Genomic DNA, 56,563 nt, shown 5'->3' with positions numbered 1-56,563 from the left:
GCCCGGTCGTGGGAATCGGCTGGCTTTCCCCCCGGTTCGCGGGCACCATGCGGCGGTGGAGATTTCGGGGCCGCCCGACGGCGAGGTGGAGGTGCCCGCGCGGATCGGGGCGCTGGCGGGTGAGCGCACGCCGCTGCCCGTCTGGCGCAACCACGCGGGCGGAGTGACGTTCCGGCTGGGCGCGGGGGAGGACCGGCTGTTCGCCAAGTGGGCGCCGGCGGGCTCCGGGCTGGACCTGGGGGCCGAGGCGGAGCGCCTGCGGTGGGCGGGCCGCTTCACACCGGTGCCGCCCGTCCTGGACCACGGGACGGACGCTGAGGGGACCTGGCTGGTGACGCGCGGGCTGCCCGGGGAGAGCGCCGTCAGCCCGCGCTGGGCGGCGGATCCGGGCGCCGCCGTGCGTGCGCTGGGCGCCGGGCTGCGCGCGCTGCACGAGCGGCTGCCCGTGGAGGGCTGTCCGTACGACTGGTCCGTCGGCACCCGCCTGGAACGCGCACGGGCGGCGGGCAGAGACGTGCCGGGGGATCTGCCGCCCGCGCCGCCCGTCGAGCGGCTCGTGGTGTGCCACGGCGACCCCTGCGCGCCCAACACGCTGCTGGCCGAGGACGGCACCTGGTCGGGCCACGTCGACATGGGCACCCTCGGGGTCGCCGACCGCTGGGCCGATCTGGCCGTCGCCACCTGGAGCACCGAGTGGAACTACGGCTCCGGCTGGGAGGACGCGCTCCTCGACGCGTACGGCATCGCCCCCGACCCGGAACGGACCGCCTTCTACCGGCGTCTGTGGAGCGTCACCTGACGGCTGACCCAGGAGGGGCGGAGGTGGCACGATCGGGGCGGTGGCACGAGCGCGAGGGGGGCGGGGCGAGATGGCCATGAGAGCTGCGGCCACATGGGCCGCACCAACTACCACCACCGCCGCCGACGCCGGTGGGTGCCGAGGTGCCGCGCGGCCCGGGCCGGTGTGCCGCCGTCGTCGGGGGATCCTGGGGTCAGCGCAGGGGGTTGGGCAGGCCCGTCCACTGGTCGCCGGTCGCGGAGGTCTCCAGGCGCATCAAGGTGAGGGCCTTGACGGGGAGTTCGGGGGCGGAGAGCAGGGCGGCGCGGTCGGTGCGGGTGTCCGCCGTGGCGGGGAGGGCGTCGAAGGCGCGGGCGGTCTCCGTGCGCACCGAGGCCCACAGCCGGGCCTCGGTGGGGCGGTGGGCCTCGCCGAGGGCGGAGACGAGGCCGCCGAACGTGGTGGCGACCAGGGAGCCGTAGAGCTTGGCGTGCAGGACCGCCGGGTCGTCGCTGAGGCCGCGGCCGAGCGGGGGCACCGCGACGCCGTACCGGGCGAGGCGGGCCGGGCTGATCCGGACGTCGGCGAGGTCGCGGCAGACCAGCCGCAGGGGCCGGGCGTGCCGGTCGAGGACGACCAGGAGGTTCTGCCCGTGCGCCTCCAGGGCGACGCCCCAGGACAGCAGCCGCAGCATGGCCGGCAGCGCGAGCCGGGCGAAGGCGGCGAGCCAGGCGGCTCCGTCCCGGGGAGCGCCCGGTCCCGCGGCCGCGAGCAGCGAGTGGAGCAACGGCGGCCCGCCGTCGGCGGGGCGCCCGGTGAGGGAGGCGACGGGCAGCACGATCTCCCCGGCCGCCGGGTCGGCGAAGCCGGACGGGGACTCCCGCAGCAGCGCCGCGAGGTCCGGGCTGGCCTCACCGCCGACGACGGCGGCGGCCGCCGCGAGGTTGCGGGTGACGCGCAGCGTGCCGCCGCCGAGGCGCCGGGTCAGCTCGTCCAGCAGCGCGGACAGCGCGGCGCTGCCGGTCACCGAGCGGGCCGAGATGTCTCGGACGGCCGAAGTCATCCGCATGCTCAGCGCCGTCTTCAGATGCGGGCCGCCGTCGAGCGGGGCGAGGGTGCGCACCGACATCAGCGGCCGGGCGGGGAGGGCCGCCTCGGCGTACGGGCGCAGCCCCAGCGCGGGCAGGATGTGCCGGGTCTGCCAGGGGTGGACGGGCAGCAGCAGCCGGTCGCCGTCGCGGAACCGGTCCGGCCAGGCGCCCACGACCAGGGAGCCGGCGGCCGGGACGGAAACGAGGTCGAGGGCGACGACCGGCCGGTGCTCGGGCCCGTAGGCCAGTTGCTCGGCCACGGAGAAACCCGGACGGCTGCGGCAGCACGGGTGGTAGGGATGGCCGTCGACGACGCCCTGCTCGAAGGAGGCGAGCGTCGGCGGCCCCGCGCCGTGGCCCTCCGTGCCCGCGGCATCCGCCCGGGACAGGGCCAACGAGGCGACGCTGTGGTCGAGCTCGTCGCGCAGCAGGCCGGACCCGGGCATCCCGAGGGCCTCCATCAGGGCGGCCGGGTGGTCGTGGGGCCGGCCGTCCAGCAACAGGACGGAGTCGTCCTTCGGTGACCCCAGGTCGTGCGGCAGCCGCCGCGGCCCGGTGAGCACCCGGCCGTCGCGGAAGAGCACCCGGTCCGGGCCGCGGGAGGCGATGCCCGGCAGGGGTTCCAGGAGCAGGGCGCGCCACAGGCGGCCGAGGACGGCGGCGCGGGCACCGGGGAGCGCGGCGGTGTACGCGTCGCGCAGATCAGGACGGAGCGTCGCCAGCTCGGTGGCGAACGCCGTCTCCAGGGGGCGCCGCGTCGCAGCCGCCGAGTGCGGGTACATGATGGGTCCCTACCCTACGCAGAAGGTGGCAGATCGTGCATCGACCAGCGCATCGACCAGCGGGAACGAGCCGTCGTGGGTGACGCCTGGGACCGCGCCGAGGCGCTCTCCGTGACGGCCCTGCTGAACTGCCTGCTGCGCGAGGTCGCCGAGGACGCGGGCGAGGACGCGGGCCGTCCCGTCCACCGGCTGCCCGCGACCGGCCGGCTGCTGCGGGTGCGGGCCGGCCGCCATCCCGCCGCGCCCGAGCTGCGCACCGGGGAGGGCTGGCGGCCGCTGCCGCTGGAGGCGCTGGTCGACGTCACCGCGGCGGAACTCACCGCCCGCACCGGTGCCGCGGGCACCGAGCTGCCCGCCGAGATCCGCGACAGCCGCGATGTGCTCGCCGCCCTGCTGGAGGCCCGCGAGCACGCGCCGCCGCCCGCCGATCCGTATCTGCGCTCCGAGCAGGCCCTGGTGGCCGGCCACCGCCACCACCCCGCGCCCAAGACCCGCGGCGGGGGCCCGCCGGAGAGCCTGCTGCCCTACGCGCCGGAGGCGCACACGAGCTTCCCGCTCACCCTGCTCGCGGTCCGCGCGGACCTGCTGGAAGGCGAGGGCGACACCTCGGTGCTCGACCGGCTGTACCCGGACGTTCCCGAGGGCTACCGGGTCCTGCCCGCGCACCCCTGGCAACTGGCCCTGCTGGGCGACCTCCCCGCGCTCCACGACGGGCGCCTGCTGCGCCTGGGGCACACCGCCGTACCGGCCGTGCCGACGGCGTCGCTGCGGACGGTGTACCTGCCGGAGGCCGACCTCTTCCTGAAGTTCAGCCTCGACGTGCGGATCACCAACGACATCCGCCGGCTGTGGCGGCACGACCTGCGCTGGCTCGGCCCGGTCGACGAGGTGCTGCGCGCCGTCCCGGAGGCGGACGTCCTGTCCGACCGCGGCTACCGCACCGCCGGCCTGGGCGGCCGGGACGCCTACGAGGCACTGGCCGTGCTCGTCCGCGACGGCTTCGGCGCCCACCTGCGCCCCGGGCTGACCCCGCTGCTCGCGGCGGCCGTCGCCGAGGGGTACGAGGGCAGCCCGCTCGCCGCGCCGGGCCTGACCGCGGAGGGTGCCCTGGACTGGTGGGAGGCATACCTGCGGCAGGTCGTGCCGCCGGTGCTGCACGCGTACCTGCGCCACGGGGTGGTGCTGGAGTGCCACCTGCAGAACGTGCTCGTCGCCGTGGACGCCGACGGGCTGCCGGGCCAGGCCCTCTTCCGCGACCACGAGGGCGTCAAGCTGGTCGAGGAGCGGCACCGGGAGCTGCTCCGCCGCCATGGACGGCCGGACGCCCCAGGGCCCGGTGTGGACGCCGCACACGGCTGGGAACGCCTGGTCTACTGCCTCGTCACCAACAACCTGCTGGAGATCGCGGGCGCGGTCGCCGAACGCCGTCCGGCGCTCACCCCGGTGCTGTGGGAGCGAGCCCGGGCGTTTCTCGCGGAGTGGGCGGCGGGGAACGGGGACCCGGCGCCGCTGCGGGAACTGCTCGCCGCGGGGCACATCCCCGCGAAGACCAATCTGCTGCTGCGCTGGACCGGCGCGGACGGCGCCGCCGCCCGCTACCTGCCGCTGGTGAACCCGCTGCGGCCTCAGGGCGCCGTGGTGACCGACTCCAGCGAACGGCGCGTGGCGGGGCCGTAGAACCCGGCGGTGTCCCCCGTGACGCCGTGGCTCTGCTGGTAGCGCTGGACGGCGTCCTTGACGCTGCCGTCGTACTTGCCGTCGGCGGGGCCGTCGTAGACCCCGGCCTGGGCGAGCCGTTGCTGCAGCGCCACGACCTCGGGGCCGCGCGATCCGGGCTTGAGGACCGCGCCGGAACCGGCCGGCGCGGTGCCCGCGGTCCCGCTCGGCGCGCCGGCGGTCGCGGCGCCCGTGGCGGAGGCCCGTGCCCCCGCGCCGGACGCGGAACCGGAGGCGGACGGGGAGGAGTCGCCGCTCGTCCGTGCCGACGGGGCCCCGGCGCCGGGCGAGGGCTTCACCGTGCCGTCGGAGTCGAGCAGGCTGGGCAGCGCGAGCCGTGGCGGCGAGGCGCTCGGATCGGGCAGCGCGCGGTCGGCCTCGCCCGGACCGGTGACCAGGTGCCCGAGCAGGGCCAGTACGCCGACGACGGCCACCGCCGCGGCGACCGCGAGGACGGTGCGCGGGCGCCGCCGGGAGCGGGCCGCCGCCCGGCGCGCCCGGCGCGGACCATGTGCCGGGTGCGGCTCCTGCGGTGGGTCCTGCGCCTGCCTGTCGCCTGGCCTGTCGCCTGGCCTGTCGCACGGGCTGTCGCCCGTGCCGGGCGGGTCCTCGGGGAACAGTTCGGCGTAGCCGGGCGCGGGTCCCTCGGAGTCCACGCCTATCAGCGGTCTGACGGTCGTCCCGCCCGGTTCGTCCCCGCTCATCTCTCCTCGCCCGCCTGGTCGGGCACGAGGCGTTCGAGGACGTCCTGGAACTCCTCGCCGACGGTGATCAGCAGCCCGTCGCCGTCCTTCCGGCTGAGCTGGGTCAGCACGCCGTCCCGCCACCAGTAGACGTACGGGCTGATGGGGCCCACCGCGTCCTCGTGGCCCGCCGCCGCGAAACCCGCCATGCCGTTGAGCGCCGGGATGACGCCGCTGTCACGGATGGCGTGGAAGGCCAGCTGGTGCCGGAACGGCATGGCGACCAGCGCCCCGTCGGCGGTCAGCGGCTGCCCGGTGACCCGTTCCACCAGCTCGTCCAGGACCAGCACCCGGGCGGCGGTGAAGAAGGAGTCCCCGACGAGGACGTCGAAGCGCACGTCGGCGTGCCGGACCACCTCATGGCGTTCCACCGGCAGATCGCGCAGGTTGAGCAGGGCGCGGCCGCGCAGCTCGCGGGCGTCGCCGAGCGGCACCAGGGCGTGGTCGGCGAGCGTCATCACGCTCTCGGGGAGGTCCAGGGCGAGTACCTCCAGCAGCCCGGGCGCGGCGATCCGGGCGTAGCGGAAGGTCTCCGGGTCGATCGCGTCGGGCGGCACCAGGCGCGGGTAGAGCCGTTCGCGGATCTCCTCGGTGGGCAGGGTCTCCAGCGGGGAGGGCCCGTCGAGGGTGCGCAGCACCGCGCCGACGTGCTCGCGCGCCACCTGCGGCCACACGCGGGGGCCGCGGCGGTCGTTGTGGCAGAGCGCGGCGAGGTTGCCGAGCCCGAAGCGCCGACCGGAGTCGTCGGTCACCATGTCGGCGAAGACCGTGACCTCCAGCCCGAGTTCGGCGAACGACTCGCGCACGATCGCGCGGAAGCGCGCGCCCTCGTCCACCGAGAAGAAGGCGTACTCGGGATCGCGGGGTGCGTCCCGCTGGTCACGCTTCGGCCCGCGCCGGAAAATCCCCACCTCAGCTGTCCCCTCGACCTGGACTCGACGAGCAGTGCGCGATCCTATCGGCAGGCGCCCGGGGCCGCCGTCTCCGTCACCCTTCGTCGTCCGGCGCGTCCCGGTAGGTCTCCAGCAGCCGCAGCCACACCTCGCTCATCGTGGGGAAGGCCGGTACGGCGTGCCACAGCCGCTCCAGCGGCACCTCACCGGCGACGGCGATGGTGGCGGAGTGCAGCATTTCGCCGACCGACGGGCCGACGAAGGTGACGCCGACGAGGTGACCCCGGTCCAGGTCGACCACGGCGCGGGCCTTGCCCTTGTAGTCGTCGGCGTACAGGCCGGCGCCGGAGACGTTGCCGATCTCGTAGTCGACGACCTTGACGCGGCGGCCCTCCCGCCGGGCCTGCTCGGCGGTGATGCCGACGGCGGCGGCCTCGGGCTCGGTGAACACGACCTGGGGGACGGCGACGTTGTCGGCGGTGGCCGCGTGCCGGCCCCAGGGGGCGGTGTCCAGGGGCTCCCCCTTGGCGCGGGCGGCGATGGCGGCCCCGGCGATACGGCCCTGGTACTTGCCCTGGTGGGTGAGGAGGGCGCGGTGGTTGGTGTCGCCCGCGCAGTACAGCCAGCCGCCCTCGACGCCCTTGACCAGGCAGGTGTCGTCGACGTCCAGCCACGAGCCGGGGGTCAGGCCGATCGTCTCCAGGCCCAGGTCGTCGGTGTGCGGGACGCGTCCGGTGGCGAACAGGACCTCGTCGGTGACGAGTTCCGAACCGTCGGAGAGCAGCAGGGTGATCGGCCCGGACTCCGACGCGCGCCGCAGCTCCCTGACCGACACGCCGGTGCGGATGTCCGTCCCGGCGGCGCGCATCCCGTCCGCGAGGAGCTCGCCCACGAACGGCTCCCAGCGCGGCAGCAGCCCGGAGCCGCGGACCAGCACGGTCACCTCGGAGCCGAGCGAGCGCCAGGCGGTCGCCATCTCGACGCAGACGACACCTCCGCCGACCACCACGAGCCGCCCCGGCACCTCGGGGGAGCTGGTGGCGTCGCGGCTGGTCCACACATGGTCGTCGGCGATGCCGGGGAGGTCGGGCAGTTGCGCGCGGGTGCCGGTGCAGACCGCCACGGCGTGCCGGGCGACCAGGACACGCTCGCCGCCCTCCGGGGTCTCGACGACGACCCGGCGCGGGCCGTCGAGCCGGCCGCGTCCCCGGACGAGGTCGATGCCGGCCGAGTCCAGCCAGGTCACCGCCCCGTCGTCCTTCCAGTTGCCGGTCCACCAGTCGCGCCGGGCCAGCACCGCGGCGGCGTCGAGCCGCCCGCCGGCCGCCTCCCGTGACCCCGCGACCGCCCGCGCGGCCTCCAGGGCCGCCTGCGGGCGCAGCAGCGCCTTGCTGGGGATACACGCCCAGTACGAGCACTCACCGCCGACCAGCTCCGCCTCGACCACCACCGTGGTCAGTCCGGCCTGCCTGGTCCGGTCGGCGACGTTCTCCCCGGTGGGGCCCGCGCCGATGACGATGACGTCGTAGGTGTCCGTGCTCGCGTTCGTACCGCTGTCTGCAGCCGTGGTCATGGTTCAACCGTAGGCAACACCGCGTCCGCGCACAGCCGGAACCCCCGTGTCCCACCGCTCCACCCGTGCGGGCTCATCCGGCCGCGCCGGCTCTGGCGGGGACGGCGTCGCCGGTGGGGAGCGGGTCCGTCGGCAGGTCCCGGGCGGTGCGGAGCGGGGACAGCGGCAGCACCAGCCCGGCGAGCGGCACGCTGGTGATCCACAGCGCTGCCCGCTGCCCGCAGCCCGAGCACGGAGCCGAGCGTGCCGACGGGCAGCGTGCCGTAGTTCAGGGCGGCGTTGCTGGAAGCCCGCCTTGAGGACGTTGCCCGCGACCACGCCCGCGGAGACGCAGAAGCCTCCGGCCGCGTACCGGAGCACCCCGGCTGCGCGCGTGGTGAGCGGGATGAGCAGGGCGGGCAAGGCCGGCCCGACCTCGAACAGGAGCGTGGCGCGGGCGGTGCCGGTCCCGACGTGACGCACCAGCAACGGAACCTGGATCGACTGGTAGGCCATCAGGGCGAGGTCGGACGCGGCGCCGAACAGCGTCAGCGCCCGCAGCCACCGGTCGCGGGCGACCACGCGCAGCCCGGCGGCGATGTCGCCGGTCGTCTTCGCGCGGGGCGCTCCGGGTCCGGGGCGCGGCTCGCGGTGCATGTTGTTCCGCTGATGTGCGCGCCTCAGGCGGGCAGTTGCTGCTCCGTCCAGATGACCTTGCCCCGTTCGGTGTAGCGGGTGCCCCAGCGGCGGCAGAGCTGGGCGACGAGGAAGATCCCGCGGCCGCCCTCGTCGGTGGTGGCGGCGCGGCGCAGGCGCGGGGAGGTGCCGCTGGCGTCCGCGACCTCGAAGACCAGGGCCCGGTCGCGCAGCAGCCTGGCCTGTACGGGGCCGGCGCCGTGGCGGATGGCGTTGGTGATCAGCTCGCTGGCGATCAGCTCGGTGGTGAAGGAGAGTTCGTCCAGGCCCCAGGCCCGCAGCCGCCGGGTGATCGCGGAGCGGAGCGCGGAGACGGCAGCCGGGTCGTCGGGCACGTCCCAGCAGGCGACCTGACGCTCGTCCAGGGACCGCGTGCGGGCGACCAGCAGGACGACGTCGTCGGCCGAGGGCGCGGGGCGCAGCGAGTCCTCGAGCGCGGCGCAGACCTCCTCCGGCGGGCAGCCCTGCGGGACGACGGCCAGGGCGCGGCCGAGCCGGCGCATCCCGGTGTCCGGGTCGAGGTGGCGGCCCTCGATGAGGCCGTCGGTGTAGAGGACGAGGCCGCTGCCCTCGGGGACCGCGAAGTCGGCGGCCTCGAAGGGGACTCCGCCCAGGCCCAGGGGTGGTCCGGCGGGCAGGTCGGGGAAGCGTACCCGGCCGTCCGGGGCGAGCAGCGCGGGCGGCGGATGGCCGGCCCGGGCCAGCTGGCAGCGCCGGGCGACCGGGTCGTAGACCGCGTAGAGGCAGGTCGCGCCCGCGAGGCCGGGACCGGTGCCGCTCTCGTCGTCGAGGCGGACGACGAGGTCGTCCAGCCGGCCCAGCAGCTCGTCGGGGGGCAGGTCGAGGGTGGAGAAGTTGTGCACGGCGGTACGCAGCCGGCCCATGGCGGCGGCGGCGTGGATCCCGTGCCCGACGACGTCGCCGACGACCAGCGCCACGCGCGCCCCGGAGAGCGGGATGACGTCGAACCAGTCGCCGCCGACCCGGCCGCGCGCCGCGGGGAGGTAGCGGTGGGCGACGTCCACGGCGTGCTGCTCCGGCACGCCGTGCGGCAGCAGGCTGCGCTGGAGTTCGAGGGCGAGGTGGTGCTCGCGGGTGAAGAGCCGCGCGTTGTCGATGCAGACCGCGGCTCGGGCGGCGAGGTCGCGGGCGAGGGTGAGGTCGTCGTCGGCGAACGGCTCGCTTCGTGCGGCGCGTTGGAAGGTGGCGACGCCCAGCAGGGTGTCCCGGGCGCGCAGGGGGACGGCGATGACGGCACGCGGCTCGCCGTCGGGGCCGGGGGAGGTGTCGCGGACCGCGGTGCTGCCGCACAGGGCTCTGGCCTGGGGGCTGTCCGGGTGGAGGGGAATCGGTTCCCCCCTGGCGTACGGGCCGCACGCGCCGCTGGGGGCGGCGCCGCTCGCCGCCACCCGGCACAGCTCCGCTCCGGGGCCCCCGGGGGCCGTGCCGTGCAGGACGGGGCAGTACAGGTCGACGGTCGCGTGGTCGGCGAAGCGGGGCACGGCGGCCTCGACGATCTCGCGGGCGGTGCGCACGACGTCGAGGGTGGTGCCGATCCGCAGGGCGGCGTCGCTGAGCAGCTCCAGGCGGCGGCGCGCGGCGACGGCCAGGCGGCCGACCCCGGGCTCGCCGACCAGCAGCGGTCGGCGCGCGGCCCCACCGGGGGCGCCGCGGGAACCGGCGTCCTCGGGCACGCTGACCTCCACGACGGCGCCGCCCGCCAGGGGCCGGCACAGCAGGTGGGCCGTCCGGCCGTGGGAGAGGGGGAGTTCGAGCGCTTCCTGCCGTCCGGCGGCGATCAGCCCGGCCGCGGTCTCCGTGAGCGCCGACTCGTCCCCGTCGGTGAGCCCGGCCGGGGGGCCGACGCTCTGGACGCGTCCCGCGCCGTCCAGCCGCAGGGAGCCCGCCGCGACGCCGCGGTGCTCGGTGGTCAGGTAGCGCTGCAGCAGGGCGCGTTCGCGTTCGGCGCACTCCTCGAGGAGTCGCTGCTCGATGGCGAGGGCGCAGCCGCGGGCGAGTTCGGCCATGAGGGGGTGCGCCTCGCCGTACAGGCTGGTGAGGTCGAGCACGCCCTCGACCCGGCCGCTGGCGGGGTGGCGGACAGGCACGCCGAAGCAGGTGAAGCCGCGCAGGGCGGCGGAGAAGTGCTCCTCGCCGGAGACGCGGACGGGCTGCCGGGCGGCCAGGGCGGTGCCGATGCCGTTGGTCCCGGCGTCCAGTTCGTGGTAGCTGAAACCCGGTGCGAGCCGGACCCGGTCCAGGGCGGGCAGCAGCGGGGGTTCGGCGGCCCTGCGGTCGATCACCAGCCCCCGGTCGTCGGTGAGCAGGACGGCGGTGCGGGTGCCGGAGAGCGTGGCGGCGAGCCGGTCGAGGACCGGACGCGCGGCCCGGACCAGTGCCCCGGCGGGGTCGACGTCGTCGGTGTACGGGACCTCGAACCGCTCGGGGTCGAGACCGGCGGTCTGACAGCGCTCCCACGAAGCGAGGATCGGTACCCGTACGGATTCGACCACCAGGCTCACTCCTTGACGTCCGCGTCCCAGGTCCCGAACGTAGGACGGCGGCGCGGCGGCGGGGGGCGGGTCGGTGAAATCCCTGCGTACAGCCACTCTTGTGGGTGACGGCTTGTTTGACGGGCGGCAACACGGCAACACGACCATCACCGAGCAGGAGATCGCCTCGCGAAGCGGCGCCCGGTGGTGAAGACTTGGACCCGCCGCAGCCGTACGCCGTACTTGGGAGGATCCACCATGTCCACCACGCCGCACTCCACCACGCGGGTCGCGCACACCGTCTGGGACGGCAGTCTGACGGAGGGCAGCGGGGTCGTGACCCTCGACTCCTCCGGCATCGGGGAGTACCCAGTGACCTGGGTCGCCCGCTCGCAGGAGCCGGGCGGGAAGACCAGCCCCGAGGAGCTCATCGCCGCCGCCCACTCCAGCTGCTTCTCCATGGCCCTGTCGGCCGGCCTGGGCAAGGCGGGCACCCCGCCGACCCGGCTGCGCACCCAGGCCGACGTCACCTTCAAGCCGGGTACCGGCATCACCGGCATCCACCTGACCGTCGAGGGCGAGGTGCCCGGGATGGACGAGGCGGAGTTCGTCAAGGCGGCCGAGGACGCCAAAGCGAACTGCCCGGTGAGCAAGGCGCTGGCCGGCACGGAGATCACGCTCACGGCCTCGCTGGCCTGACGCCGCACGGCCCGCCCGGAGCCGGCCCGGCCCCGTACCGCGTGCAACCGCCCATCGAAACGTTTCGGTTTCGGTGGGCGGTGCCATATTGTCGTTGGGATACGAAACCGTTTCGCGGGGGACGGGAGACGGAGCACGGAACATGACGACCGACGCGAGCGCACCGGCGCGCCGCACCCGGCTGACCCCCGAGCGGGAGCAGGAACTGTACGGCGCGGTGATCGAGCTGCTGCGCGAGGTCGGGTACGACGCGCTGACGATGGACGCGGTCGCCACCCGTACCCGGTCCAGCAAGGCCACCCTCTACCGGCAGTGGAAGAGCAAGCCGGAGCTGGTGGTGACCGCGCTCAAGTGCATCAAGCCGGTGCACGTGGAGAACGTCGACACCGGTACGCTCCCCGGCGACCTGCACGAGCTGGCCGACCGCATTGGCGACGGCTCGGACGTGGACACCGCGCTCATCCGGGGCCTGGCCCACGCCTCCGCCACCAACCCCGACCTCGCCGAGGCGATGCGCCAGCACCTGATCGAGCCCGAGCTCACCGGGGTGCGGCTACTGCTGGGGTGGGCCGCCGACCGCGGCGAGATCGACGCCGCCGTCCCCGCGGCCGAGTTCATGCCGCACATGATGCTCGGCGCCGTGATAACCCGCCGCCTGCTGGAGGACGTGGAGGTCGACGCCGCCTTCATGCACCGCTACATCGACGCGGTGGTGCTGCCCGCGCTCGGCATCGGGCCGGGTGGCCGGCGCTAGTCGCTGACCGTGCTGCGCGGCCGGTACTCCAGGTCCTCGTACTCGGGGTGGTGCGCGATCCAGCCCGCGATGAACGGGCAGGCCGCCAGCACGCTCTGGCCGCGCTCCCGCGCCTCGTCCAGCGCGTGGCGGGCGAGCGCGGAGCCCACGCCCCGGCCCTCGAACTCCGGGTCCACCTCGGTGTGCAGGAAGGCGACCATCTCAGGGGTGCGGATGTACGTGGCGAAGCCCGCCAGCCTGCCCTCGACGTGCGCCTCGTAGCGGCGCGCGCCGGATGCGTCCGTCACCTTCGTGTCGCTCTTCACGACTGGTAACCCTCCACGGTCCGCGAGGAGCGCACCTTCGCCTCGCCCGGGTCCCCGCCCGCCTCGGCCTTGGCGCGGCGCTGGCGGAGCAGGTCCCAGCACTGGTCGAGTTCGCGCTCCAGCGCGTCGAGCCGCGCCCGCTCGGTGTCGCTGTCCACCCGCCCCTCGCTCAGGAGCTCGCGCAGGGTCCTCTCGTCGGAGACCATCGCGCTGATCCGTTCCAGTATCGCCTTCTCGCGGCGATCTTCCGCGTGCTGCTCGGCCACGGCCGCACCTCCTGTGTCGTCGGCAACCACTCTAGGCAGCCGGTTGCGCCCATGCGATCGAAACATTTGCGTTTCGATAAGTCGGCTTCTAGTCTCCGTATGTACGAAACGGTCTCGTATCGAGCCGGGCTCCCCGGCGCCCCGTCCCTCCCCGCCCTTCCCGCGACCGACCGGAGCGCGTCCCGCATGTCCCAGAGCACCGCGGAGGGAGGCGCGACGGCCTCCTGGTGGGCCGCGGCCTTCTTCGCCGCCGGCCTGGTGATCGGCCTCCTGATGTACCGGCGCGGAATTCCTGCTCGGGACGGGAATGCTGACGCCGCTCCGGTCGTCGACATGTAGGGGGAGTGAGCTGCGGGGCCACCCCTGAGCGGTGGGAAGGTCCCGCACGCGCCGACCCGTGGGGACGGGGTGCGGTGCGACGGAGGGCCCGGTGCCGGCGTCCGTGGTTGCACACGGAGGCCGTGCCGGGCCTTTCCCATGCGATACGGCGGCGAGCCGGGGAGTCCGGGATGGATGTGACGGAATCTGCGTGCGCTGCGCCATAAAAGGGAACCTATGGTCAGTTAATGTGCGTTTTCACTGGTCCATAGGGTTTCGTCGAAAGGCCCCTCGGTTGAACCTGCTCGACCTCCTGCTGCTGGTGCTGACCGTCGCCAACGCCGTCGCCGGTTTCCGGCGCGGACTGGTCGCGGGCTGCATCTCGCTCGCGGGTTTCCTCGGCGGTGCGGTGGTCGGCGTGTGGCTGCTGCCGTACGTGCTGCAGTACGTCGAGCCGGGCACGCCGCGGGCGACGCTGGTGGCGCTGCTCACCGTGCTGGTTCCCGCGGCCGGCGGGCACGCCCTCGCCTCCGGGGTCGCCTGGAAGGTCCGGACCGGACTGGACTGGGGCCCGCTGCGCTGGCTCGACGGGGTGGGCGGCGCGGCGGCGAACGCCGTGGCCGTGCTGCTGGTCTCCTGGGTGGCCGCGAGCGTGCTGGTGACCTCCTCCTCCAGCGTGCTGGCGCAGTCGATCCGCGGGTCGGAGGTGCTCGGCGCCGTCCAGGACACCATGCCCCGGCAGGCGCCGGCCTGGTTCAGCCGGGCGACCAGCGCGCTGGCCGAGGCCGGGTTCCCGCAGGTGTTCAACCCGTTCGAGTCCGAGCCCGTCAACGGGGTGCCCGCACCCTCCGGGGACAACGTCACCGCGGCCGCGGCCGCCGCCGCGGCGCGCAGCACCGTCAAGATCGAGGGCGTCGCCTTCGTCGACGGCCGGCGCCAGGGCCAGGAGGGCACCGGCTTCGTATACGCCGACGAGCACGTCATGACCAACGCCCACGTGGTGGCCGGGGTGGACCAGCCCGCGGTGCAGCTCGGCGGCGTCGGACGGGCCTACCGGGCCACCGTCGTGCTCTTCGACCCCGGCAAGGACATCGCCGTCCTGGACGTCCCGGGGCTGAACGCGCCCGCGCTGAGCTTCACCGACGAGGCCGTGCGCGGTGACGGCGCGGTCGTGGCGGGGTACCCGCAGGACGGCGGACTCGACCTGCGCGCCGCGACCGTGGCCGGGCGCATCCGCGCCACCGGCCAGGACATCTACGGCGACGGCACGGTCACCCGCGACATCTACCAGGTCCGGTCCGTGGTGCGCCCCGGCAACTCCGGCGGACCGCTGCTGGATACCTCCGGACGCGTCTACGGGGTGGTCTTCGCCCGCTCCACCACCGACTCCACGACGGGTTACGTGCTGACCGCCGACGAGGTGCGCTCCGACGCGCTGCGTGGGGCGCGCGCCACGCAGCCGGTGGACACCGGCGACCGCGCCGCACTGTGAGTGCCACACCCGTCAGCGGGGCGCCCGTGGCGCACCCGTGATCACCGGAGCGCGGCGGGCCTCCGCATACGTTCGACGTTAGACTTTCCCTTCACGCAGAAAACCGGACGAATCAAGCAAGACAGTCAAGCGTCGTCCGGCGGCGAGCCGGACGAGGACGACCGCGGCCGAGCACGCGGGAGTGGTGCCGTCGTCATGATCTCCATCCTCTTCGCCGTCTTCGCGGCCTGCAGCAACGCCCTCGGGACGGTCCTTCAGCGACGCGCGGTGCTCACCGTCCCCGCCTCGAAGTCCCTGCGCCTGGGTCTGATGAAGGACCTGCTGCGCACTCCGGTCTGGCTCGCCGGCATCCTCGGCGTGATCTTCGCCGCGATCTTCCAGGCGCTCGCGCTGGGCACCGGTTCGCTCGCCGCGGTCCAGCCGGTGTTCATTCTGGAACTCCCGCTGGCCCTGGTGATCGGCGGCATGGTCTTCCACGTCGAGCTGTCCCGCACGGCGTGGGCCTGCGTGGCGTGCATCGCCGGGGGCCTGGCGCTGTTCCTCTTCTCGATGGCGCCCAGCGGGGGGCGGGAGCAGGTACCGGGCATCTGGTGGGTGCCGACGCTGCTGATCGTCGGCGGCCTCGGCGCGGTGCTGGTGATCGCCGGGCTGCGGCGGCCCAGCGGCCTGACGCGCGCCGCCTGCCTCGGCGCGGCGGCGGCGGTCGGCAACGCCCTCACGGCCGCGCTGATCAAGTCGTCCATGGACATCCTGGAGCACCAGGGGGTCGCGGCCTGGCTGCTGTCCTGGCAGACCTACGCGTTCGCCGCGGCCGGCGGGTTCTCGTTGTTCCTGCTCGGGACCGCGATGCAGGGGGGACCGCTGATCGCCTCCCAGCCCGCCCTGACGCTCGGCGACGCCGTCGTCGGCTTCTGCCTCGGGGTCGCGCTCTACGGCGAGCAGCCGCGCACCGGATTCTGGCTGCTGCCCGCGCTGACCGGGTTCGCGGTGCTCAGCTACGGGGTCTTCGCGATGTCCCGCACCCAGTGCCTCTACAAGTGCGTCCACCCCGAGGAGCACCTGGCCGGCCGGGCCGAGGAGCCCGCCGCCTCGACCACCTGAACCGTACGCGGACGCCCCCGGAACCGTCCGGTGCCGGGAGCGTCCGCGGATGCGGGGCGCCGGTCGTCAGTGGCGCGGGGCGGGGTATGCCTTGGGCAGGCGCATACCGCGGTCGGCCATGATCTGCCGGACGTGGTTGGGGTAGTCGGTGATGATCCCGTCGATGCCCATGTCCATCAGTGCCTCGATGGTCGGGTTGTCGTCGCAGGTCCACGGGATGACCTTCAGGCCGCGCGCGTGGGCGTCGTCCACCATCTTGGGCGTGACGTAGAACCTGAAGTCCGGGTCCGCGATGGTGCCGTTCTGCGGCATGCCGTAGACCGGGGAGAGCGCCGTGACGCCGGGGACGGCGGCGGCGGCCCTGACGAAGTCGCCGTCGTAGTCGTCGGCGTCGATGCCGCCGAGCCACGGGGAGGCGCCGGGCTTGCCGACCTGGAGGAAGTCGTAGTTGGTGAGCGCCACCAGCGGGTACTTCGGCGCGAGCTCGTGCATCTCCTTCAGGGCGCCCCAGTCGAAGGACTGGATGGTGACCTGCTTCTCGATGCCGGAGCGGTGGATCTCCTCGAAGACACGGCGCACGAACAGCTCGCGCGGCGCGGTCTGCTCGGGGGCGCCGGCCTCCACCTTGGTCTCGATGTTGAGCTTGACCTTCTTGGCCTTGTAGCTCTTGACCAGGCCCAGGACGTCCTTGAGCTCCACCATGCGGTGGCCCTTGATCTGCTCCTGCTCGGGGAAGCCGGGCAGCTGCTGGTAGCCGCAGTCCATCGTCTTGATCTGGGCCAGCGTCAGGTCCTTGATGTACTTGCCGACGTACGGGTACATCGGGTCGCCCGGCGTCACAGGACCGGTGTCCTTGCACTTCTGGGCGCTGATCTGGCGGTCGTGGTTGACGACGACCTTCTGGTCCTTGGTGACGTGGGTGTCCAGCTCCAGGGTGCTCACCCCGAGGCGCAGGGCCTTGCCGAAGCCCTCCAGGGACTCCTCGGTGGTCATGCCGATGCCACCGCGGTGGGCCTGCAGGTCGAAGGCGGCCCGGGGGGAGGGGCCGTGGTCGTGGTGGGCGGTGGCCGCCTGGGCGGCGGTGGGAACCACGAGCGCGGGCACGACGGCCAGGGCTGCGATTGCGTGCCGGAGGGACATTTACACCTCGTCTACATCGGGCGAACGGGACCTCGTGACGCTAAGCCGCAGGTCGAGCCGGTATGAAGCCCGCGCATGAGGGCATGGTGAACGCCCGGAGAACGATCGTTCCCCAGGCGTCGCCCGGTCGCGGACGGCGGTGTCAGTCGAGCAGGCCGTCGTAGTCCGGGAGCTTGAAGGTGCGCTCGGCGTGGCCGCCCACCAGGTCGGTGGTGTTGTTGCCGATGTTCGCGATGATCGTGTAGCCGCGCTTCTCGATGGCGGCGCGCTGCGCCGTCTTGTACGCGCTGACCTCGTCGAAGAGGTCCGGGATCGAACGGCCGTAGAGCCCGGCGACCGGGTAGCCCTCGCGGTCGAGGTTGTAGTACGTGGCCGCGTGGATGAAGTCCGGCCGCGCGGTGACGAAGAAGACGTCCACGCCACGGGAGTCCGCGTACCGGGCGAGGTCACGCGTCGGTGCCACGGCCGGCGGGAACCACCAGTCGAAGTACGTCTCCAGGGAGGTGTTGTCGATGTCCAGGACGATCGCCGGTTTCTCGCCGGGAAGTGCGGCGGACGTGCGGTCCTCGACGTAGGTGTGCGCCTGGTCGATCACGAGGCGCACGTCCCGCAGCCAGGTCTCGTGGTCGACCGGGGCGGCGGTGGCGGAGGCCGCCGTGGCCGCCGCCACCGTGGTGCCGGTGCGCTCGGCGGCGTGTGCGTCGGCGGGGAGCGCGAGGCCGGAGACCCCGGCGGCGATGATCGCCGCCGCGACGATGCCGCGCCTCCAGGTGGAGGTTGTGGGGGTTGTCATGCACCGTACGTTCGCCGGTGCGGGTGAGGGGAAACCGACGTTCGTATTACTGGTTGGTAACTATCGCTGGGGGTCGGACAATTGGCCGGCGAAGGCCACGAACGCGGTCCACGCGTCCGGCTCGAAGGCCAGAACGGGGCCGGAGCTGTCCTTGGAGTCCCGTACGTGGACGGAGGCCGGGCCGATCGCCACCTCGACGCAATCACCACCGTCGCTGCCGCTGTGACTGGACTTGAACCACACGAGAGCGCTCACAGTTCACCCGCAATCTGCTCGATCAACTTCGCGGAGTCCTCGGGTGTGAGGGCCTGCGCCCGGATCATGCCATAGCGCTGGTGGAGCAGACTGACCCTTTTCCGGTCATCGGTGAGCAGCCCCCCGACCTGGCCCTCGGCGTAGGCGAGCAACTGGCGTTCGGGGTTCTCCAGCAGGGTGAACGGACCGTCGAGGCCGGCGTGGGTCCCGTAGCGCGCCGGCATCACCTGGATCTGGACGTTGCGCCGCCGGCCCACCTCGACGAGGTGCTGCAGCTGCTCCCTCATCACGGCCGGTCCACCCGTCGGACGGCGCAGGACCCACTCCTCCAGGACGAAGGAGAGCATGCACACGGGCCTGCGGGTGAACAGCGCCTGGCGGGCCAGCCGGTCCTCGGTCCAGCGCTCGGTCTCGTCCTCCTCCAGCGCCGGACAGCGGGCCGCGAAGACCGCGCGCATGTAGGCCTCGGTCTGCAGCAGTCCCTTGATGACGTGGGAGTCGTACGCGCCCAGGCTCAGCGCCCGCGCTTCCTCGTCCGCGTACTCCCCGTACCCCACGGGCAGCTTCTCCCGGGACAGATGCGGTGCGACGGCCGTCAGCACGCCGGGGGAGCCGAGCAGTTGCTCGGCCCGCTCGATGAACGCCTTGCTCGCGATGCGTTCCCCGCACTCGATCTTGACGGTCTGCGACTTCGAGTAACCCGTGTGCGCCGCCACCGCGTCCAGGGTGAGCCCCCGGCCCTCGCGCAGCGCCTTGAGCAGGTCCCCGAAGATCCTCATGCTCACCGAGCGCTTGTCCTCGACCGTCACGCGGCCACCCCCGTCCGGCTCCCCTGGCGTCGTCCCGGAGCGCCACGCTAGGCCCGCGGCGACCGGCGGCACGCCGGGAACCGGCGGAATTCACCCGACCCGGGGACCGGCCGGCGGCCCCCGCTAGTCGTCGTCCGGGTTCGCGGGCCGGTCCCGTCCGACCTCCGCCATCGCCCCCTCCTGCGCGCGGATGTGGAGCACGTCGCCGATGAACAGGTCGTAGACCAGCACCCCGATCACGCCCCCGACGAGTGGTCCCACGATCGGTATCCAGAAGTAGCCGCTGTAGCCGCCCGGCGAGGAGCCGGGTATCGCCAGCTCACCCCACCCGGCGGCCCAGGTGAACAGGCGCGGGCCGAGGTCGCGCGCCGGGTTGATCGCGTAGCCGGCGTTGGCGCCGTAGGACATCCCGATGGCGGCGACGGCGAAGCCGATGACCAGCGGGCCGAGGTTGGCCTTGACCGCGGTGTTGCGCAGGTCGATGACGGCGACGACGAACATGCCGAGGAACGCCGTCCCGACGATCTGGTCGATGAGCGGACCCCAGACACTGCCGTGGAAGTACGCCGCGGGGAAGGTGGCGAAGATCGAGAAGGTGCCCACGGAGTGCCCGTTGACCTTGGGCCCCTTCAGCGCGGCGTCGTAGGTGTTGATGGCGTCGTGGTAGACGAGGTAGACCAGCGCGGCGCCGGTGAACGCCCCCGCCAGTTGCGCCGCCCAGTAGGGCAGCACCTTGGCCCAGGCGAACTTGCGGCGCACGGCGAAGGCGAGCGTCACGGCGGGGTTGATGTGCGCGCCGCTGACCCCGCCGGCCACGTAGATGCCGAAGGCGACGGCGAAGGCCCAGCCCCAGGCGATCAGGAGCCAGTCGCCGACCCCGGTGAAGATGGTGGTGGGCCCCTCGGTGCGGCCCGAACCGGGCAACGCGGCGACGGCCATCGCGACGACACCGCAGCCGAAAGCGATCAGGACGAACGTCCCCAGGAACTCGGCGAGGCATTCCCCCCACAGTCCGCCGCGGCTCTTGAGCCGAGAACCCTTGATGACCGGGGAAATTTCCGTGGCCATGGTGGTGGCCCCCTTAGGTTTCCTCCTCCTTCCGTGATAACCCGGCTCATGGGCCTCCGCAACCACACGGCATGACGCAGGTCACAGCGTGTGCTCGCGATGGGTTCGCGGCGCCCACGCGGTCCACCGGGCATGGCAGAAGACGTGGAGGCCCGGCGAGTCACCCCGGCAGTCGCGTCCCCTCCGGGAGCCGTACGCCGAAGTCGTCCGCCAGGACCCGCAGCACCTCGTCCGCGTCCGCCAGCTCCCTCTCCTGGTGGGTGCCGTCGGCCTCCGTCCGCGTCAGGCGGCGGCCCCCCGCTCCGGCGTCGGGCGGCTGCCGCACGGGTGCGGGACGGCGGCCGGCCGCGCTCTCCTCCAGGAGTTCGCGGCCGAGCCGGCCGTCGCCCGGCCACGCACCCGTACGGGCTGTGCGCGGGCGCCCGTTACCGCTTGAGTTCCTCGCGCAGCCTGCGGTCGATCGCCAGGGCGAGTTCCGCCTCGACGACGGCCTGCACCAGGGGGCGCAGCCGGGCGATCGCCTCGGTCAGCCGGGTGGTGTCGCCGGACTGCAGGTCGGCCTCGGCGTCCGGCAGGACGTAGGTGCGGGCCAGCTCGACGAAGAGCTCGGCGAGCAGGTCCATGCGGCCCCGCATGTCGCGTCCCGCGGCGAGCACCTCGGCGAGCGGGATGCCCTCCCGGACCAGCGCGGCCGAGGCCTCCAGCAGCCGCCGGCTGACGTGGACGACGTCGTCGCCGTCGACGGCGATGTAGCCGATGTCCAGGGCGGTGGCCAGGTTCTCGGCGGTGGCCTGGTCGCCGTAGTGGTCGGCGAGGCCCTCGGGGGTGAGCCGCAGCGGTTCCTCCTCCGACCAGCGGGTGGGCAGCCCCGGGTCCAGGCCGAGGAGTCCGCCGACGTCACGGCGGCCGCTCTCCCAGGCGTCCATCAGCTCGGCGATGCCGCCGAGGGTGTGCCCCCGCTCCAGCAGCGCGGTGATGGTCCGCAGCCGCGCGAGGTGGTGGTCGTTGTACCAGGCGATCCGGCCCTCGCGGCGTGGCGCGGGGAGCAGCTTGCGCTCCCGGTAGAAGCGGACGGTACGAACCGGGACACCGGCCGCTTCCGCCAGCTCGTCCATCCGGTACTCGCGCTCGTGCGTTGCCACGCCGATCAGCCTATGCGGTGCCCGCGTCACATCGTGCCGCCCGCCCTCTACCGCTGGTAACGCCTTCTGGTCTACGCTCCAAACCGTGCCAGTGAACACTGGCGCAATTCTTCAAAGGGGCGGCACCGAGAGGCGGCGGTATGGCCGGACACAGCGAACACGTGCGGGTTGCGGTGATCGGATCGGGGTTCGGGGGACTCGGCGCCGCCGTGCGGCTGCGACGGGAGGGGATCACCGACTTCGTCGTCCTGGAGCGCCGGGACTCCGTCGGCGGGACGTGGCGGGACAACAGTTACCCGGGGTGCGCCTGCGACGTGCCCTCGCACCTGTACTCGTTCTCCTTCGCGCCCAACCCGCAGTGGCCGCGCACCTTCTCCGGCCAGCCGCACATCAGGGCCTATCTGGAAAGCGTCGCGGACACCTTCGGCCTCCGCCCGCACCTGCGTCTCGACACCGAGGTGACCGAGGCCCGCTGGGACGCCGCCGCCCGGCACTGGCGCATCGCCACCTCGCGCGGTGCACTCACCGCCGACGTCGTGGTATCGGCCACCGGGCCGCTGTCCGACCCCAAGCTGCCGGACGTCCCGGGCCTGGACGCCTTCCCGGGACGGGTCTTCCACTCCTCGCGGTGGGACCACGACTTCGACCTCAAGGGCAAGCGGGTCGCCGTGATCGGCACCGGGGCGTCCGCGATCCAGATCGTGCCCGCGATCCAGCCCGAGGCCGGGCGCCTGACCGTGGTGCAGAGGACGCCCCCGTGGGTGATGCCGCGCATGGACCGCGGGATCAGCCGGGCCGAGCAGTGGCTGCACGGCAAGGTGCCGGCCACCGCCAAGGCGCGGCGCGGGCTGCTCTGGCTGATCCGCGAGTTCCAGGTCGGCGCGTTCACCAAGCGCCCGGGGATGTTGCGCGGCGTGCAGGCCATCGCCGCCTCGCACATGCGCAAGTCCGTCAAGGACCCGGCGCTGCGCGCCAGGCTGACCCCCGACTACCGGATCGGCTGCAAGCGCATCCTGCTGTCCAACGACTACTATCCGGCGCTCACGCGGCCCAACACCGAGGTCGTCGCCTCCGCGCTGAAGCAGGTGCGCGGCTCGACCCTCGTCATGGCCGACGGCACCGAGCGCGAGGTCGACGCCATCGTCTTCGGCACCGGCTTCCACGTCACCGACATGCCCATCGGGGAGCGGGTGTTCGGCGCCGACGGACACTCGCTGGCCGAGCACTGGAAGGGCGGCATGGCCGCGCTGCGCGGCTGCGCGGTCGACGGCTTCCCCAACCTGCTGTTCGTCATCGGGCCCAACACCGGCCTCGGGAACAGCTCGATGATCCTGATGATCGAGTCCTCGCTGAACTACCTCGCCGCGTACCTGCGCGCCCTGGACACCACCGGGGCCGCCGCCCTCGACGCCCGCCCGGAGGCCGTGCGGTCCTGGAACGAGGAAGTGCAGCGCCGGATGACGCGCACGGTGTGGAACACCGGGGGCTGCGTCAGCTGGTACCTGGACGACCAGGGCCGCAACACCACCGTCTGGCCCGGGACCACCGCGGAGTTCCGGCGCGCCACCCGCCGGATGGAACTCCGGGAGTACGAGATCGTGCCCGCCGGCGCCCCCGAGGAGCGCCCGGAGCGCGTGGAGGTGGCCTCGTGACCGCGTCCGTCTTCGACCTCCCGGCCGCCCGGCGCACGCACACCGTGCGCTCCGCGGACGGCACCTCGATCCACGTGGAGGAGTACGGCCCCGAGGCCGGCACGGCGCCCACCGTGGTGCTGATCCACGGCTGGACCTGCAGCACCCTCTTCTGGGCCCCGCTCATCCACGAACTCGCCGGGGAGTACCGGGTCGTGGCCTACGACCAGCGCGGCCACGGCGGCAGCGGCACCCCGCGCCGCGGCGGCTACGGCACCGGCGCACTCGCCGACGACCTCTCCGCGGTCCTGGAGGCCGCCGTCCAGGGCGACGAGAAGGTGGTGCTGGTCGGCCACTCCATGGGCGGGATGACCGCGATGGCGGCCGGCGACCGCGTCGCCGTGCAGTCCCGTACGGCCGCGGTGCTGCTGGCCAGCACCGGCAGCGGACGGCTGCTCGCCGAGGCGGCGGTGCTGCCGCCGCGGGTGCGCAGCAAGCGGGTGCGCGACGCCTTCCACCGCTTCCTGCTGGTCAGTTCGGCGCCGCTCGGCCCGCAGTCCGCGCTGACCCGGGCCGCGCTCAAGTACGGGATCCTGGGCGCGGCGTCCAGCAAGGAGCTGGTGGCCGCCACCGCCCGCATCGTGCACGCCTGTGGGCGCCGGCAACGCGCCGCGTGGGGCCGGGTGCTGGCCGGGCTCGACCTGGACGCGGGCGTGTCCGCACTGCGTGTGCCCACCGCCGTGCTGGTGGGCAGCGCCGACAAGCTCACCCCGCCGGTGCACGCCCACGGCATGGCCGCCCGGCTCTCCCGGTTCGCCGGGCTCACCGAACTGCCGGGCCTCGGCCACATGACGCCGCTGGAGGCGCCGGCCGCGGTGGCGGGCGTCGTACGCACCCTCGTCGAGGACCATCTGCGGCCCCAGGCCCAGGTCAAGGAGGAGACGGCATGAGCAGGTCGCTGAACGGGCAGGTCGCGGTGGTGACCGGCGCCGCCCGCGGGGTGGGGGCGCTGCTGGCCCGCGAACTCGCCGCCCGTGGCGCCCGGCTGGCGCTGGTGGGGCTGGAGCCGGAGGAACTCAAGGGCGTCGCCGGGGAGATCGGCCCCGAGACCGAGTGCTGGACGGCTGATGTCACCGACCGGGAGGCGATGACCCGCGTGGCCGAGGAGGTCGTGGAGCGCTACGGCCGTGTCGACGTCGTGGTCGCGAACGCCGGTGTGGCGACCGGCGGTCCGTTCCTGGACGTGGACCCCGCCGACTTCGAACGGGTCATCCAGGTCAACCTGCTGGGCAGCGTGGTCACCGCCCGCGCGTTCCTCCCGGCGCTCGTCGCCTCACGCGGCTACCTGCTGCAGATCGCCTCCCTCGCCGCGATCGCCCCGGCGCCGCTGATGACCGCGTACTGCGCGAGCAAGGCGGGGGTGGAGGCCTTCGCGCACTGCCTGCGCGCCGAAGTCGGCTTCAAGGGCGTCAAGGTCGGCGTGGGGTACCTGAGCTGGACCGACACCGACATGGTGCGCGGCGCCGACGAGGACGACGTGATGCGCGAGGCCCGTTCCCGGCTGCCCTGGCCGGCCAGTCGCACCTACCCGCCGGCGCCGGCCGTGGAGCGCATCGCCGACGGGATCGCCCGCCGCTCGCCGCACGTCTACGCCCAGTGGTGGCTGCGTGGAATGCAGTCCGTGCGCGGGTACTTGCCCGGACTGATCGGGGGCGCCCTGGGGCAGCGAGAAATGCGCCGCCTGGAGCCGAGGATCGCCGCCGCGGGGGGCATCCGGCGCGGACTCGTCGGCCGCGGCGGTGCCGCCGACGAGCGCGCCCGCTCGGAAAGGCCCATCTGACCAGCGCCGTTCACGGACCGCGTTCGTCCGAAATGCGTACTGTGTCCGGCCGTGTCAGCCTGGTCGAGGCCCATTCCACACATCACGAAGGAGTGATCATGGGCAAGAACGACCCCACGCGAAACAAGGCCGGGCAGCAGCACCGCCCGCAGGCTCAGCCCCAGACCCAGGAGCGCATCGGCCAGACCCGCGAGCGCGCCCAGGGCATGGCCGGCGAGCCGATGCGTCAGCAGGGCAAGCAGCAGCACCGCGAGCCCGGCCAGGGTCAGCCGTCCAAGCAGTCCCCGCAGTCGACGCCCAAGGGCGACCGCCAGCGCTCGCCGGAGGAGATGGACGAGCGGTACGAGCGGCACGAGCGGACCTGACCCGCGTGGTCCAAACGTGAACGTGGAGGGGTGCGCCCGTACTGGGCGTGCCCCTTCCGTCCTCCTCGGTGAGGCCTTCCGCCGTCCCCGGGCGGGGAGGGGAGGCTCAGGAACGCGGAGGAAGCGGGGGCCGGCGCCGGTCCGGGCGGTCGGACAGATCGGGCGGTGTGGAGGCCGGGTGCTTCTCCAGCAGGTCCAGCGCCGTCTGCACGGCGATCTCCAGGTCGGTGCGACGGCCCTCCGCCCAGTCCAGCGGGGTACGGATGACCGGGATGTCCGGTTCCACGCCGTAGTTCTCCACCGACCAGCCGTAGGCCTCGAACCAGGCGGCGTTCATCGGCACCGTGATCACCGTGCCGTCGCCCAGGCGGTGCCGGCCGGTCATGCCGACCACGCCGCCCCAGGTGCGGTGGCCCACCACCGGGCCGATGCCCAGCAGCCGGAACGTGGCGGTGATCATGTCCCCGTCGGAGGCCGTCGCCTCGTCCGCCAGCGCCACGATCGGGCCGCGCGGGGCGTTGCCGGCGTAACTCACCGGCTGCGCGTGGCGGGTGTGGTCCCAGCCGAGGATCTTGCGGGTCAGGCTCTCCACCACCAGGTCGCTGATGTTGCCGCCCGCGTTGCCGCGCACGTCGACGATGAGGGCCGGGTGGACGATCTCGATGCGCAGGTCGCGGTTGAACTGCGCCCAGCCCGAGCCCCCCAGGTCGGGGATGTGCAGATAACCGCACTTCCCCTCGCTCAACGCCCGCACCACCGCGCGGCGTTTGGCCACCCAGTCCTGATAGCGCAGCGGTCGCTCGTCCACCAGCGGCACCACCGCGACCCGGCGCGCATGCCCGCCGTCGGGCGGGGTGAAGGTCAGCTCCACCGTGGTGCCGCCCGCGGCCGACAGCAACGGGCCGGGCCCGGCGTCCGGGTCGACGGCGCGGCCGTCGACGTGGGTGAGTACGGCACCCTCCAGGATGCCGGTGCCGGCCAGCGGCGAACGGGCCTTGGAGTCCGAGGACTCGCCGGGCAGGATGCGCGCGACCGCCCAGCGGCCGTCCTTGGTGTGGACGAAGTTGGCGCCGAGCAGCCCGATCGGCCGCTGGTAGTGCGGCGGCCCCTCGCTGCGGCGGGCGGACGCGACGTACGCGTGCGAGGTGCCCAGTTCGCCGAGGACCTCGCGCTCCAGGTCGGCGAACTCGTCCGGAGTGGCGACCCGTTCGACCAGCGGGCGGTACTGGTCGAGGATCGCCTGCCAGTCGATGCCGCACATGTCCGGCGCCCAGAAGTAGTCGCGGATGATCCGCCCGGCCTCGTCGAACGCCTGCCGCCACTCGGTGGGCGGGTTCGCCTCGTGCAGGACCCGCCGCATGTCGATGTAGACGGTGGAGTCCAGGTCGCCCGGCTCGTACGCCGGGACCACCGTCAGGTCGCCCTCGTCGAAGACCACCAGCTGCGTGCCGTCGCCGCTGACCCGGTACCAGTCCATGTGCCGCACCAGCTCGACGCGCTTGGACTTGGCCAGCCCGAAGTACTCCAGCGTGGGGCGGGCGGAGGGGTCGGTCGGGTTGACGAAGGTCTCGCCGAGCGCGCCGGAGATCGGCCAGCGCAGCCAGGTCAGTCCGCCCCTCACCGCCTCCAGCGAGCTGTACTTGGACGCGGGCACGGGGAAGGGCGTCACCCGCATCGGCAGCCCGGCGGCCTCCACCGCCAGTGGCCCCTCGGCGAAACCGGTCGGGTCCAGCCCGCCCCCCGGCGGCCGGCCCTCCACGGGCAGCGCGAAGGGCGAGGGCGTCGCCGAGTGCAGCGGTACGAGATGCGGGCGGCAGCCCAGCGGGAAGGACAGGTCGCCGGTGTGCACGTCGTACACCGGGTCGAAGCCGCGCCAGGACAGGAAGGCCAGGTAGCGGCCGTCGCGGGTGAAGACCGGCTGCTCGTCCTCGAACCGGCCGTTGGTGACGTCGAGCAGGGTGTGTTTGCCGGTCTCCGGGTCCGGGCTGAGCCGGGCGATCCGGATCTTGCGCAGCGAACGGCCGATCACCGGGTGGGACCAGGCGATCCAGTCGGAGTCGGGGGAGAAGGACAGGTCGCGGACGGGGCCGTTGGAGGAGCGGACGAGCTCGGCCACCACGCCCGACTCCGCGTCGACCATGAGCAGCCGCCCGTCGTGGGAGGCGACCGCCAGGATCTGGCCGTCGGGGGAGGGCACCAGTTCGTGGACGCGGCCGAGCAGCCCGCACGCCAGCCGTGTGCCGCCGCTGCGGCACGGGGGACGTGGCACGGTCTGCCCCTCGGCGGCCGCCGTGTCCTGCGCCACATCCTCTTCCCCGGCCTCCTCGGCCGCCTCCGTGGCCCGCAGCGCCTGGGCGACGGCGTCGTCGGCGTCGGCGATGTCGGCGGCGGCCAGTGCCGCGGGGCGGCCCGGCAGCACGGCGATCTCGATGGCGTCCTCGCCCTCGGCGTCGGTGACGAACGCGATCCGCCCGGTGTCGCCCAGCATGACCGGCAGCCGGACCCGCGCCCCGGGCTCGTCGGCGATGGTGCGCGCGGGCCCGTCGCGGTGGGTGAGCCAGTACAGGCTGCCGCGCACGCACACCGCGCTGGCGCGCCCGGTACGGTCCACGGCCAGCCCGTCCAGGTACGCCGAGGCCGGGACCTGGTAGGGCCGTCGGCCGGCCCGCGGGCCGCCGAGGTCGACCGCGACGCGGCGCGGCACCGACCCCGGGCCGAGGTCGTCGACCAGCCACACCTCGCCCGCGCACTGGTAGACCACGCGCGTGCCGTCGGTCGCGGCGCTGCGGGCGTAGAAGTCGGCGTGGTCGGTGTGCCGTCGCAGGTCCGTGCCGTCCGGCAGGCAGGAGTACAGGTTGCCGATGCCCTCGTGGTCGGAGAGGAAGGCGATGCGCCCCGCGACGAACATCGGCGACTCCAGATGGCCGTCGACCTCCGGCACCAGCCGTCGGCACTGCAGCCACAGCCGCCCGGTCGCCCCGCCCCGGTACCGCTTCCACGAGGCCGGTTCGTGCGGCGCGGTCGCCGTCAGCAGCAGCGTCCGGTGCTCGCCCTGCGCACTGTCGTCCACGGAGATGTCCGACACCGGGCCCCAGGGCAGCCGGCTGCCCGGGCCGCCCTCGGCGGGGACGGCGTAGGCCCAGGTGTAGTGCGAGAACGGTTCGCCGTGCGACGAGACCGCCAGGATCCGGCCGTCCGGCGTCCAGGAACGCACGCGCGTGTCCGTGCTGCCCCAGTAGGTCAGCCGCCGGGCCGGGCCGCCCTCGACCGGCGCGAGATACACCTCGGGGTCGAGGGAGCGCCAGCTGTTGAAGGCGATCACCGAGCCGTCGGGGGAGAAGCGCGGATGCCCGACCCGGGTCCGGTCGGCCGTCACCCGCCACGCGCGCCCCTCGCCCAGGGGCGCGACCCAGATGTCGTCCTCGGCGACGAAACAGAGCCGCTCGCCGTGAACATGCGGAAACCGGAGGTATGCGGCGTCGCTCACTCATCCATCGTTCGCGGGTCCCGGAGCCCGGGCAACTTTTCCGGCGCGCGTCAGCGCAGGCACTCCCGTAGCGCACGGACCAGCGCCTGGGCGCGGGGATCGGCGGTGACGTTCTGCTGCATGCCGTTGGTGACGTAGCCGAAGGCGACGCCCTCGCCGGGGTCCGCGAAGCCCAGCGACCCGCCGCGGCCCGGGTGGCCGAAGGAGCCGGGGGACAGCAGCGGGGCGGCCGGGCCGTGCAGCATGAAGCCCAGGCCGAAGCGGGTGTTCACCACCAGCACGCGGTCCGGGCCCTCGGACTCCGGGGTGCGCGCCGAGGTGAGCGTCGCCGGGGCGAAGAGCCGGGCGCCGGGCCCCTCGACCTCCCCGATCAGCGCGGCGTAGAAGCGGGCCAGCGAGCGGGCCGTGGCGATGCCGCCGGAGGCCGGCAGCTGCGCCGCGTGGTACCCGGGGTCGTTCTCTTCCGGCGGCGGGTCGATCGCGCCGAACGCCCGCCGGGTCAGCGACGCCGGGTCCTCGTACGCCTCGGTCACGTTCCGCTTGGGCCGCGTCCGCAGCCCGGCCGCGGCCGGCGACGGCGGTGTCTCGACGGCGGCGATCCGCCCGACGCGGCGCTCCTCGGCGGCCGGCAGCCCGATCCACAGGTCGAGGCCGAGCGGGCGGGCGATCTCCTCCGCCACGTAGCGGCCTATGGAGCGGCCGCCGCTCGCGCGCCGCACCAGCTCGCCGATCAGCCAGCTGTACGTCTGCGCGTGGTAGCCGTGGTCGCTTCCCGGCGCCCAGAACGGGGCCTGCGCCGCGAGCGCCCGCGGCCCGCTGTTGCCGTCCTGTGCCTGCGCCGGGTGCAGCGGGGCGTCCAGCGCCGGCACACCGGCCCGGTGCGCCAGCGCGTCGCGGACCGTGACGCGCTCCTTGCCCGCGGCCTTGAACTCGGGCCAGTACGTGCCGACGGGCGCGTCCAGGTCCAGCTGACCCCGCTGGTGCAGCAGGAGCAGGCACGCCGCGGCCACGCCCTTGGTCGCCGAGCGCACCACCTGCGCGGTGTCCTGTGCCCAGGGCGCCCCGCCGTCCCCGTCCCCGTCGGCGGAGCCCGCCCACAGGTCCACGACCTTGCGGCCGTCGCGGTACAGGGCCACGGCCGCGCCGCGCTCGCCCCGCTCCTCGAAGTTCCGGACGAATGCCTCTCGGACCGGCTCGAAGCCTTCCGCCACCGCCCCGTGGACGTCCACCACAGCCCGTGCTCCCACCATGCGCCGCCGTTGTTGCTCCCCCCATGGTGCCTCGCGCCCGCCACAGGTCAGGACCGGGGTCGGCACGGGACGGCGGCGGGAGAGGGCGGGCGCCGCGGGAAGCGGTCAGGCGGTCGCCTTCGCCGCCGCGCGGCCCGCGGTACGGCCGGAGAAGACGCAGCCGCCGAGGAATGTCCCCTCCAGCGAGCGGTAGCCGTGCACCCCGCCGCCACCGAACCCGGCCGCCTCACCCGCCGAGTACAGCCCGGGCAGCGGCTCGCCGTCGGCGCGCAGCACCCGCGCGTCCAGGTCGGTCTCCAGCCCGCCGAGCGACTTGCGGGTCAGGATGTTCAGCCGCACGGCGATCAGCGGGCCCGCCTTGGGGTCCAGCAGCCGGTGCGGGGCGGCGGTGCGGATCAGCTTGTCGCCGATGTAGTTGCGGGCCCCGCGGATCGCGGTGACCTGCAGGTCCTTGGTGAAGGTGTTGGTGATCTCGCGGTCGCGGGCCTCGATCTCGCGGCGCAGCGCGGACTCGTCGATCAGGCCGTCCTTGGTGAGCGCGTTCATGCCGCGCACCAGCGCCGCCACATCGTCCTCCACGACGAAGTCGACGCCGTGCCGCTTGAACGCCTCGACCGGGCCGGGCGCCCCCGGCAGTGCGCGCTTGAGCACGTCGCGCACGCTCTTGCCGGTCAGATCCGGGTTCTGCTCGGAGCCCGACAGGGCGAACTCCTTCTCGATGATCTTCTGGGTGAGGACGAACCACGTGTACTCGTACCCGGAGCGCATGATGTGCTCCAGCGTCCCCAGCGTGTCGAAGCCCGGGAAGAGCGGCACCGGCAGGCGCTTGCCGGTCGCGTCCAGCCACAGGGAGGACGGGCCCGGCAGGATGCGGATGCCGTGCCGGGCCCAGATCGGGTCCCAGTTCTCGATGCCCTCGGTGTAGTGCCACATCCGGTCGCCGTTGATCAGGCGCGCCCCGGCCGCCTCGGCGATCCCCAGCATCAGCCCGTCCACGTGCGCCGGAACGCCCGACAGCAGCTTGCGCGGCGGCGTGCCCAGCCGCTCCGGCCAGGCCTCGCGCACCAGGTCGTGGTTGCCGCCGATGCCGCCCGAGGTGACGATCACCGCCTGCGCCCTGAGCTGGAACTCCGCGCGGATCTCCCGTGAACTCGCCCGGCCGCGTTCGGCGTCGCTGTCCACCAGGACCTCGCCCGCGACGCCGTCCACGGCGTCGCCCGTCGTCGTCAGCGCCGTCACGCGGTGCCGGAATCGCAGCTCCACCAGGCCCCCGGCGACCGCCTCGCGCACCCGGCGCTCGAACGGCGCCACCACGCCCGGGCCCGTGCCCCATGTGATGTGGAAACGGGGCACCGAGTTGCCGTGCCCGGTGGCGAGGTAGCCCCCGCGCTCCGCCCAGCCGACCACCGGGAAGAACCGTATCCCCTGCCCGTGCAGCCAGGACCGCTTCTCGCCGGCGGCGAAGTCCACGTACGCCTCGGCCCACTTGCGCGGCCAGTGGTCCTCGGCGCGGTCGAAGCCCGCGGTGCCCATCCAGTCCTGCAACGCGAGTTCGCGGCTGTCCTTGATCCGCATCCGGCGCTGCTCGGGGGAGTCGACGAGGAACAGCCCGCCGAAGGACCAGAACGCCTGGCCGCCCAGGTTGCTCTCCGGCTCCTGGTCGAGCAGGAGGACCTTGCGGCCCGCGTCGGCCAGTTCGGCCGTCGCGACCAGACCGGCCAGCCCCGCTCCGACGACGATGACGTCCGCGTCCAGCGCCATGGTGTGCCTTTCCGCTCCCCTTGGGTGTGCAGGCACGTTACGCTACGCGCGAGTAGGGAGGCGAGAGGGCAGCGCCTCGTAGATCGCTCGCAGGCGGGGGATGACGCCATGCGCAGGTTCGAGGGGCACGTCGCCCTCGTCACCGGAGGTGCCCAGGGGATCGGCGCGGCGACCGCCCGGCGCCTGATGTCCGAGGGCGCGGACGTCGTCCTCGCGGACCTGGACGCGGAACGCGCCGCCGCGACGGCGCGGGCCCTCGGCGAGGAGACCGGCGGCCGGGCCGCGGCGGTGCGGTGCGACGTCGTCGACCAGGCCGCGGTGGACGCCGCGATCGCGTACGCCGCCGAGCGCTTCGGGCGGCTCGACGTCCTCGTCAACAACGCCTACGCCTGCCACGTGGACCCGCCGCGGTTCGAGGACGTCCCCGACGCGGAGTGGTACGAGGACCTCGAGGTCACCCTCACCGGTGCCATGCGGTGCGCCCGCGCGGCGCTGCCGTTGCTGGCGCGGGCGGGCGGGCGCGGGGCGATCGTCAGCATCGGTTCCGTCAACGGGCACATGAACTTCGGCAACCACGCCTACAGCGCCGCCAAGGCGGGCCTCGCCTCGCTGACCCGCACGCTCGCCGTGCACGCCGCCCCGCGCGGCGTCCGGGTCAACCTCGTCGCCCCCGGCACGGTGCGCACGCCCGCGTGGGCGGGGCGCGACGACGCGCTCGACCGCCTCGCCGGGGTGTATCCCCTCGGGCGGGTCGGCGAGCCCGACGACATCGCGGCGGCCGTCGCGTTCCTCGCCGGCCGGGACGCCTCCTGGATCACGGGCCTCACCCTCCCCGTCGACGGGGGCATCCTCGTCGACGGATCCGCGTTCCGCGCGGCGCTGGACTGACGCCCGGGGTCTGTCTGTGCGGCGCCGTTGTCGTGTGCGGGTCGTTGCGCCCGCGGCGGGGGAGGAACCGCGACCGCGACCACGACGGCGCCGGGGACGAAAGTCCCCGTCACGCGTGGAGCATCAGCCCGATGCCCGCCACCACCACAAGCGCCGCGACCACCCGCGGGCGCCCCAGCCGCTCCTTGAAGAAGACCGCCCCGATGACCGCCCCCGCGATGATGGAGGTCTCCCGCAGGGCCGCGATCGGGGCGAGGTCGCCCCGCGTCTGGGCCCACAGGACGAGGCCGTACGCGGACACGGACAGCGCCCCGCCGAGGAGCCCGCGGGCGGCGACCGGGCGCAGTTGCGCCAGGAGCGCGGCGCGGCGCACCGCGAGGGCGCAGCACACGAGCAGGACGCCCTGGATGAGCAGGAGCCAGGCGACGTACCCCAGGGCGGTGCCGGAGGCGCGGACCCCGACGCCGTCGACCACGGTGTACACCGCGATGGTCAGGCCGGTGCCGACGGCCGCGCCGACCGCCGGCCAGTCCTTGCGGCGGCCGCGCATGCCCCACAGGGCGGCCCCGCCGAGCCCGGCGGAAGCGACCACGACGCCCGCGGTCTGCAGGGCGTCCGGCACCTCGCCCACGAACACCGCCGCCAGCAGCGTCACCACCATCGGGGCGACACCGCGCGCGATGGGGTAGACCTGCCCGAAGTCGCCCAGCGTGAAGGACTTCATCAGCAGGTACATGTACGCCATGTGGATCCCCACCGACGCGGCCAGGTAGGGCCAGGCGTCCGCCGCGGGGAGCGGCGCGAACCCGGCGATCGCCGCGCCGCAGATCGCTCCGCCGCCTCCGACCAGGGTGAACGCGACGAGCTGGTCGCGGATGCCGTGGGCGATGGCGTTCCAGGCCGCGTGGGTGACCGCCGCGAGCAGGACGCCCGCCGCTATCAGCGGCGTCACGCGGTGCGTTCGCGGACGTCGGCGAGGGTCGCCCCGGCGTGCCCGACCAGTTCGGCGGGCGCCATGGGGAAGACCGTGTGCGGGGTGCCGGCGGCCGCCCACACGGTTCCGTGCGCCAGCAGCCCCCGGTCGGCGAGGACGGTGGTCCGCGTGCGGTGCCCGAAGGGGGGTACGCCGCCGATGGCGTACCCCGTGACCGCGCGCACCAGGTCCGCGTCGGCCCGCCGTACCTCCGCCGCGCCGAGTTCCGCGCGGACCCGCTCCACGTCGACCCGGGACGCGCCGTCCATCAGCACCAGCACCGGGACCCCGTCAGCCGCGAAGATCAGGGACTTGACGATCTGTCGGAGTTCGCAGCCGATCGCCGCGGCGGCCTGCGCCGCGGTGCGGGCCGCGTCCGGGAAGGCGCGGACCGGCACCTGGAGTCCCAGCGCGGTGAGCGCCTCGGCGAACCGGGGATGAGCTGCGGCTGAAGTCGACATGAGCAGCACGCTAGCCCCCGGCGGGGCCGGGGTGCCAAGCCATTTGCCGGCGGGTCACGAGGAGGCCTTGAGCACCGAGGCCACGATCGGCCCGGCGGAGTCGCCGCCGTGCCCGCCCTCCAGGACCATCCCGGCGGCCGCGACGTCACCCCGGTAGGCGACGAACCACCCGTTGGGCTGGTCCTGGCCGCCGACCTCCGCGGAGCCGGTCTTGGCGCCGACGTCCCCGTAGACCCCGCGCATCGCCCCGGCGGCGGTACCGCTCGACGCGGTCAACCGCATCATCGACTTGAGGTCGGTCCGCACGCCGGACGGGAGGCCGCTGCCCGCCTTGGCCAGGGACCCCTCGATCAGGTCCGCGGCCACCAGCCGCGGCTGGCGGAACGCGCCGTTCTGCACGGTCGCGGCGACGGAGGCCATGTTGAGCGGGCTCATCTGTATCTGGCCCTGGCCGATCATCTCCTCCGTCATCTCGTCGCCCGGGCCGCCGGGGACCCGGCCGTCCCAGGCCGGGACGCCGACGTTCCAGGTCTGGCCGAAGCCGTAGTAGCGCTGGGCGACCGAGGGGACCGAGGACTCGTCGAGCCGGCCGGCGAGCTTGATGAAGCCGGTGTTGCAGGAGATGGCGAAGTCCCGCTGGAAGGTGGCCGACGGGTCGGAGGAGCTCTCCACGTTGTGGAACATCTTGCCGTTGTCGTGGTTCGCGGTCGCCGGGCACGGCGCCGGGGTCCCCGGCGACACGCCCTTCTCCAGCAGGGCGGTGGCGGTGACGACCTTGAAGGTGGAGCCGGGGGCGACCTGCGCGTTGAAGGCGTTGTTGTTGTCGCTCGCCGGGTTGTTGGCGAAGGCGAGTATCTCGCCCGTGCTCGCCTTGACCGCCGCGACCGACGACTGGCCTGTGCCCTTGACCCCCTGCTCCGCGGCCTTCTGGAGGCGCGCGTCCAAGGTGGTGGGGAGCTTGGCGGCCGTGCCCTTCGTGATCACGTGCAGCGTCTGTCCCGCGCCGTCGGCGCCGTTCACCCAGGTCTCGATGCCCGGTTTGCCGCCGGAGAGCTTCGCGCCGTAGCGCTCGCGCAGTTGGGGCAGGACGGAGGCCAGGGACGGGTAGGCGTCGGCGTCGAGCTCCTTGCCGTTGCGGTCGACGACGACCACCGGCGGCGAGGCGGCCTCACCGGTCTCCAGGGACTGACCCTCCGTCAGTTTCGGGTGCAGCACCGACGGTTCCCAGTCGACCAGGGGGCGGTGGGTGGTCTCGCCGCGGAAGACCGTGAGGGCCGAGGAGTACGTCCAGGTGGAGGATTTGCCTTTGTAGGAGAGCGAGGCCACGACCTTGAACGGCACCACGGTTCCCTGGGCCGGGCCGGGCGTCAGCCGCACACGGGTGACACGCGCCTGCCGCCGGTAGGCGGCCAGGTCCTCGGAGGCCGTCGCCGCGTCGTTGGTGAGCGCCCCGGCCGCGGTGGTGTCCCCCTTGGCCCACGCGGCCAGGAAGTCCGCGGCGGTCTCCTTCACCTCCGCCGCGGTCGGCGGACCGGTCTCGACCGGGGTGGCCTTCGCGGAGAAACCGCCGCCCCCGCTCAGTCCGTTGTAGATGTTGTACGCCCCGTACCCCGCGGTCCCCACGAGTCCCGCGGTCAGCGTGGCGGCGATCCCCAGCTTCACTCCTCGGCGCATGGCACCGAACCCTCCCCGTGATCCCCCTGAACGTGTTCAAAAAACAGGCGACGCAAGCGCACTCTACGGGACGGAGGGGGCCGGGGGCGGTCCACCCGGTCACAGCTTCGGCACATGCTCGCCATCGCCCGGGAAAGTCGCCGGCCGGGACCGCCTCGCGGCGGGTCACCGCCCCGGCCCGGGCGGGAGCCGCTCCTCGTCCGTGAGGGTCAGCTCCGCCCAGACGATCTTGCCCTCCCGGGTCCTGCGGAAACCCCACCGCGTGCTCAGCTCCGCGACGATCACCAGGCCCCGGCCGCCCTCGTCGGTGGCGCCGGGGTGGCGCGGCAGCGGGGGGCCCGGACTGGCGTCGAACACCTCGCAGGCCAGCGTCATGTGCCGGACCAGCCGCAGCCGCACGGGTCCCGTCCCGTGCCGGACGGCGTTGGCCAGCAGCTCCCCGACGATCTGCTCGGCGGTCGCCCGCACCCGGTCCAGCCCCCAGGCGGACAACTGCCGGACCGCCTCGGCCCGTACACGCCCGACCGCGGCCGGCTCGGCGGGGACCTCGACGATGAACACCCGGTCGGCGCTCAGCCGGCAGGTCCTGGCGAGCAGCAGTGCGACGTCGTCGTCCTGCCCGCGCTCGGGCAGCAGGTCGACCACCGCGGCGCACAGGTCCTTCAGCGAGGCGCCCGGCGGCCGGCTGAGCGCGGTCCGCAGGCGCTCCAGCCCGTCGTCGATGTCACCGTCCCGGGTCTCGACGAGCCCGTCGGTGTACAGGGCGATCACGCTCCCCGCGGGCAGCTCCAGGTCGACCGAGGGGAAGGACCGCAGCCCCACGCCGAGGGGCGCCCCGGAGGGGATCTCCGGGAAGGCCGCCGTGCCGTCGGGGGTGATGATCACCGGCGGCGGATGCCCGGCCCGGGCGATGGTCAGCCGCTCGTCGATGGGATCGTAGACCGAGTACAGGCAGGTGGCACCGAGGATGCCGGCGGCGGGCGACTCCTCGTCGAAGTCCTCGATGCCCAGCCGGACGACGAGGTCGTCCAGCGCGGACAGCAGCCGGTCGGGCGGCAGCTCCAGACCGGCGAGGGTGCTCACCGCCGTGCGGATCCGCCCCATGGCCGCGGCGGCGTTGAGGCCGTGCCCCACGACGTCCCCGACGACCAGGGCCACCCGGGCGCCGGACAGCCGGATCACGTCGAACCAGTCGCCGCCCACCCCGTCCTGCGTGTCCGCCGGGAGGTAGCGCCAGATCGTCTCCAGGGAGAACCCGGCGCTCGGGTTGCGCGGGAGGAGGCTGCGCTGCAGCGTCAGGGCCATGGTGTGCTCGCGCGTGTAGCGGCGGGCGTTGTCCAGGCTGAGCGCGGCCCGGCTGACCAGTTCCTCCGCGAGCGTCCGGTCGTTCTCGTCGAACGGCGTGGGGTTCTGGCTGCGGACGAGCACGGCGACACCGAGGATCTCGTCCCGCGCGTGGACGGGCAGGATCAGCAGGCTGTGCATCCCGAGCCCGAGGACCTGCTGCAGCCGCTGCGGGTCCTCCTCCAGCCACGTGCCGGGCTCGGTGTCCAGCTCCGCCTCCATGTACGTCCGGCCGGAGCACAGCACCTTGACGAACGGCGAGTGCGGGGGGACGAATACGGGGCTGCCGCGCGCGTAGAGCGACTCGCGGAAGTCGTCGTGGACGGAGGCGATCCCCGCCCGGTGGAAGACGGGGACGTTGCCGCCCTCCAGCGGGCCGAGCCGGGTGAGCGGGGCGTCGCCGAGGCGCACCGACTCCGCGAGGTCGATCGTCGCGTAGTCGGCGAGCAGCGGCACCAGCAGATCGGCGAGGTCCTGCGCGGTCTGCAGGACGTCCAGGTTGGTCCCGATGCTGGTCGCCGCGCGACCGAGCACGGTCATGCGGTCCCTGGCCCGCCGGCTCTCGGTGACGTCCACGTTGACCGAGCAGACGCCCGGCAAGCCGCCTCGCACGTCCTCGATGCGGAAGGCGGAGAGCGCGTACGCCCGGTGCCGCATCCGGTCCAGCTGGCTCAGCTCCCGGTCGATCACCGGTTCGCCGCTCTCCAGGACCTCGCGCAGCAGTCCCTCGACCTGTTCGGTGTTCGCGTAGAGCGGTGACTCGTCCAGGTGCCGGCCCAGACGCTCCTCGCGGGAGAGGCCGAAGTGCTCGGCCAGGGCGTCGTTCAGCCAGGCGGTGCGCAGGTCGCTGTCCCAGATCGCCATCGGGAAGGGGCACAGCTCCGCGGCCGACTCCAGTACGGACGCGGGCACCCCGGCCGTCGCGACCAGCCAGTCCATCGCGCCGGACGCGCCGGACAGCCCGGTCACCCGCAGGTCCACGTCCAGCCGCCCGCCGCTGCGGTGCCGCAGCGCGGCCGGTCCGCTCCACTCGTCGGTGAACCCCGCCGGCCCGTCCCCCGGGGCGACCAGCAGCACCGAGGCCGGTCTGCCGAGGACGTCCGCCGCCGGGTACCCCAGCAGCCGCTGCGCGACCTCGGTCCAGCGGACGAGCACGCCGTCCGCGTCGACCACCGCCAAAGCCGCGCCGACGCTGTGGAGCGCCGACGCCTGACCGGGCACGCTGCGATCGGGGGCGGACATAGGTGATATTTCCCTCGGGGTTCACGCTAGGTCCGTGCTCGTCCCCCTGCAAACCGTCGCCGGCCAGGTCAGCGGCCCCGCCACCACCGGCGCTTCCCCTCGGCCGGCGCCGGGACGCAGGCGTCCGGCTCCCAGGTCCGCAGGGCGGCGCGAATGCGGTCGAACGTGGGGACCGGACGCCGCCCGCCGGCGCGTCCGGGGGGTCAGCTCGGCTGCGTCGGTCCGCCGCGCCGGATCACCGGCCGTCACCAGGAAGTGCCTCACCACCACGCGACCATCGACGCCATCGGAACGCCCACCGGTCGCCCGGCCCTGGCCTTCCGGCGGAACCGGCCGCTCCGGCACGGCAGGGAGCGTGGTGAGGGCCTCCCGCGGTGCGCTGCCGGGGCCGCCCGTGGTGCGGCCCCGGCGCGCGGGGGGGGCCGGTCAGATCCAGGTGTCGAGCCACATGCGGTCGCGCCAGGCGTCCATGGGGATGGTCTGCCCGGTGTAGAGCGGGAAGAAGTAGATGAAGTTCCAGACGATCAGCAGGACCAGGATCCCCGCGCCGACCGCGCCCCACATGCGGCGGCGTTCGCTGGAGCCGGGGGGACCGAGGATCGCGCCGAGCATCATCGTGACCGCGAGGCAGAGGAACGGCACGAAGACGACCGCGTAGAAGAGGAAGATCGTCCGCTCCTGGTAGCGGAACCACGGCAGGTAACCGGCCGCGATGCCGCAGGCGATCGCGCCGGCGCGCCAGTCGCGGCGGAAGATCCAGCGGTACAGGACGTACAGCAGGGCGAAGCACCCGGCCCACCACAGCAGCGGGGTGCCGATGGCGAGCACCTCGCGGGCGCAGCCGCCGGCCGCGGTGCAGCCGTCCTCGCCGAGCCTGGGGGACTCGTAGAAGTACGACACCGGCCGGCCCAGGACCAGCCAGCTCCAGGGGTTGGACTGGTAGGTGTGCGGGGAGTGCAGGTTGACGTGGAAGTCGTAGACCTGTGACTCGTAGTGCCACAGGCTGCGCAGCGCCGCCCAGGAGTCCGACAGGAAGCCGCCGTCGCCCTTGGCCCAGTCGCGGTCGTAGCCCTTGCCGGTGGTGAACCAGCCGAGCCAGGACAGCAGGTACGTGACGACGGCGACCCCGACCATGCTGAACGCCGCCCACAGCCCGTCCAGCCAGAACGCGGTGAGCCGGGGGTAGCGGGCCCCCGCCACCCGGCGGGCGCCGACGTCCCACAGCACGGTGAGGACGCCGAAGAACGCCAGCACGTACAGGCCGTTCCACTTGGTGCCCGCGGCCAGGCCCAGGCAGATCCCGGCCGCGATCCGCCACGGGCGCACGCCCAGCCAGGTGAAGGAGGCGACGTGGTCGTCCGGGCGGCCCCCGGGCAGGGCGGCGGCGAGCCGCGCCCGCGCGCGGTCGCGGTCGATCAGCAGGCAGCCGAAGGCGGCCAGCACGAAGAACATGACGACGAGGTCGAGCAGGGCGACGCGGCTCATCACGAAGTGCAGGCCGTCCACCGCCATCAGGCCGCCCGCCAGGCAGCCCAGCGCCGTGGAGCGGAAGAGCCGGCGGCCGATCCGGCAGAGCATCAGCACCGACAGCGTGCCGAGCACCGCCATGGCGAAGCGCCAGCCGAAGGGGTTCAGCCCGAAGATCCACTCACCGGAGGCGATCACCCACTTGCCGACCGGCGGGTGCACCACGTACGAGGGGGCGTCGGAGAGCGGGACGGAGGGTGGGTTCGCGAGGATCAGGTCGTTGGCCTTGTCCGGCCAGCTGCCCTCGTAGCCGTACTGCAGGAGCGACCAGGCGTCCTTCGCGTAGTACGTCTCGTCGAATATCACCGCGTGCGGGCTGCCCAGGTTCCAGAACCGCAGCAGGCCCGCGAAGAGCGCCACGAGCAGCGGGCCGCCCCAGCCCGTCCAGCGGGCGAGCCGGTACGCCGTCGCCTTCCCCACGCCGAGCGCCGCCCACGCCCGCGTCCCCGGCTCGGGGAACGGCGGTACCAGGCGCTCGCGCAGGTCGGAGCGGGGGCGGTCCGCGTAGCCGTAGCGGCGAAGCTGCCGCTGCCAGGGGCTCTGCTCCTCCGCGGCCTTCGGTGCGTCCTCGACCCGGTGCGCATGCGTCGCGGTGTCACTCGTCACCGGGCCATCGTAGGGAAGCCGCATGTGTATGCGCTGAGGACCGGGCCAACCGGGGGTATACGCCGCGGGTGGGAGACTGGGGCGGTGACTAGCTCCGCAGGACCGGCCGCAGGCGTACTCGTACTCGCAGGGACCCCCATCGGCGACGTCGCCGACGCCCCGCCCCGGCTCTCCGCGGAGCTGGCCGGGGCCGATGTGATCGCCGCCGAGGACACCCGGCGGCTGCGCCGGCTCACCCAGTCCCTGGGGGTGACCACCACCGCCCGGGTCGTGTCGTACTTCGAGGGCAACGAGTCGGCCCGCACCCCGGAGCTGGTCACGGCCCTGGAGGAGGGCGCCCGGGTGCTGCTCGTCACCGACGCCGGCATGCCCTCGGTCTCCGACCCCGGCTACCGGCTGGTCGCCGCGGCCGTGGAGCGCGACATCCGGGTGACGGCCGTCCCGGGCCCGTCCGCCGTGCTGACCGCGCTCGCCCTCAGCGGCCTGCCCGTGGACCGCTTCTGCTTCGAGGGCTTCCCGCCCCGCAAGGCGGGCGAGCGGCGCGCCCGGCTGGGCGAGGCCGCCGGGGAGCGGCGCACCCTGGTGTACTTCGAGGCCCCGCACCGCCTCGCCGAGACCCTCGCGGCGATGGCCGAGGCCTTCGGCGCCGGGCGCCGGGCCGCCGTCTGCCGCGAGCTGACCAAGACCTACGAGGAGGTCAGGCGCGGTCCCCTGGAGGAGCTGGCGGCCTGGGCCGCCGAAGGGGTGCGCGGGGAGATCACGATCGTCGTCGAGGGCGCCCCGGAGACCGGGCCGGAGGAACTGGACGCCGCCGAGCTGGTGCGCCGGGTCCGGGTCCGCGAGGAGGCGGGGGAGCGCCGCAAGGAGGCGATCGCGGCCGTGGCGACGGAGGCGGGGCTGCCCAAGCGGGAGGTCTTCGACGCGGTGGTGTCCGCGAAGCACGCCGCGAAGCAGCCCGCGACCGGCTAAACACGGCACGGTGCAAAGTCCTATCGTGGGAGAGGGAAAAACCTGGGCCGCCTGCTCGGCCCCACGTCACACACTCCCCAAAACTGGCTCAAGAAAGGGCACCGCCGCTGTCGCCGGCGCCTTCCCGGGCGTTCGCTGATAGAGGGAAGTCCCGCTCCGGACGCCTCGTCCGGAGGGCATCAGGAGCTGCCATGAGCGAGACCATCGGAACCGATGGCACGGTTCGTGAGGCGTACGCCTTCGTCTGCACCAGCTGCGGGCGCGGATGGGAGCAGGCGTACGAGATCGAGCACCACGTCGACGCACAGGGTCGCGAGGTCGTCTGGTACATGGCGGACGGCAAGCGCGTGCCGTCCCCGCTGACCCGGCCGACGTGCGTGGAGTGCGAGAGCCACAAGGTCCGCATCATGCGGGCAGGACAGGTCTCCGATGTCGCCGGGTCCTGGTCGGCCACCGCGACCGCCGGCCCCCTGCCCGCGGCGTCGGACATGCGCCGGGTGCCGGCCGCGCCGGCCGTGGAGGAGGCCGAGCGCCGGGCGCGGCACTGGTCGCCCCGCAACCTGCTGCACCGCAGGAGGGACGCCCGGTAGCCGCCGCGCCCCCGCCTAGGATCGGGGCATGCCCGAGCACAACCAGAGCCAGAGCCAGAGCCGGCGCCGGAACAAGGACGCGTCCGCCGCCCCTCCCCTCCCCGAACCGCTCGCGGTCCCGGTGGCGGACTCGCACACCCACCTCGACATGCAGGAGGGCAGTGTCGAGGAGGCGCTGGCGAAGGCGGCGTCCGTCGGTGTGACGACCGTGGTCCAGGTGGGCTGCGACGTCGACGGCTCCCACTGGGCGGCGCGCACCGCCGGGGCGTACGAGGCCGTCTGGGCGGCCGTCGCCCTCCATCCCAACGAGGCCCCCAGGATCGTCCACGGGGATCCGGACAACTGGTCGCGACAGGGGTCCCGCGAGGCGGGCGGCCTGCCCGCGCTGGACGCCGCGCTCGCGGAGATCGACGCCCTCGCCGCGCTGCCCCAGGTGCGCGGCGTCGGCGAGACCGGGCTGGACTACTTCCGCACCGGGCCCGAGGGAGTCGAGGCCCAGCAGTACTCCTTCCGCCGCCACATCGACATCGCCAAACGGCACGGCAAGGCCCTGGTCATCCACGACCGCGAGGCCCACGCCGACGTGCTGCGCATCCTCGACGAGGAGGGCGCGCCCGGCACCGTCGTCTTCCACTGCTACTCCGGTGACGCGGAGATGGCCAAGGTCTGCGCCGACAAGGGCTACTACATGTCCTTCGCCGGCAACGTCACGTACAAGTCCGCCCAGGACCTGCGCGACGCGGTCGCCGTCGCCCCGGCCGAGCTCCTGCTGGTCGAGACCGACGCGCCCTTCCTCACCCCCGTACCGCACCGCGGCCGCCCCAACGCCCCGTACCTGATACCGGTCACCGTGCGGGCCATGGCCGCCGCCCGGGGCGCCGCCGAGGACGAGCTGGCGGCCGCCATCGGGGCCAACACGGCCCGCGCCTTCGGCTACTGACGCGGCGTCGCCTGCCCCCACCCGCGTCGCGCGGTCGGCGTAACGCCGGGTGTCCGATTCCGGACGCCCGGCCGGTGGAACGGTCATCGCCGTGGGCGGGGCAGGGCCGCGCTGACCACGGCCGCGAGCGCCGTCGCGGGCCACCCGTTCGGCGACACGTCGTGACCAAGCGGCTTGGGAGAGTGATGAATTCTCCGCTATGGTCCCGGTTCGGTCCGAATCGGACCGGGCCGGAGGTACGCCGTGAGCAACAGGAGCAAGGCGGGCACGACGCGGGCCGGGACTCGGTCCTCCGCGAACGGCCCCAACCGCGGGACACCGGGCACGGCCCCCGCCGCCGGGGACGTCGAGCCGCGTCCGGGGCGCGCGGCGGCGCGGCGCAGGCGCGCCACGCGTCGCCCCGACGCGCTGAGCATGCTGCTGCCCCGGGCCCTGGTCGTCGCGTGCCTGGCGGGCGGCAGCACCGTCTACTTGGCCGGGGGCAAGGCGGTGCAGCTCAGCGTGGACGGTCAGCCGCGCACCCTGCACACCTTCGCCGGGAGCGTCGAGGAACTGCTGCAGCGCCAGGGCATCGAGGTCGGCGACCACGACATCGTCGCCCCCGGCCCCGACGCGGCGCTGCAGGACGGCGACACCGTGGCCGTCCGCTTCGGCCGCCCGGTCGCGCTCACCCTCGACGGCAGGCCCCGGCGGATCTGGACCACGGCCGGCACCGTCGACGGCGCCCTGCGCCAGCTCGGCGTGCGCGCGGACGGCGCCTACCTGTCCGCCTCCCGCGGCGAGGCCATCGGGCGGCACGGGCTGGAGCTGGACGTCCGCACCGAACGCCAGGTGACCTTCCTGGCCGACGGCCACGAACGGCCCGTCCGCACCAACGCCGCCACCGTCGGCGAGGCGCTGCGCGACGCCGGCATCGCGCTGCACGGCCTGGACGCCACCTCCGTCGACCCCGACAGCTTTCCGCGCGAGGGCCAGACGATCTCCGTCATGCGCATCCGCGGCCACGACGAGGTCCACGAGGAGCCGGTGCCCTTCCCCGTCGAGCGGAGGAAGGACCCCTCGCTGTTCGAGGGCACCACCGCCGTCGACACCCGGGGCAGGAACGGGCTGCGCCGCGTCATGTACGCGTACCGGACGGTCGACGGGGTCCGGCAGAAGCCTCGGCGCATCTCCGAGGAGGTGCTGCGCGAGCCCGTGCGGCAAGTCGTGCGCGTCGGCACCAAGCCGCTCCCGGACAGTGTCGAGGGAGCCGACCACCTCAACTGGAAGGCGCTCGGCCAGTGCGAGGCGGGCGGGCGGCCGAACGCGGTGGACGCCTCCGGCACCTACGGCGGTCTCTACCAGTTCGACCGGCGCACCTGGCGCAACCTGGGCGGCCGCGGCCGCCCCCAGGACGCCTCGGCCAAGGAGCAGACGTACCGCGCCAAGCGCCTGTACATCCAGCGCGGCGCCAGCCCCTGGCCGGTGTGCGGCCGCAAGCTCTACTCGTAGCCCGGCAAAGGCGCGGCCGGCCCCGGATACCCTTGAGCGGTGAGCACCACCGACCACTCCGGTCCCGCCGACGACGCCCTGCTCGGCCCCGCCGACATCCGTGAGCTGGCCGCCGCGCTGGGCGTGCGCCCCACCAAGCAACGCGGCCAGAACTTCGTCATCGACGCGAACACGGTGCGCCGGATCGTACGCACCGCGGACGTCCGGCCCGACGACGTGGTCGTCGAGGTCGGTCCGGGGCTGGGCTCGCTCACGCTGGCGCTGCTGGAGGTGGCCGAGCGCGTCACCGCGGTGGAGATCGACGACGTGCTGGCCGCGGCCCTCCCCTCGACCGTCGCAGCCCGCCTGCCGGACCGCGCGGGCCGCTTCGCGCTCGTGCACCGTGACGCGCTGCGCGTCGAGGAACTGCCCGGTCCGCCGCCCACGGCGCTGGTGGCCAACCTGCCGTACAACGTGGCCGTCCCGGTGCTGCTGCACATGCTCGCGACCTTCCCGAGCATCGAGCGCACGCTGGTCATGGTGCAGTCCGAGGTCGCCGACCGGCTGGCCGCCGGTCCCGGTTCCAAGGTGTACGGGGTGCCCTCGGTGAAGGCCGCCTGGTACGCGGAGGTGAAGCGGGCCGGGGCGATCGGCCGCAACGTCTTCTGGCCCGCCCCGAACGTGGACTCCGGGCTGGTCTCGCTGGTCCGCCGCAAGGAACCGCTCCGCACCACCGCCACCCGCGAGCAGGTCTTCGCGGTCGTGGACGCCGCCTTCGCGCAGCGCCGCAAGACGCTGCGGGCGGCGCTGGCCGGCTGGGCGGGCTCGGCCGCCGCCGCCGAGGAGGCGCTGGTGGCCGCGGGGGTCTCGCCGCAGGCGCGCGGTGAGGCGCTGACCGTGGAGGAGTTCGCGGCGATCGCCGAGCACGGCGGGGCCGGCGTCCCCCGGCGCTAGCAGGGGGCACAATGGGGGCGCCGCCGCGCCCGGCGCGTTACCGTCCCCGTACGACCCGCGCGCCGCACACCGCACGACCCACGCACCGAGGAGAACCGCGCCGTGACCCGCAGCCCCGCGCCCGTTACCGTCCGCGTGCCCGCCAAGGTCAACGTCCAGCTCGCGGTGGGCGGGCCGCGCCCCGACGGTTTCCACGACCTGGCGAACGTCTTCCTCGCCGTCGGCCTGTACGACGAGGTCACCGTCACTCCCGCCGACGAGCTGCTGATCACGGTCGCCGGACCGGACGCCGGCCAGGTCCCGGCGGACGCGAGCAATCTCGCCGCCCGCGCCGCGATCGCGCTCGCCGCGCGGCACGGCCTGGAGCCGCGCGTCCACATCCACATCGCCAAGGACATCCCCGTCGCGGGCGGCATGGCCGGCGGCAGCGCCGACGCGGCGGGCGCCCTCGTCGCCTGCGACGCGCTGTGGGGCACCGGCGCGAGCCGCGAGGAGCTGCTCGCGATCTGCGCCGAGCTCGGCAGCGACGTCCCCTTCAGCCTGGTCGGCGGGGCCGCCCTCGGCCGGGGCCGCGGCGAACTGCTGGAGCCGCTGGAGACCGGCGGCGCCTTCCACTGGGTCTTCGCAGTCGCCGACGGCGGCCTGTCCACCCCCGAGGTCTACCGCGAGTGCGACCGGCTGCGCGGCGACGCGGCGGTGCCGGAGCCGGAGGCGTCCGCGGCCCTGGTCGAGGCGCTGCGCGCTGGTGATGCCGTCGCCCTCGCCGGCGCCCTGGCGAACGACCTGCAGCCCGCCGCGCTGTCCCTGCGGCCCTCGCTGGCCGCGACCCTGGCCGCGGGCACCGAGGCCGGCGCCCTGGCCGCCCTGGTCTCGGGCTCCGGGCCCACCACCGCCTTCCTCGCCAAGGACGCCGAGTCCGCGCACGCCGTCGCCGGCGCCCTCGCCGCCTCCGGAACCTGCCGCGCGGTCCGGGTCACCACCGGCCCCGCGCGGGGCGCGACCGTGGTCTGAGCGCCCGCGTCCACGGGGCGGGTATGCGTCGGTTTGCGAGCCGGACGTCAGCCCACACGGCCGATCTTGACGATGAGGACGGTGACGGCCTCGGCCTCCGGCCGGTACAGAACCCGCCAGTCGCCCACGGACAACCACCAGTACCCGGAGTCCCCCAGGGCGCGTGCCGCTCGGGGACGCGGTTCACGGGCCAGGTCCCTGACGGCAGCGGCGCCTGCCTTGGCGCCCACCGGATCAACGGAACGCAGGCGCCGGAATTCGTCCATGGCCCGGTGCTGCCAGACGACGGTGTGGGTCAGGAGGCCTCGGCCTGACGATCCTCGTTCTCCAACAGGGCAATGAACTCGTCATGCGTCATCGCCGGGCCTGTGGGAGCGGATTCGCGTCCCGCCGCCTCGGCCGCGTCCGCCGCCTCGCGCAGACGCTGGAGTTCCTCGAGTTCGCTTATCGGGATGAGAGCGGCGGCGGGTTTGCCGTACTCGCTGATCAGGATGTGTTCGTGCCCGTGCCGGACGCGGCCGACGAGCTGTCCGAGCTGGTTGCGGGCTTCCACGAGCGGATACGTATCCATGTGAAGACTGTACATAGCTGCGGCTGTGTACGGTGGGCGATCACCGCGACGCCACGCTGATCGCAGCACCCGCTGCCGCTGCCGCTCCCGCGCGGCCCGGGGATGCCCCCACCCGCAGGGGTGCCCGAGGGGCGGTCAGGCCCAGCGGGTGACGCGGCCGCACTACTCTGGGAGGTCGTTCTTTCGTAGTGACAGGAGTCCCATGGCCGTCAACCTGGTCAACGTCGAGGCGCGGACGAAAGAAAGATGCTCCGTGCCGGGTGGGCCATGCACAGCACCCTGACGGAGCACGCGCGGTGCCTCTACGGAGACGAGTACCGACCCACGCCGGAGTGCGGTCTCGAACACCGAGAGCGCAACTTCGTCGAAGAGCTGACCTTCGCTGACGCGGATTCGATCCTCGCCATGCTGCGTGAGCTCTGTCCGCACATTGTCGACGGGCGTCTGCCGGTCTGGGTCCGGAATCTGGCCTATCGGCTGGTGCTGTTGCAGCGGCCGGACGAGCCGACGCTCATGCGAGAGGCTGCCGAGAGCCTCTGGATGCACGGCCCGGATTGGGATGATGTCGCAGCAGACCTGACGAGAAAGGCCGACGCCCTGGAAACGGGCGAGCCGGTCGTATGACCGGCCGGACAGAACTGGCGCAGAACAACTAGCGCACCAGATCCTTGACATCGATGGAGACAGGGAACGGGACGGGGGTGTCCAGCCGGTCGCGATGCACACCGGTGGCCACATAGGCCCGGGTGGTGTCGTCCAGCTCGTAGGTGTGAACCGCGGGGAGGCCGTTCTCGTCCTCGACGCGCCAGAGATGGCGGATGCCTGCGTCAGCGTAGAGGCCCGGCTTGTAGCGTCGGTCCCGGTCCTCGGACTCGGCGGACACCACCTCGACCACCAACTCGACCTCTTCCGGGAGGAATCGGGTGCGCTCCGGCGCGTAGGGCACCGAGGCGACGATGATGTCGGGCTCCGGACGGCTGCGTCGATTGAGCTTCACGGTCATCTGCGCTTCGACGGTCCAGTCCACGGGGGCGACGCTTTCCAGCGCGGCGGTGAGTCGGCGGATCACCCGGTCGTGCCAGCTGCGCTGGGGGGCCATGTTGAAGATCAGCGCTCCGTCCAGCAGCTCGATGTGACGCGGGGCGTCGGCTGGGAGCAGGTCCAGGTCGTCGGCCTCCCAGCCGCTGTCCCGGGGCGGGTACATCCATGGCGGCAGCGCGATACTCACAGCGACGCTCCCCTTTTCGACTGCCATAGCTTCGGCTGGAATCAAGAATGCCACGCGAACGTGGCGTCTCACTGTCCGGTCAGTGGGCTCCGCCGAGTGGTACAGGTGTTCGATGTGAGGTCTCGGCCGGCCGGCATCCGGCCGGCGGCGACTAGGCTGAGGGAGTCGGTCGTCCGTAGCCCTTGGGAGCACAGCACCTGTGGCACTTAACTTGGTCAACGTCGAGTCCGTCAGCAAGGTGTACGGAACGCGCACCCTGCTGGACGGGATCTCGCTCGGCGTATCGGAGGGCGACCGCATCGGTGTGGTCGGCCGCAACGGCGACGGGAAGACGACCCTGATCCGGATGCTGGCGAAGCTGGAAGGGCCGGACACCGGGCGGGTGACGCACACCTCGGACCTGCGGCTGGGCGTACTGACGCAGCACGACAGCCTCGACCCGCGGGCGACCGTCCGGCACGAGGTGGTCGGCGACCGCGCGGACCACGAGTGGGCCGGCGACGCGAAGATCCGGGACGTGCTCACCGGGCTCTTCGGCGGGCTGGACCTGCCCGGCTTCCCGCAGGGGCTGGACACGGTGATCGGGCCGCTGTCCGGAGGCGAGCGCCGCAGGATCGCGCTGGCGAAGCTGCTGATCGCCGAGCAGGACCTGATCGTGCTCGACGAGCCCACCAACCACCTCGACGTCGAGGGCATCTCCTGGCTCGCGGGCCATCTGCGGGCGCGCCGCTCGGCCCTGGTGTGCGTGACCCACGACCGATGGTTCCTGGACCAGGTCTGCACCCGCATGTGGGACGTGCAGCGCGGTGACGTCCACGATTACGAGGGTGGTTACAGCGACTACGTCTTCGCCCGCGCCGAGCGCGAGCGGATCGCCGCTACCGAGGAGGTCAAGCGGCAGAACCTGATGCGCAAGGAGCTGGCCTGGCTGCGTCGCGGCGCCCCCGCCCGCACCAGCAAGCCGCGGTTCCGCATCGAGGCGGCCAACGAGCTGATCGCCGACGTGCCGCCGCCGCGCGACGACGCCGAGCTGATGAAGTTCGCGACGACCCGGCTCGGCAAGACCGTCTTCGACCTGGAGAACGTGACCGTGCAGGCCGGGCCGAAGGTGCTGCTGAAGCACCTGACCTGGCAGCTGGGCCCCGGCGACCGGATCGGCCTGGTCGGCGTCAACGGCGCCGGCAAGACGTCCCTGCTGCGGGCGCTCGCGGACGCCGCCGCCAGCGAGGGCGAGAAGCAGCCCGTGGCCGGCAGGGTGGTGGTCGGCAAGACCGTGCGGCTGGCCTACCTGTCGCAGGAGGTCGCCGAGCTCGACCCGGCGCTGCGGGTGCTGCAGGCGGTGGAGTCGGTGCGCGGACGGGTCGACCTGGGCAAGGGCCGGGAGATGACGGCGGGTCAGCTCTGCGAGAAGTTCGGGTTCACCAAGGAGAAGCAGTGGACCCCGGTCGGCGACCTGTCCGGTGGTGAGCGGCGACGGCTGCAGCTGCTGCGGCTGCTGATGGACGAGCCCAACGTACTCTTCCTCGACGAGCCCACCAACGACCTCGACATCGAGACCCTGACCCAGCTGGAGGACCTGCTCGACGGCTGGCCGGGCTCGATGGTGGTCATCTCCCACGACCGCTACTTCCTGGAGCGGACCACCGACCGCACCTTCGCCCTGCTCGGCGACGCCACCCTGCGCATGCTGCCGCGCGGTATCGACGAGTACCTGGAGCGGCGCCGGGCGGCCGTCGAGGCCGCCGCCCCCGCGCCCGCCCCGGCCAAGCCCAAGGGCGGCGGCGACAGCCGGACGGCCAAGAAGGAACTGCAGCGCATCGAGCGGCAGTTGGACAAGATCGGCGAGAAGGAGTCCAAGCTGCACGCCGCCATCGCCGAGAACGCCACCGACTTCGAGAAGGTGGCCGAACTCGACATGGAGCTGCGGTCGCTGGCGGGCGAGCGCGAGGAACTGGAGATGCGCTGGCTGGAGCTGGCCGACGAGGTCTGACATTCTCCCCGGCCTGGAGGCCGGGCATTCGCCTGCACCCACACGGGCTGTGTGGGTCCCTTCGGGTGGGTTCCCGCTTCGTCGCGCGGTGCCGGGACGAGTCCCGGTCCCACCTGCGCTCCACGGGCTGACACCGCCTGCGAAGCCGCTTCGGCGGATCGCCGGTCGTCGGGAACGGCAGCCCCTCACCACGGGCGGTCTCCCGCGCCCGCGGGGCGTCGTCACTGGTCCGAGTTCAACGGCGAGGCCAACCACGTCCACCTGCTGGTGAACCTCTCGCCGAAGGTCGCCGGGTAGCAGTGCCGTAACGGTCCTCGGGCGCGGGGGCGGAACCGTGCGTGACCGGTGGTACAAAGAGGGTCACCGACCGCCCCCGCACACCTGTGCCCCGAAAGGTGCCCGCTGATGTCGCAGCCGCCGCCTCCTCCCGGCAACCAGCCCGGATTCGGGCCGCAGCCGCCTCGGTACGGTTACCCGCCGCAGCAGCCCAACCCCTACGCCCAGCCGCCGGTGCAGCCGCAGGGCCGGCAGCCGCCACCCCCGCCGCCGGGCCCGTACGGCCCCAACCCGTACGCCCAGGCACCGACCCAGCCGCTCCCCGGGTACGGCCACCAGCCGTACCCGCAGCCGCCGAAGCGCGGCGGCGGCAAGGCGGCCGGGATCGCGGCGGCGGCGATCGCGGCGGTCCTGGTCGTCGGCGCGGGCGTCTTCCTGGCCACCACGGGCGACGGCGACCCCTCGGACACCCCGGCGAAGGGCGGTAGCAGCCGGCCCGCCGGCGACGGCCCGCTCAAGGCCCGCGCGTTGTGGGACAAGAAGGCGGTGCGGCCGCCCAAGGCCGAGATCACCGCCCCGGTGGCGGAGGCCTGGTTCACCGGCAACGCCGTCGTGAAGACGATGCCGGACGCGCTGCGTTCCTTCGACATCGACAGCGGCAAGGAGAACTGGTCGATCCCGCTGGACGGGGATTCCTGCCCGGGACCGGAGTCGGCGGCCGGCGACCGCCTGGTGCTGCAGTACGGCACGGACTGCGACAGCGTGATCGCCGTCGACATCGCCCAGGGCAGGAAGCTGTGGGCGAAGAAGCTGCCCAGCCCGAACGGCCGGACCTCGCACAGCTACCCGCAGATCGCGCTCACGGGAGACACGGCGGCCGTCTCCTGGATCGGCGGCTCGGTCGCGTACAGGATCAGCACCGGGGCGGTGCTGTGGACGCCCAAGGCCGGTTCGGAGTGCACCGACAAGGGCTACCACGGCGGCGCCGCGCTGGTCGCGGTCGTCGAGTGCGGCGGCTTCGGCGGTGACGAGTACGTCCAGGGCCTGGGCGAGGGCGGCGCCAAGAAGTGGTCCTGGCAGGTGCCGAACGGCAGTGAGGTGTACAGCGTCATCTCCACGGACCCGGTGGTCGTGGGGCTGTCGGCGGGCAGCCCGTCGATGACCGACATCGTGTACCTGGAGGGCGGCAGGATGAAGAGCCGCATCTCGCTCGGCGCGGGCGGCGCGGACGCCACGTACCGCATCCACTGCGAGGACAACCGGTGCACCAACGTCGCCGTCGACGGCACGACCATCTACCTGCCCACCAGGACCCACTCGGGCAGCGGCACCTCCTACTCCCAGACGAACGAGATCGCCGCGCTGGACCTCACCACCGGCAAGCCGAAGTGGCTCGCCAAGCCCGACCAGGAGCGCGAGCTCAAGATCGTGGGCGTCAGCGGCGGCAAGGTCGTCGCCTACCAGAAGAACACCTACGCCAAGCCGGGCCGCCTGGTGCGGCTCGATCCCGCGACGCGCAGCTTCACCCTGTTCATGGAACTGCCGGAGAGCGGCAAGGACCTGGAGAACGACTTCCTCGACAGCGACTCGGGCCGGTGGCTGTACAAGGACCACTTCTTCCTGACCTCCGATCACATCTCCGCCTCGGCCAACCTGACGGACCGGTCCATCGCCGCCTTCGGCTGACCTCCTCGAACAAGCACACCCGGTCGTAAGTCGGCCATGTTCGGAGATAACGCGGATTTAGGGATGCTTCTGCCGAGTAGGGGGCGCAAAGCGTCGAACAAGCGTGTACCTTCCCGGGCATGGCCCGGGCCCGCCGGGGGCACAGGCGGTATGCCGGACGGGCTTCGCCACGGCATGTGAGGGGGACCGGCTTGGACTCGGTGGGCAGGCCCGCACCAGTCCATGGGGGGATGAGGGGGACGCCCATGGGCGTACGGCTGGTCGTCGTCGACGATCATCGTCTGCTGGCCGAGGCGCTCGCCTCGGCTCTGAAGCTGCGCGGGCACCGGGTGCTCGCGGCGGCCGCGCCCGCCTCGGGCGCGGCGGATCTCGTGCTGAGCAGGTCGCCCGAGGTGTGCCTGATCGGGACGGCGGCGCCGGCCGAGCCGGGCGCCTTCGACGCGGTCGTCCGCATCAAGCGGGAGCGGCCCGGGGTCGCGGTGCTGGTCCTGGGTCCGGTGCCCAACCCGCGGGGGATCGCCGCCGCGTTCGCGGCCGGAGCGTCCGGCTACGTACGGCACGACGAGCGGATCGAGGGCGTCGAGCGGGCGATGGCCAAGGCGCGCGCCGGCGAGGTGGCCGTGGCGCCCGGGCTGCTGCAGGGCGCGTTCGCCGAGCTGCTCAATCCGGTGGCCGAGCCGGACGACGAGGGCACCAGGCTGCTGCAGATGCTCACCCCGCGCGAGGTCGAGGTGCTGTTGCGGGTCGCGGACGGCGAGGACACCCGGCTGATCGCGGCGGGCATGCGGATCGCGCCGAGCACCGCCCGTACGCACGTGCAGCGGGTGCTGATGAAGCTGGGGGTGGGCTCCCGGCTGGAAGCCGCCGCGCTGGCCGCCCGCACCGGTCTGCTGGACCGGGTCGGTCACCACCTCCCGGGCGGTGCGATCCCGGCTCAGGCGTCTCCCGTGGATCGTGCGGGGAAGGAGGGGGACTGAGCTTCATCCACAGGAGGAAGAGCAGTCCCGGCACCAGCATGCCGATCCCGGTCCAGAGGTCGATGTTGATCCCCTGGGCCTTGGCGATGTCCGCGTCGGGGACCCGCACGCCCTGACTGCGGGACGGCGCGTCGGTTCCGCAGCATTCACCAGAATGGCGCCGATCCAGTACCAGTGCACCGTGTACGCCCCGTAGCGCGCGCCGTTGGCGGCCATCCCCAGGATCTCGGTCGCACACGGGTCGGCGGCGATGAACGCCGGACCGGTGCCCCAGGCGGGCAGCGACCGACTGGACAGGAAGAAGCCGAGGCCGGTCCGGACGGCGCGGCGGGCGGCGAATCCGATGCCGAGGACGGCGACGAAGCAGATCGCGAGGATCGAGTAGTCGAGCGCACTGCTGGGTTGCCGTAGCCCTTCTGTCAGGTTTTGCGTGGTTTGATCACTCCCCGCAACGGGGCCTCCGTTGACGTTGCTGTTGCCTTGTGATTCATTGTGTTTGATTCTGTTTGCTGGCGTGGTGTGAGGAGCCCGCAGGGTGAAGAAGACATCGACCCGGCTCGCCGACGGGCGCGAGCTGATCTACTACGACCTGCGCGACGACGAGACCCGCGACGCCGTCGACCGCCGCCCGCTGGACCCGGTGACCAGCGCCTCGGAGATCCGCCAGGACCCGCTGCTCGGTGACTTCGTCGCCATCGCCTCCCACCGTCAGACCCGCACCTACCACCCCCCCGCCGACGAGTGCCCGCTCTGCCCGTCCAGGGACGGGCGCTCTGGGGGCACCCCCTTCGGGGGAGAGATCCCGGACGACCACTACGACGTGGCCGTGTTCGAGAACCGCTTTCCCTCGCTCACCGGAAAACATGGCCGTTGCGAGGTCGTCTGCTTCACCGACCGGCACGACGGGTCGTTCGCCGACCTCACCCCGGAGCAGGCACGGCTGGTGCTCGACGCCTGGACCGACCGCACGGCCGAACTCTCCCGGCTGCCCGGTGTCGAGCAGGTCTACTGCTTCGAGAACCGCGGCGAGGAGATCGGCGTCACCCTCGGCCACCCGCACGGCCAGATCTACGGCTACCCACACGCCACACCGCGCACCGAGCTGATGCTGCGTTCGCTGGAACGGCACCGCGAGGCCACCGGCGGCCGCAACCTCTTCGACGACCTCGTGGCCCGTGAGCGCGAGGACGGCAGCCGGATCGTCCTGGAGGGCGAGCACTGGACGGCGTTCGTGCCGTACTCCGCGCACTGGCCGTACGAGGTGCACCTCTACCCGCGGCACAGGGTGCCGGATCTGACCGGCCTGGACGAGGCGGCCCGCGCCGAGTTCCCCGGGATCTACCTGGAACTGCTGCGCCGCTTCGACCGGCTCTTCGGCCCCGAGGGCCCGTACCGGCCCGGCGCCGCAGCGGAGCCGCCGACCCCGTACATCTCCGGCTGGCACCAGGCGCCGCTCTCCAGCCCGCTGCGCGAGGAGTTCGCGCTCCACCTGGAGCTGTTCACGATCCGCCGCACCAAGGGCAAGCTCAAGTACCTGGCGGGCTCCGAGTCCGGCATGAGCGTGTTCATCAACGACGTGCCGCCGGAGACCGCCGCGAGCCGCCTGAGGGAGGTCGCCTCCCCGTGAGCGGCGCCCCTGTGATCGTCACCATGCCCCACCACCGGCGCGTGTTCATCCGGCGCCGCTACGGTGGCCCCGAGTCGAACCCGAGAAAGGCTGTGACCCCGTGAGCGACCCTCGCACGAAGAAGGTTCTGGTCACCGGAGGCGCCGGTTACGTCGGCAGCGTCGTGGCGGCCCATCTGCTGGAGGCGGGGCACCGGGTCACCGTCCTGGACGACCTGTCCACCGGCTTCCGGGACGGTGTCCCCGAGGGCGCCGGCTTCGTCGAGGGGCGGGTCCAGGACGCGGCGAAGGTGCTCGACGCCACCTACGACGCGGTGCTGCACTTCGCCGCCAGCTCCCAGGTCGGCGAGTCCGTCGTCCACCCCGAGAAGTACTGGCGCAACAACGTGGCGGGCACGCTGGACCTGCTCACGGCGATGCGTGACACCGGGGTGCGGCGCCTGGTCTTCTCCTCCACCGCCGCCACCTACGGCGAGCCGGAGTCCGTTCCGGTCACCGAGGACGACCCGACGCTGCCGACCAACCCGTACGGCGCCTCCAAGCTCGCCGTCGATCACATGATCACCAGCGAGGCGGTCGCCCACGGCCTGGCCGCGGTCTCCCTGCGCTACTTCAACGTCGCGGGCGCCTACGGGGCGTTCGGCGAGCGTCATGCGCCCGAGTCGCACCTCATCCCGCTCGTGCTGCAGGTCGCCCAGGGCCGCCGGGAGGCGATCTCCGTCTTCGGCGACGACTACCCCACCCCCGACGGCACCTGCGTCCGCGACTACATCCACGTGGCCGACCTGGCCGAGGCGCATCTGCTTGCCGTCGACGCGCCGGCTCCCGGCGAGCACCTGATCTGCAACCTCGGCAACGGCAACGGCTTCTCCGTGCGCGAGGTCATCGAGACCGTCCGCCGGGTCACCGGTCACCCCGTCCCCGAGGTCGTCGCCCCGCGCCGCGGCGGCGACCCGGCCGTCCTGGTCGCCTCCGCCGAGCGGGCCAAGGAGCGCCTCGGCTGGCGTCCCTCGCGCACCGACCTCGACGGGATCGTCCGCGATGCCTGGACCTTCGCGCAGGACCTGCAGAACCAGGAGGGCGGCAAGTGAGCGAGGACGGCTTCCGCGCCACGTACGGCACCGGCCCCGAGGGCGTCTGGGCCGCCCCCGGCCGGGTGAACCTGATCGGTGAGCACACCGACTACAACGACGGCTTCGTGATGCCTTTCGCGCTGCCCCACACCACGGTCGCCGCGGTCGCCCGCCGCGCCGACGGCCGGCTGCGGCTGCACAGCGGCTCGCCCGACGTCCCCGCCGGCGTCGTCGAACTGCACGTCGACGAACTCGAACCCGGCGGCGGTGCCGGCTGGGCCGACTACCCCGCAGGCGTCATCTGGGCGCTGCGCGACGCCGGGTACGAGATCACCGGCGCCGACATCCACTTCGAGAGCACCGTCCCCACCGGGGCGGGGCTGTCCTCCTCGGCCGCGCTGGAGGTCGTCACCGCCGTCGCCCTGAACGACCTCTACGGCCTCGGCCTGGAGCGGTGGCGGATCGCCCGGCTCTGCCAGCGCGCGGAGAACGTCTACGTGGGCGCGCCCACCGGGATCATGGACCAGACCGCCTCGGCGTGCTGCACCGAGGGGCACGCCCTGTGGCTCGACACCCGCGACCTGTCGCAGCGCCAGATCCCCTTCGACATGGCCTCCCAGGGCCTGCGGCTGCTCGTCGTCGACACCCGGGTCACCCACGCCCACAGCGAGGGCGAGTACGGCAAGCGGCGGGCGGGCTGCGAGGAGGCGGCGGCGCAGCTCGGCGTCGAGGCGCTGCGGGACATCCCCTACGAGAGCCTCGACGAGGCCCTCGCCCGCGTCGAGGAACCCGGACTGCGGCCGCTGGTACGGCACGTGGTGACCGAGGACCGCCGGGTGCAGCGAGTCGTCGAACTGCTGGAGACCGGCGACGCCCGCGCCATCGGGCCGGTGCTGACCGAGGGCCACGCCTCGCTGCGCGACGACTTCAGGGTCTCCTGCCCGGAACTCGACCTGGTGGTGTCGGCCGGTGTGGAGGCGGGCGCCCTCGGCGCGCGCATGACCGGGGGCGGCTTCGGCGGTTCGGCGATCGTGCTGGTGGAGGAGTCCGCCGCGAAGAAGACCGCCGAGGCGATCGCCGCCGCCTTCGCCACGGCCGGCCACCGCGAGCCGCGGGTCTTCACGGCGGTGCCGTCCGCGGGGGCCCGCCGGATGGTGTAGCCGCTCGGCCGGGTCGTCAGGGTGCGGTCCGGGTGTCCGTGTCCGGCTGTCTCGCGCCCGAAGGGCGCGAGACGAGCCCGCAACCACCCACCATGCTTTGTCGGGACC

The 56,563-nt window shown here is 73.5% G+C and carries 50 protein-coding genes and 1 pseudogene; 25 read left to right on the top strand and 26 right to left on the bottom strand.

What is annotated here, in order from left to right; genetic code table 11:
* Positions 1-55: 55 nt before the first annotated feature.
* On the top strand, positions 56-799 hold the full coding sequence (locus AC3EUJ_RS29260) for an aminoglycoside 3'-phosphotransferase (RefSeq protein ID WP_431966566.1): 744 nt from the start codon (positions 56-58) through the stop codon (positions 797-799).
* Positions 800-992: 193 nt separating this feature from the next.
* Here the strand turns inward: AC3EUJ_RS29260 and AC3EUJ_RS29255 are convergent, their stop codons facing one another.
* Positions 993-2,651, bottom strand: coding sequence for an IucA/IucC family protein (locus AC3EUJ_RS29255; RefSeq protein WP_431966564.1), 1,659 nt, complete (start codon positions 2,649-2,651; stop codon positions 993-995).
* 75 nt (positions 2,652-2,726) lie between these two features.
* Here AC3EUJ_RS29255 and AC3EUJ_RS29250 point away from each other — a divergent pair, with 75 nt between their 5' ends.
* Positions 2,727-4,328, top strand: coding sequence for an IucA/IucC family protein (locus AC3EUJ_RS29250; protein WP_431966562.1), 1,602 nt, complete (start codon positions 2,727-2,729; stop codon positions 4,326-4,328).
* On the opposite strand, the gene AC3EUJ_RS29245 is transcribed toward AC3EUJ_RS29250, so the two are convergent.
* From AC3EUJ_RS29245 to AC3EUJ_RS29230, 4 genes are all read right to left on the bottom strand, one after another.
* Positions 4,277-5,071, bottom strand: coding sequence for a peptidoglycan-binding domain-containing protein (locus AC3EUJ_RS29245; protein ID WP_431966560.1), 795 nt, complete (start codon positions 5,069-5,071; stop codon positions 4,277-4,279). The two genes, AC3EUJ_RS29250 and AC3EUJ_RS29245, sit on opposite strands and share 52 nt — an antisense overlap.
* Positions 5,068-6,021: a hypothetical protein gene (locus AC3EUJ_RS29240; protein ID WP_431966558.1), complete on the bottom strand. Its 954-nt coding sequence runs from the start codon at positions 6,019-6,021 to the stop codon at positions 5,068-5,070. The genes AC3EUJ_RS29245 and AC3EUJ_RS29240 overlap by 4 nt, the downstream gene beginning before the upstream one ends.
* Before the next feature lie 76 nt (positions 6,022-6,097).
* Positions 6,098-7,576, bottom strand: coding sequence for a dihydrolipoyl dehydrogenase family protein (locus AC3EUJ_RS29235; RefSeq protein WP_431966556.1), 1,479 nt, complete (start codon positions 7,574-7,576; stop codon positions 6,098-6,100).
* Positions 7,577-8,235: 659 nt separating this feature from the next.
* Positions 8,236-10,764 (bottom strand): SpoIIE family protein phosphatase, encoded by a 2,529-nt coding sequence (locus AC3EUJ_RS29230; protein ID WP_431966554.1) that lies wholly within the window; start codon positions 10,762-10,764, stop codon positions 8,236-8,238.
* Between the two features lie 237 nt (positions 10,765-11,001).
* Here AC3EUJ_RS29230 and AC3EUJ_RS29225 point away from each other — a divergent pair, with 237 nt between their 5' ends.
* A complete protein-coding gene (locus AC3EUJ_RS29225) occupies positions 11,002-11,442 on the top strand; it encodes an OsmC family protein (RefSeq protein ID WP_018559864.1) in 441 nt (146 codons plus the stop codon).
* Between the two features lie 142 nt (positions 11,443-11,584).
* A complete protein-coding gene (locus AC3EUJ_RS29220; RefSeq protein ID WP_431966551.1) occupies positions 11,585-12,196 on the top strand; it encodes a TetR/AcrR family transcriptional regulator in 612 nt (203 codons plus the stop codon).
* Here the strand turns inward: AC3EUJ_RS29220 and AC3EUJ_RS29215 are convergent.
* A complete protein-coding gene (locus AC3EUJ_RS29215) occupies positions 12,193-12,501 on the bottom strand; it encodes a GNAT family N-acetyltransferase (protein WP_431966549.1) in 309 nt (102 codons plus the stop codon). The two genes, AC3EUJ_RS29220 and AC3EUJ_RS29215, sit on opposite strands and share 4 nt — an antisense overlap.
* Positions 12,498-12,767 carry a DUF2630 family protein gene (locus AC3EUJ_RS29210; protein WP_431966547.1) on the bottom strand — a complete coding sequence of 90 codons (270 nt, stop codon included), beginning with the start codon at positions 12,765-12,767 and terminating at the stop codon, positions 12,498-12,500. Before AC3EUJ_RS29210 ends, AC3EUJ_RS29215 begins: the two co-directional genes overlap by 4 nt.
* Before the next feature lie 186 nt (positions 12,768-12,953).
* On the opposite strand from AC3EUJ_RS29210, the gene AC3EUJ_RS29205 reads away from it, so the two are divergent.
* The 3 genes from AC3EUJ_RS29205 (at position 12,954) to AC3EUJ_RS29195 (ending at position 15,678) form a co-directional block, all read left to right on the top strand.
* Positions 12,954-13,106: a hypothetical protein gene (locus AC3EUJ_RS29205; protein ID WP_431966545.1), complete on the top strand. Its 153-nt coding sequence runs from the start codon at positions 12,954-12,956 to the stop codon at positions 13,104-13,106.
* A gap of 274 nt (positions 13,107-13,380) precedes the next feature.
* Complete coding sequence (locus AC3EUJ_RS29200) at positions 13,381-14,577, top strand: MarP family serine protease (protein ID WP_431966543.1); 1,197 nt, start codon at positions 13,381-13,383, stop codon at positions 14,575-14,577.
* 195 nt (positions 14,578-14,772) lie between these two features.
* A complete protein-coding gene (locus tag AC3EUJ_RS29195; RefSeq protein WP_431966541.1) occupies positions 14,773-15,678 on the top strand; it encodes a DMT family transporter in 906 nt (301 codons plus the stop codon).
* A gap of 66 nt (positions 15,679-15,744) precedes the next feature.
* Here the strand turns inward: AC3EUJ_RS29195 and AC3EUJ_RS29190 are convergent, their stop codons facing one another.
* From AC3EUJ_RS29190 to AC3EUJ_RS29160, 7 genes are all read right to left on the bottom strand, one after another.
* Positions 15,745-16,818, bottom strand: a complete 1,074-nt coding sequence (locus tag AC3EUJ_RS29190; RefSeq protein WP_431966539.1) for a glycerophosphodiester phosphodiesterase family protein — start codon at positions 16,816-16,818, stop codon at positions 15,745-15,747.
* Positions 16,819-16,960: 142 nt separating this feature from the next.
* Positions 16,961-17,611: an HAD family acid phosphatase gene (locus AC3EUJ_RS29185; protein WP_431966537.1), complete on the bottom strand. Its 651-nt coding sequence runs from the start codon at positions 17,609-17,611 to the stop codon at positions 16,961-16,963.
* A 60-nt stretch (positions 17,612-17,671) separates the two neighbouring features.
* Positions 17,672-17,866: a DUF397 domain-containing protein gene (locus tag AC3EUJ_RS29180; protein WP_431966535.1), complete on the bottom strand. Its 195-nt coding sequence runs from the start codon at positions 17,864-17,866 to the stop codon at positions 17,672-17,674.
* Positions 17,863-18,675: a helix-turn-helix domain-containing protein gene (locus AC3EUJ_RS29175; protein WP_431966533.1), complete on the bottom strand. Its 813-nt coding sequence runs from the start codon at positions 18,673-18,675 to the stop codon at positions 17,863-17,865. The genes AC3EUJ_RS29180 and AC3EUJ_RS29175 overlap by 4 nt, the downstream gene beginning before the upstream one ends.
* A 123-nt stretch (positions 18,676-18,798) precedes the next feature.
* Positions 18,799-19,743: an MIP/aquaporin family protein gene (locus AC3EUJ_RS29170; protein WP_431966531.1), complete on the bottom strand. Its 945-nt coding sequence runs from the start codon at positions 19,741-19,743 to the stop codon at positions 18,799-18,801.
* A gap of 160 nt (positions 19,744-19,903) precedes the next feature.
* The gene (locus tag AC3EUJ_RS29165; protein WP_431966529.1) at positions 19,904-20,068 is read right to left on the bottom strand and encodes a hypothetical protein; all 165 of its coding nucleotides are present in this window, start codon (positions 20,066-20,068) and stop codon (positions 19,904-19,906) included.
* A 100-nt stretch (positions 20,069-20,168) separates the two neighbouring features.
* A complete protein-coding gene (locus tag AC3EUJ_RS29160) occupies positions 20,169-20,885 on the bottom strand; it encodes a MerR family transcriptional regulator (RefSeq protein WP_431966527.1) in 717 nt (238 codons plus the stop codon).
* A 140-nt stretch (positions 20,886-21,025) separates the two neighbouring features.
* On the opposite strand from AC3EUJ_RS29160, the gene AC3EUJ_RS29155 reads away from it, so the two are divergent.
* The 4 genes from AC3EUJ_RS29155 to AC3EUJ_RS29140 all read left to right on the top strand — a co-directional run bounded on the left by AC3EUJ_RS29155 (position 21,026) and on the right by AC3EUJ_RS29140 (position 24,721).
* Positions 21,026-22,537 (top strand): flavin-containing monooxygenase, encoded by a 1,512-nt coding sequence (locus AC3EUJ_RS29155; RefSeq protein WP_431966525.1) that lies wholly within the window; start codon positions 21,026-21,028, stop codon positions 22,535-22,537.
* Complete coding sequence (locus AC3EUJ_RS29150) at positions 22,534-23,466, top strand: alpha/beta fold hydrolase (protein ID WP_431966523.1); 933 nt, start codon at positions 22,534-22,536, stop codon at positions 23,464-23,466. The genes AC3EUJ_RS29155 and AC3EUJ_RS29150 overlap by 4 nt, the downstream gene beginning before the upstream one ends.
* Positions 23,463-24,356 carry an SDR family oxidoreductase gene (locus tag AC3EUJ_RS29145; protein WP_431966521.1) on the top strand — a complete coding sequence of 298 codons (894 nt, stop codon included), beginning with the start codon at positions 23,463-23,465 and terminating at the stop codon, positions 24,354-24,356. Before AC3EUJ_RS29150 ends, AC3EUJ_RS29145 begins: the two co-directional genes overlap by 4 nt.
* Before the next feature lie 98 nt (positions 24,357-24,454).
* Positions 24,455-24,721 carry a hypothetical protein gene (locus tag AC3EUJ_RS29140; RefSeq protein WP_431966519.1) on the top strand — a complete coding sequence of 89 codons (267 nt, stop codon included), beginning with the start codon at positions 24,455-24,457 and terminating at the stop codon, positions 24,719-24,721.
* A gap of 106 nt (positions 24,722-24,827) precedes the next feature.
* On the opposite strand, the gene AC3EUJ_RS29135 is transcribed toward AC3EUJ_RS29140, so the two are convergent.
* The 3 genes from AC3EUJ_RS29135 to AC3EUJ_RS29125 form a co-directional block, all read right to left on the bottom strand.
* Positions 24,828-28,208, bottom strand: coding sequence for a S41 family peptidase (locus tag AC3EUJ_RS29135; RefSeq protein WP_431966517.1), 3,381 nt, complete (start codon positions 28,206-28,208; stop codon positions 24,828-24,830).
* Positions 28,209-28,258: 50 nt separating this feature from the next.
* On the bottom strand, positions 28,259-29,458 hold the full coding sequence (locus AC3EUJ_RS29130; RefSeq protein WP_431966515.1) for a serine hydrolase domain-containing protein: 1,200 nt from the start codon (positions 29,456-29,458) through the stop codon (positions 28,259-28,261).
* Positions 29,459-29,563: 105 nt separating this feature from the next.
* On the bottom strand, positions 29,564-31,219 hold the full coding sequence (locus AC3EUJ_RS29125) for an FAD-binding dehydrogenase (protein WP_431966513.1): 1,656 nt from the start codon (positions 31,217-31,219) through the stop codon (positions 29,564-29,566).
* Between the two features lie 108 nt (positions 31,220-31,327).
* Here AC3EUJ_RS29125 and AC3EUJ_RS29120 point away from each other — a divergent pair, with 108 nt between their 5' ends.
* Complete coding sequence (locus tag AC3EUJ_RS29120; protein WP_431966511.1) at positions 31,328-32,107, top strand: SDR family NAD(P)-dependent oxidoreductase; 780 nt, start codon at positions 31,328-31,330, stop codon at positions 32,105-32,107.
* A 109-nt stretch (positions 32,108-32,216) separates the two neighbouring features.
* Here the strand turns inward: AC3EUJ_RS29120 and AC3EUJ_RS29115 are convergent, their stop codons facing one another.
* From AC3EUJ_RS29115 to AC3EUJ_RS29095, 5 genes are all read right to left on the bottom strand, one after another.
* The gene (locus AC3EUJ_RS29115) at positions 32,217-33,059 is read right to left on the bottom strand and encodes an EamA family transporter (protein ID WP_431966509.1); all 843 of its coding nucleotides are present in this window, start codon (positions 33,057-33,059) and stop codon (positions 32,217-32,219) included.
* The gene (locus tag AC3EUJ_RS29110) at positions 33,056-33,541 is read right to left on the bottom strand and encodes a YbaK/EbsC family protein (protein ID WP_431966507.1); all 486 of its coding nucleotides are present in this window, start codon (positions 33,539-33,541) and stop codon (positions 33,056-33,058) included. Before AC3EUJ_RS29110 ends, AC3EUJ_RS29115 begins: the two co-directional genes overlap by 4 nt.
* A 54-nt stretch (positions 33,542-33,595) precedes the next feature.
* A complete protein-coding gene (locus AC3EUJ_RS29105) occupies positions 33,596-35,215 on the bottom strand; it encodes a penicillin-binding transpeptidase domain-containing protein (RefSeq protein ID WP_431966505.1) in 1,620 nt (539 codons plus the stop codon).
* A 165-nt stretch (positions 35,216-35,380) separates the two neighbouring features.
* Entirely contained in the window at positions 35,381-37,801 is a 2,421-nt protein-coding gene (locus AC3EUJ_RS29100; protein WP_431966503.1) for a SpoIIE family protein phosphatase, read from the bottom strand.
* Between the two features lie 426 nt (positions 37,802-38,227).
* The gene (locus AC3EUJ_RS29095) at positions 38,228-39,958 is read right to left on the bottom strand and encodes a dolichyl-phosphate-mannose--protein mannosyltransferase (protein ID WP_431966501.1); all 1,731 of its coding nucleotides are present in this window, start codon (positions 39,956-39,958) and stop codon (positions 38,228-38,230) included.
* Positions 39,959-40,018: 60 nt separating this feature from the next.
* Here AC3EUJ_RS29095 and rsmI point away from each other — a divergent pair, with 60 nt between their 5' ends.
* From rsmI to AC3EUJ_RS29065, 6 genes are all read left to right on the top strand, one after another.
* Positions 40,019-40,903, top strand: coding sequence for a 16S rRNA (cytidine(1402)-2'-O)-methyltransferase (gene rsmI, locus AC3EUJ_RS29090; RefSeq protein ID WP_431966499.1), 885 nt, complete (start codon positions 40,019-40,021; stop codon positions 40,901-40,903).
* 191 nt (positions 40,904-41,094) lie between these two features.
* Positions 41,095-41,493 (top strand): hypothetical protein, encoded by a 399-nt coding sequence (locus AC3EUJ_RS29085; RefSeq protein WP_431966497.1) that lies wholly within the window; start codon positions 41,095-41,097, stop codon positions 41,491-41,493.
* A gap of 28 nt (positions 41,494-41,521) precedes the next feature.
* A complete protein-coding gene (locus AC3EUJ_RS29080) occupies positions 41,522-42,433 on the top strand; it encodes a TatD family hydrolase (RefSeq protein WP_431966495.1) in 912 nt (303 codons plus the stop codon).
* Positions 42,434-42,676: 243 nt separating this feature from the next.
* Positions 42,677-43,924 (top strand): resuscitation-promoting factor, encoded by a 1,248-nt coding sequence (locus tag AC3EUJ_RS29075; protein WP_431966493.1) that lies wholly within the window; start codon positions 42,677-42,679, stop codon positions 43,922-43,924.
* Between the two features lie 39 nt (positions 43,925-43,963).
* Positions 43,964-44,857, top strand: coding sequence for a 16S rRNA (adenine(1518)-N(6)/adenine(1519)-N(6))-dimethyltransferase RsmA (rsmA, locus tag AC3EUJ_RS29070; RefSeq protein ID WP_431966491.1), 894 nt, complete (start codon positions 43,964-43,966; stop codon positions 44,855-44,857).
* 102 nt (positions 44,858-44,959) lie between these two features.
* Positions 44,960-45,868 carry a 4-(cytidine 5'-diphospho)-2-C-methyl-D-erythritol kinase gene (locus tag AC3EUJ_RS29065; RefSeq protein ID WP_431966489.1) on the top strand — a complete coding sequence of 303 codons (909 nt, stop codon included), beginning with the start codon at positions 44,960-44,962 and terminating at the stop codon, positions 45,866-45,868.
* A 47-nt stretch (positions 45,869-45,915) separates the two neighbouring features.
* Here the strand turns inward: AC3EUJ_RS29065 and AC3EUJ_RS29060 are convergent, their stop codons facing one another.
* Entirely contained in the window at positions 45,916-46,167 is a 252-nt protein-coding gene (locus AC3EUJ_RS29060; RefSeq protein ID WP_431966574.1) for a type II toxin-antitoxin system RelE family toxin, read from the bottom strand.
* The gene (locus tag AC3EUJ_RS29055) at positions 46,164-46,439 is read right to left on the bottom strand and encodes a type II toxin-antitoxin system Phd/YefM family antitoxin (RefSeq protein WP_431966487.1); all 276 of its coding nucleotides are present in this window, start codon (positions 46,437-46,439) and stop codon (positions 46,164-46,166) included. The genes AC3EUJ_RS29060 and AC3EUJ_RS29055 overlap by 4 nt, the downstream gene beginning before the upstream one ends.
* 267 nt (positions 46,440-46,706) lie before the next feature.
* Here AC3EUJ_RS29055 and AC3EUJ_RS29050 point away from each other — a divergent pair, with 267 nt between their 5' ends.
* The gene (locus tag AC3EUJ_RS29050) at positions 46,707-47,063 is read left to right on the top strand and encodes a hypothetical protein (RefSeq protein WP_431966485.1); all 357 of its coding nucleotides are present in this window, start codon (positions 46,707-46,709) and stop codon (positions 47,061-47,063) included.
* A gap of 28 nt (positions 47,064-47,091) precedes the next feature.
* Here AC3EUJ_RS29050 and AC3EUJ_RS29045 read toward each other — a convergent pair whose 3' ends face one another.
* Positions 47,092-47,667, bottom strand: coding sequence for a Uma2 family endonuclease (locus tag AC3EUJ_RS29045; RefSeq protein ID WP_431966483.1), 576 nt, complete (start codon positions 47,665-47,667; stop codon positions 47,092-47,094).
* 199 nt (positions 47,668-47,866) lie between these two features.
* On the opposite strand from AC3EUJ_RS29045, the gene AC3EUJ_RS29040 reads away from it, so the two are divergent.
* The 3 genes from AC3EUJ_RS29040 (at position 47,867) to AC3EUJ_RS29030 (ending at position 52,596) form a co-directional block, all read left to right on the top strand.
* Entirely contained in the window at positions 47,867-49,657 is a 1,791-nt protein-coding gene (locus AC3EUJ_RS29040; protein ID WP_431966481.1) for an ABC-F family ATP-binding cassette domain-containing protein, read from the top strand.
* Positions 49,658-50,062: 405 nt separating this feature from the next.
* Entirely contained in the window at positions 50,063-51,619 is a 1,557-nt protein-coding gene (locus tag AC3EUJ_RS29035; RefSeq protein ID WP_431966479.1) for an outer membrane protein assembly factor BamB family protein, read from the top strand.
* A gap of 245 nt (positions 51,620-51,864) precedes the next feature.
* Positions 51,865-52,596 carry a helix-turn-helix transcriptional regulator gene (locus AC3EUJ_RS29030; RefSeq protein ID WP_431966572.1) on the top strand — a complete coding sequence of 244 codons (732 nt, stop codon included), beginning with the start codon at positions 51,865-51,867 and terminating at the stop codon, positions 52,594-52,596.
* 153 nt (positions 52,597-52,749) lie between these two features.
* Here the strand turns inward: AC3EUJ_RS29030 and AC3EUJ_RS29025 are convergent.
* A pseudogene (locus AC3EUJ_RS29025) lies at positions 52,750-53,019 on the bottom strand (Na+/galactose cotransporter); the annotation flags it as partial.
* A gap of 112 nt (positions 53,020-53,131) precedes the next feature.
* On the opposite strand from AC3EUJ_RS29025, the gene galT reads away from it, so the two are divergent.
* From galT to galK, 3 genes are all read left to right on the top strand, one after another.
* Complete coding sequence (gene galT, locus AC3EUJ_RS29020) at positions 53,132-54,223, top strand: galactose-1-phosphate uridylyltransferase (RefSeq protein WP_431966477.1); 1,092 nt, start codon at positions 53,132-53,134, stop codon at positions 54,221-54,223.
* Between the two features lie 100 nt (positions 54,224-54,323).
* Positions 54,324-55,313, top strand: a complete 990-nt coding sequence (galE, locus tag AC3EUJ_RS29015; protein ID WP_431966475.1) for a UDP-glucose 4-epimerase GalE — start codon at positions 54,324-54,326, stop codon at positions 55,311-55,313.
* Entirely contained in the window at positions 55,310-56,455 is a 1,146-nt protein-coding gene (galK, locus tag AC3EUJ_RS29010; protein WP_431966473.1) for a galactokinase, read from the top strand. The genes galE and galK overlap by 4 nt, the downstream gene beginning before the upstream one ends.
* The last annotated feature ends 108 nt before the right edge of the window (positions 56,456-56,563 follow it).

It is taken from the genome of Actinacidiphila sp. bgisy160 (genome assembly GCF_057707815.1).
Note: the sequence above shows the minus strand (reverse complement) of the source record. Positions and strands in the feature narration are given on the sequence as shown.

What these genes read in the sequence shown, in the direction of transcription:
- AC3EUJ_RS29225 (WP_018559864.1), top strand. Translation starts at nt 11,002, where the DNA reads ATGTCCACCACGCCGCACTCCACCACGCGGGTCGCGCACACCGTCTGG.
- AC3EUJ_RS29080 (WP_431966495.1), top strand. Translation starts at nt 41,522, where the DNA reads ATGCCCGAGCACAACCAGAGCCAGAGCCAGAGCCGGCGCCGGAACAAG.
- AC3EUJ_RS29145 (WP_431966521.1), top strand. Translation starts at nt 23,463, where the DNA reads ATGAGCAGGTCGCTGAACGGGCAGGTCGCGGTGGTGACCGGCGCCGCC.
- AC3EUJ_RS29125 (WP_431966513.1), bottom strand. Translation starts at nt 31,219, where the DNA reads ATGGCGCTGGACGCGGACGTCATCGTCGTCGGAGCGGGGCTGGCCGGT.
- AC3EUJ_RS29220 (WP_431966551.1), top strand. Translation starts at nt 11,585, where the DNA reads ATGACGACCGACGCGAGCGCACCGGCGCGCCGCACCCGGCTGACCCCC.
- AC3EUJ_RS29110 (WP_431966507.1), bottom strand. Translation starts at nt 33,541, where the DNA reads ATGTCGACTTCAGCCGCAGCTCATCCCCGGTTCGCCGAGGCGCTCACC.
- AC3EUJ_RS29120 (WP_431966511.1), top strand. Translation starts at nt 31,328, where the DNA reads ATGCGCAGGTTCGAGGGGCACGTCGCCCTCGTCACCGGAGGTGCCCAG.
- AC3EUJ_RS29085 (WP_431966497.1), top strand. Translation starts at nt 41,095, where the DNA reads ATGAGCGAGACCATCGGAACCGATGGCACGGTTCGTGAGGCGTACGCC.
- AC3EUJ_RS29255 (WP_431966564.1), bottom strand. Translation starts at nt 2,651, where the DNA reads ATGTACCCGCACTCGGCGGCTGCGACGCGGCGCCCCCTGGAGACGGCG.
- AC3EUJ_RS29130 (WP_431966515.1), bottom strand. Translation starts at nt 29,458, where the DNA reads ATGGTGGGAGCACGGGCTGTGGTGGACGTCCACGGGGCGGTGGCGGAA.
- AC3EUJ_RS29185 (WP_431966537.1), bottom strand. Translation starts at nt 17,611, where the DNA reads ATGACAACCCCCACAACCTCCACCTGGAGGCGCGGCATCGTCGCGGCG.
- AC3EUJ_RS29245 (WP_431966560.1), bottom strand. Translation starts at nt 5,071, where the DNA reads ATGAGCGGGGACGAACCGGGCGGGACGACCGTCAGACCGCTGATAGGC.
- AC3EUJ_RS29155 (WP_431966525.1), top strand. Translation starts at nt 21,026, where the DNA reads ATGGCCGGACACAGCGAACACGTGCGGGTTGCGGTGATCGGATCGGGG.
- AC3EUJ_RS29235 (WP_431966556.1), bottom strand. Translation starts at nt 7,576, where the DNA reads ATGACCACGGCTGCAGACAGCGGTACGAACGCGAGCACGGACACCTAC.
- AC3EUJ_RS29100 (WP_431966503.1), bottom strand. Translation starts at nt 37,801, where the DNA reads ATGTCCGCCCCCGATCGCAGCGTGCCCGGTCAGGCGTCGGCGCTCCAC.
- AC3EUJ_RS29140 (WP_431966519.1), top strand. Translation starts at nt 24,455, where the DNA reads ATGGGCAAGAACGACCCCACGCGAAACAAGGCCGGGCAGCAGCACCGC.
- AC3EUJ_RS29055 (WP_431966487.1), bottom strand. Translation starts at nt 46,439, where the DNA reads ATGGATACGTATCCGCTCGTGGAAGCCCGCAACCAGCTCGGACAGCTC.
- AC3EUJ_RS29030 (WP_431966572.1), top strand. Translation starts at nt 51,865, where the DNA reads ATGGGCGTACGGCTGGTCGTCGTCGACGATCATCGTCTGCTGGCCGAG.
- AC3EUJ_RS29205 (WP_431966545.1), top strand. Translation starts at nt 12,954, where the DNA reads ATGTCCCAGAGCACCGCGGAGGGAGGCGCGACGGCCTCCTGGTGGGCC.
- AC3EUJ_RS29190 (WP_431966539.1), bottom strand. Translation starts at nt 16,818, where the DNA reads ATGTCCCTCCGGCACGCAATCGCAGCCCTGGCCGTCGTGCCCGCGCTC.
- AC3EUJ_RS29095 (WP_431966501.1), bottom strand. Translation starts at nt 39,958, where the DNA reads ATGCGGCTTCCCTACGATGGCCCGGTGACGAGTGACACCGCGACGCAT.
- AC3EUJ_RS29050 (WP_431966485.1), top strand. Translation starts at nt 46,707, where the DNA reads ATGCACAGCACCCTGACGGAGCACGCGCGGTGCCTCTACGGAGACGAG.
- AC3EUJ_RS29195 (WP_431966541.1), top strand. Translation starts at nt 14,773, where the DNA reads ATGATCTCCATCCTCTTCGCCGTCTTCGCGGCCTGCAGCAACGCCCTC.
- AC3EUJ_RS29170 (WP_431966531.1), bottom strand. Translation starts at nt 19,743, where the DNA reads ATGGCCACGGAAATTTCCCCGGTCATCAAGGGTTCTCGGCTCAAGAGC.
- AC3EUJ_RS29105 (WP_431966505.1), bottom strand. Translation starts at nt 35,215, where the DNA reads ATGCGCCGAGGAGTGAAGCTGGGGATCGCCGCCACGCTGACCGCGGGA.
- AC3EUJ_RS29035 (WP_431966479.1), top strand. Translation starts at nt 50,063, where the DNA reads ATGTCGCAGCCGCCGCCTCCTCCCGGCAACCAGCCCGGATTCGGGCCG.